A 42460-nucleotide genomic window follows, 5' to 3' on the forward strand; every position below is an offset into this window, starting at 1 on the left:
CGTGGTGTTCGGGCTTTTTACGACACGCGCGATCATCTCCTATCTGATCCCGCGCTTGTCGGTGCGGTTGGCCAGCGACGCGGTGATGAAGCTGCGCCGTGACCTGATCGACTATTTGATGACGCTCGATCTGGCGTTTTTTGAACGCACGCAATCGGGCGAAATCATTTTGCGGCTGGTCAATCAGGCGCAGGGTCTGAGCACCTTTGTCGGGCAATCCACGGTGAACGCTGTGCGCGATGCAGCGACGGTGATCATCGTGTCGGGCTATCTGATCTACAAATCGCCCTTGCTGTTTCTCTCTGCCGTGATCGTGCTGCCAACGATCCTGCTGCTGCTTCAGCGTGTCTCCGCCAAGATCAAGGGTATTCAGGCCACGGCGGAAAACGCGCTTGGCGGCTACATGACCGGAATCGAGGAAATGTCGTCGGGCATGCGCACGGTCAAGATCGCGGGGCAGGAGCCCATCGAACGCGACCGGCTGGTGACCTCCACCAAGAACATCCGCAGTCTGTCGATCCGGTTGCAATCGGCGCAGGCGCTGGTGCTGCCGGCGATCGATATGATGGCGGCATTGGTCTACGTGCTGGTGATTGGCGGTGGCGGCTACATGGTGCTGTCGGGCGATTTCGGCCTCGATGGGGCGGGGATCATCGCCTATCTGCTGGGGCTCGTGCTGGTGTTCGATCCGGCGCGGTCGCTGGCGGCGTTCTTCACCAAGTTGCAGGCGAACCTGATCATCCTGGACGGCGTGCGCAGCCTGTATCGAGAGACACCGACGATCTTCGACCGCGACGGCGCGCATGCGGATTTTGACACGGGCGCGGACATCGCGCTGGAGAATGTGGCCTTTGGTTATGACCCCAAGGAGCCGCTGTTTGAGGGTCTGAACATGACCTTCCCGGGCGGCAAGGTCAGCGCCATCGTGGGTGCCACCGGATCGGGCAAGACCACCGTGCTCAGCCTGCTCACCCGGCTGTACGACGTCACAGGCGGGCAGGTGCGGATCGGCGATGTGCCGATCACGGACCTGAAAATCAAGGCGTGGCGGTCGTCCTTTTCGGTCGTGGCGCAGGATATCGTGATCTTCAACAGCTCGATTGCCGACAACATCCGCTACGTGCGCCCGGATGCGACAGACGACGAGGTGCGCGCGGCGGCCGAAGCAGCCGAGATCGCGGATCTCATGGACCGCCGGGGCGACACGCCGGTGGGTCCCAAGGGCAGTCAGCTTTCCGGCGGGCAGAAACAGCGCATCGCCATCGCGCGGGCGTTTTTGCGCGCGTCGCCAATCCTGCTTCTGGACGAGGCCACTTCGGCACTGGACCAGAAGACCGAGGACAAGGTGAAGGCAGCGCTCAACCGGCTGTCACAGGGCAAAACCACGCTGATCGTGGCGCATCGGTTGTCGGCGATCACCCACGCCGACTGGATCTACGTGATGGACGCGGGCCGCGTCGTGGAGCAAGGCACCCATGCCGAGCTGATGGCCAAGGGTGGGCTCTATGCCGGCATGTACGGTGCCCAGAAGGAAAGCTACGGGTAAGCCGCTCAGTCTTGTCCGATCTGCGTCACTGCGCTGCGCGTTCTAGAACCTCTTCAGCCCACTGATTCAGGCTTTTTCCTTCGAGCTCTGCCGCCAGCGCAGCCTTACGGTGAACTTCAGGGCTGACCCGGAACATCACCTGACCGGAATAGGCTTTCTGCGGCTCTTTTCCGACCTTGGCGCAGGTTTCGAGATAGTCATCGACGGCTTCGTGGAAGGCGTCACGCAGATCGCTGACAGTATCGGCATGAAACCCGATACGATCCCGAATGCCTGCGATGTGACCGATGAAAATCTGATCTGCGTCGTCATAGGCAACGCGGGCCGAATACCCCTGATATGTCATTGTGTTGGTCATGGTGTGACCCCGATCCGTTCCAGAAAATCGCGCGCATCCCGAACCTGATAGCGTTTCGCCTCCTTGGCGGGATGCGGACGATGGAAGGTTGCGATCTCGCCATCCTTTTCAAACCGCACCCGCGAACCCCGCCCTTCGATCACCTGCGCCCCGGCGGCACGCAAAAGGTTTTCAATCGCAGCCCAGGCAAGTGTGCCGGACACGGGATCGGTGAAAACCGCCTCCAGTGTCTTGCGATGCTTGCTGTTCATTTGAACACATTAGTTAGCGCTTGCGTTTTTTGCAAGCACTTACGGCTCTCGCGGTTTGAGCTCCGGGCCACCGTCGCGGTCGAGAAACAGCATCACGTTCATCTTCACCATGTCGCTGTCGGCGAAAAGCTCCATCCGGGCCTGCGGTGCGCTCAGCTGGTCGAGATAGAGCGAGACGGGGATGGGCAGACCGGCCCAGTCGGGCAGGGTGCCTTCCCAGCCGGAACTGCCGGTGCTGGTCATGCGGACCGGGCTGGTCAGTGGCGCGGGCAGATAGAGCATCACATGATCCGCCGCCGGCACCACGCGCAGCGGGCGGGTGTCGTCGTCCATGCCAAAGGGCTGTTCGCGGCCCATGAAGGTCACGGTGCCCTGCGCGTCCGAGACGGTGTAGACGAATTCTGCGGGAGGTGGGTCGAACGTGCCGCTGACAAGGCGGCGAATGTCGATATATCCGCTCAATCCTGAATAGAACACCAGACAGCGATCCCCTTCGCAGAAGTCGGTGACCTCTATCCCGCATTGATTGGCACCGATCCCGCCGATCACGGCCTCCGAGGTGGCGGTGGTGAAGACGTTGAGACTGCCAAGATCTGTCAGGTCGCCGGAACAGGCGGCGTGACCCATGGTGGGCAACAGGGCGAGGGCGGTGAGAGTGACGAGGCGTTTCATGACTGCCATTCTGCCAGAAGCCGTTCGGCGCGGTCCAGATCGGCGGGGCGGGTGATCTTGAAGTTTTCCTCGGAGCCATCGACCACCGCGACCGTGAGTCCGGCGCGCCGGGCGATGGCAACATCATCGGCGGCGTCTTCCGGCCCGGACCTGTGCGCCGCGAGGATCGCATCGAAGCGAAAGGCCTGCGGGGTTTGTGCCCGCCACAGTCCCTCACGCGAGACAGGCGTGGTCGCCTTTGTGCCATCGGTCCGCCAAAGCGCATCGACCACCGGCAGGGCGGCGAAGGCCCCTTCGGCCGTCGCCAGCGCATCAATCACCCGGGTGATCAGGTCCGGAGGGCAGAAGGGCCGGGCGGCATCGTGGATCAACACGTGGGTTGGACGGACCTCGGCCAGCGCTTCCAGCCCCAACCGGACAGAGACCGCGCGGGTGGCACCGCCGGGCACCGGCGGGAGCAGTCGCGGGTCGGTAACGTCTTCGGTGGCCTGTGTGTAAGGCGCGTAGTCTTCGGGATGGATAACGGCCCGAACACAGTCGATCCGGTCGGAGGCGAGAAAGGCCTGAATCGTATGGGTCAGAACCGCGTGCTCGCCAAGCGTCAGGTACTGTTTGGGGGTTTCCGCTCCCATGCGGCTGCCCCGGCCGGCGGCGACGATAAGGGCGGCGTTGGTCACATGGGCCTCCGGGGGTTGGGCTGGCTTCGGTCTAGCGTATTGAAAGCGCGTGCGGCAAGTCAGACCGTGGGCAGCGCGGCCTCAATACACCCGGTCGGCGTGCAATCCATTATCGAAGATCTACGGGCGTGTTGACATAAATCAAAGTGCCATTCGCACAATACATATAATGAATTTTGAATGCTTCTGTGACCCCGAAACATTCAAAATTCATGTCAATAACGAGGATTGCGAAATGCCAGAGCCAATCGACCCAGGCACAGCCCAAGATTTTGATCAACCGCTAAATACGGACCCCGATTATACGGTCAGTCATATTTTCAGCACCGACGATATCTCTGCGACTTTCGACGGCGGCACGCAGGGCGATCCTGGCGCCACCTATATCGATTTCAGCGGCGCCAACGGCACCAAGACCACCAAGGAAGGTGTCACGTTGTATCCGATCGACAGCGAATTCGGGTTCATCGTGACCGATTTCTCGGGGGCCGAGCAAAAGGCCATTGATGGATCCTATACCGAAGGCTGGGCTGGTGACCTGACCATCGGCGGGGAACAGGCCGGGCTCGTGGTGTCGGATGCGCCGACGGACGTGTTCAAGACACCCGCGGTCTTGGGGACATGGCTGACCGGGCTTGGCAGCAATACCGTCAAGGCCTCGACCGAGCATTACGTGACAATGCAGAACGTGTTGTCGGACCAGATGTTCCCCGAAGACCCAAGCGCGGTCTATCAACTTGACGACGATCTGATCCTGCTGAGTCAGAACCCGCTCTGGAACGAACAATATGTCCGGGTTCTGCTGGCTGACCAAACGACCTATGGCGTCACGGATGCCAACGAAGACGGCGTGGTCGATATCCGCGATCTGCTGAACCCCAATGAAAGCACGATCGAATACGACATCGCCTACGGCAATGACTACTCGGTCACGATGAAGGATGACGGCAAGCTGCTTTATCGCTGGGGGACCGCAGTCAAGCGCCCAAACGATGTGCGCATTGAGGTCGAACTGCCGCTACCTGAAGAATTCAACTTCACCGACGCGGGGTCGGGCCTCAAGCAATTGTTCCGCATCACGGAAGCGGAATTGGCAACGCATCACACCATCACCAACAACCCCAACGACCAGATCCGCCCGGAGGATTACGAAAACGAATCCGCCATCGGGACCTTGCCGACCTATCAGATTGTCGAGAATTACAACGGCGAAACCGGTCGAACCGTCTGGGAATCCACCGATGACTATTATGCGGGCGATGGGACCTTGTACCCTGCCGGCACCATTTTGCGGGATTCCGCGCTTGCGGGCACATTGTCGGCAACAATCCTGCAGGAGATCGGGGCCACGTCCAAAGATCTCGAACAGGGCTTTACCAACGCCTGGTACACGACCATGGATCGCGAGCCGTTCGAACCGGTCCTGACACCGGGCGGCGACTACGAAACAGGTCCTCGCTGGCGTCTGAAACCTGACAAATACGGCCAGGACTTGCCGAGCGTGGTCATCCCGGAAGACCCGAGTGATCCTTTGCCAATTCAGAATGGCGAAGAGAAATACGAAGTCGGGGCCGAAACGCAAACCGTCATCAATCTGCTTGACTGGGCGACACCGATTTCACCTCTGGCGATCAGTGCCGGCTGGCAGAACAATTCGGGCACCGTGTCCGGTAATGGCCTGAACATGACGGACAATTTCGACGTGGCTTTCTATGTCAAAGGAGACATCAAGCCAGCGACGCTATACAGCACCGAGTTGGTAATGAGTTATGAAGCGGTCGAGATCAACGCCGCGGGTACGACCATCTCCGGTACGGCGGATTCTGATTTCCTTGTCGGCGTCAACGGCAACACCTTCAACGGTGGTGCTGGTGAAGACCTGTTCGTTCTTTCATATGGCGTGTCGGCAGAAGGGCCAGAGACCGTGACCGCAAGTGTGGTTGAGGATTTCGAAGTTGGTGTAGACAAGCTCGGGCTGATTGGTTTTGACGCTCTGGCTGAGTTTGACGTTGATGAACTGGCAGACCGTCAGAAGATCCAGCAGGGCGCTTCCGGGAATGACCTAACCATCTCGGTGGACGGTGTGCTTGTTGCCACTCTGGAAGGTGTTGCCGCTGATCTGGGCGTCTCGGGCGGTCCGACCGCAGGTGTCGATCCAGGTGAGGGGCTTGATATCGGCGCAAGCTTCCTGATCACAAATCCTGGTGAAAGCACTGTTAACCCGAATCCAGATCCAGCGCCTGTTACAACCGTTCTCAACAGCGGAAACTCTAACATCAATGTGGACGGCACAACGAATGTGTTTTTAGATTTTGGCGGGCAAGACACTTACACAATTCTGAACTCTCTAAGTGCAGACGTCACAATCACTGACAACGATCCTAGTATCATCAATCTGCCTACAGGTATAATCGTTTCAGAAGCTCTCTTCCTTGCTGATGGAGTTGAGTTCACCATCAATGATAATACTGTCACGTTGTTAGGCGACCCTGCCAGCTTTGAGTTTGTATTCGGTGGAACACCGATTGACCCAATGGCGGGGACCTCGCAGAGCTATACCGAGACAGCGGATGCCTTTGGAACCATTATTCCAGCTCCAGGAGAAGCTGCCAACGCTGCGACCATCACGGGCGCAATACAAGACGATGGGACTATTGACGGAACTGCTGCTCTCGCTTCGCTTATCGGCATTTCAGTTTCACCCATTGAAAACGACATACCGACCTTCTGAAGATGCCGAATATTTGTCCTTAGGATAAAGGATTTGACCTGCCCCCCCGGTGGACCCTCGTTCATAACGAGGGTCTGCAGGTCTGTGCTGTGCTACCCAACGCGCCCTCGGGGAACTCCGCCCGAAACCGATTATACGCATCCGCGAAGAACGCCACGTAGTCCGCATCGGGTCCAGCCCATAATCCTTCGGAGCCAGCACCGGCACGCCCATCTCCTCGAGCAGGGCGCGCAGGAGCGTTGCGCGCTCGGGTTGTTCGGGATGCGGCATCGGCGCGCCACCGCGAAAATAGGTCTCGGGCGCATGGTCAAGCTGGCGCGGGTCGAAATAGGCGTTCATGGCAGACCTTTCTGTGTCGCGCCATCAAACCTGCTTGAAAGGCCCACTGCAATCCCGCTAGCTGGCACAAATCCCTTCGGAGACCCCTCATGGACCTGCGCCCCAATTCCGACGAAGCCCGCGACATCGCCTATCACTTCCACAGCTACACCAACCCGCGTGTGCACGAGGAGCAGGGCCCCCTGATCATGGACCGGGGCGAGGGCATCTATGTCTTCGACACACAGGGCAACCGCTATATCGAGGGCATGTCGGGGCTCTGGTCCGTCGCCGTGGGCTTTCACGAACAGCGCCTGATCGATGCCGCCACGCAGCAGATGGCCAAGCTGCCCTATTACCACAATTTCGCACATCGCTCGCACGGACCGGCGATTGACCTGGCTGAAAAGCTCATCGGCATGGCGCCGGTGCCCATGAGCAAGGTCTTCTTCACCAATTCCGGATCCGAGGCGAACGACACCATCCTCAAGATGCTTTGGTATCGCTCGAACGCGCTCGGCAAACCCGAGAAGAAAAAGGTGATCTCGCGCATCCGGGGCTATCACGGGGTAACGGTTGCGTCGGCCTCGATGACCGGGCTGCCCTACAACCACAAATCCTTCGACCTGCCCATAGATGGCATCCTGCACACGACCTGCCCGCATTACTGGCGCGAGGGGCGCGACGGCGAAAGCGAGGAAGACTTCGCCACCCGCTGCGCTGAAGACCTCGACGCGATGATCCAGTCGGAAGGCCCCGACACCATCGCGGCGTTCATCGCGGAGCCTCTGATGGGGGCCGGCGGTGTGGTGGTCCCTCCCGTCACCTATTGGGAAAAGATCCAGGCGGTTCTGGGCAAGTACGACATTCTTCTGATCGCCGATGAGGTGATCTGCGGCTTTGGCCGGACGGGCAAGATGTTCGGCTCTGAAACCTTCGACATCCGGCCCGATATCATGACCCTGTCGAAGCAGATCACCTCCTCCTACTTCCCGTTCTCGGCCTTCATGATGACGGAAGAGGTTTATGCACCCATCGCCGATGAGGCGGGCCGGATCGGCGTGCTGGGCCATGGTTACACCGGCGGTGCACATCCCGTGGGCGCTGCGGTGGCGCTGGAGAACCTGAAGATCATCGAGGAGCGAGACCTCGTCGCCAATGCGGCCGAGCGCGGAGCCGAATTGCAGGCCGGGCTTCGCGGCTTCGCAGGTCACCCGCATGTCGGCGAAGCGCGCGGCGTGGGCCTGATCGGTGCACTGGAGATTGTTGCGCCGGAGGGCCGGGAAGAAGGCTTCAATCCCGGACAGTTGGGCGCCGCGATGAACAAGCACTTCCTCAAGAACGGGCTCATCTCCCGCGCGATGATGGACGCCATGGCCTTCTGCCCGCCGCTCATCATCACCGCCGCGCAGGTCAGGGATATCCTGACAGCGGTGGAACAGAGCCTGGAGGGATTTGCGGCAGAGATGCAGGTATAAAACCGAGACAACAGTGTCGCGGCACCAATCCAAGCCAGGCTGCAGAATCCCGACCTTTGCGGAAATTCTCCGTCGGTGGACAAAAGGCTTGAATGGCCATCGCTGACATGGGGCCGATACCCGGCATGGTTTGCATGCGTCGCGCCTTTTCATTCCGCAGCGCCCCTTTCCTGATCTTCACATCAAGCGCGGCAACCTCCGTGTCGACACTCTCGATCTGGCGCAGATACGCCTGCACGGTGTTCGCGACGTCAGAGGGCGCTGCGTCCAATTCGGCCCGGCACCGTGATGCGAAGGCGTGCACGTTGCGACGCTGCTGGGGCAAGATGATCCCGTACTCCGCCAGATGGGCTCGCACCGCGTTGATCAGCTGCGTGCGCTGGCGCACGAAGAGTTCACGTGTGCGGAAAATCACCGCCTGCGCTTGCTGATCTTCATCCTTCACAGCAACCGTTCGGATCGAGGGTCGGGAGGCTGCTTCGGCGATCGCCTCAGCGTCGATGGCATCGTTCTTGTGCCGCTTTATAAACGGTTTGACGTAAAGCGGTGGGATCAAGCGCACGTCATGACCGGCAGCGCGGGCCATGCGTACCCAGTGGTGAGCCGAGCTGCATGCTTCCATGGCAACAATGCAAGGCGGCAGGTCTGACAGCATTTTCTGGAACTGAGATCGGGTCAGTTTCTTCCTGAATATAACATAACCATCATTACACGTACCGCAGGCCGCGAACGTCCGCTTGGCCAAATCTACGCCTAAAATATGAAGCTCTGACATGGGTCTCCCTCCTTCTTTCTCAACCGGTTCCAGTATGAACCGGCAGGAGGGGCATCCAATCCATCACATTATGGGCCTTGGATCGTGCATCCCCGACCTATAGGGTGCCGATCTGGTCGAACACGCCGACGAGCTGCATCAGGAACTCCCCCGATGCCGGGTCGAGCGCCTCGGTATAGTCTTCGTCCATCGCGGCGCGGGCGGCGGTGATGCTGGGGTCCGTGCCGTCGTAAAGCGCCATCGTGTCCTGCGCGTCGTCCACATCGCTCATGCCCAGCACGACCGAGAAGTAGATGCCGAGATCGGTCTTTTTTTCAAGGTAGTCGGCATCCGCCTCTTGCTGCGCGATGAAATCGGCGCTGGCGCCCGATGGCGGCGGGGCGTCCACCCCTTCGAGAATATCGAGGATGAAGCGGCCCTGGGTGATGATGTCGCGATCCAGAAGATCAACCCAGAAATCGAGCCCTGCCTGATCGAATGTGCGGCCCAGCACGTTCTCGTAGACCGCACTGGCGAAGGCCACGTTGTCGGCGAGGTCGGGATAGGTGGCCTGCGTCTCTGGCTGGGTGAAGAATTCATCGGCGATCTCTTCCACCGTACGCGCGCCTTGCGCCAACACGGTGCCCCAGAAGAACAACCCCACCGCATCCGGAGCACGGTCGAAATAGGCGATGTAGATTTCGACAAAGGTGCGGAAGTCGTCCGGCTGCAACGTTGCGAAATCGGCGAATTGCTCGAGGTCGAAAAGCGTGAGGGATCCATCGCCCGTGTCGAAGTAGCTGCCCTGTGCGAAGTCGAGGAATTCGAACTCGGTCAGCGTGTCGGTTCCGTCCGCGTCGTCACGCCGATCATCGAGGATGATCCCGTCCGGCGTGATCTGCAGCGTGTAATCCCCCTGCCCGCCGGAATACCCCGCCGTGTCCGTGCCATCGCCCCCCGATAACGTGTCGTTGCCCGGGCCGCCCGTGATGGTGTCGTTGCCCGGGCCGCCGTCGATGGTGTCCGCTCCGGTGCCGCCATCAAGGATGTCCGGTCCATCCGTGGGCGTAGGCGTGTTGCCCTCGCCGCCTTCACCGTTCAGGTTCAGTCCCGACAGTCCCACGGCGCTCACGCCGGTGGCGATCACGGTGGCTGTTCCGTCGGCGGCCACTTCGAGAAGCTGCGGCGGCGAAACCGAGAAATCGATGACGTAGGCCGTATCGCCAAGAACCGTCCACGTGCTTGCAACGCTGGTCGAGACCGGATCGCCCTCGGGGTTCAGAACCGGGCGCGTGCCTTCGGGTGTCCCGTCCGTGACGAGGAATGTCGGCAGGAAGCCAGAGGTGAAGCCGCTGATATAAGCCACCGTGTTGCCCGCGCGAATGTCTGACACGTCGGCAAGGTCGGTGCCGCTGGCAAGCGCAATGGTTCCGGACGCTGTCCCGTCGGTGAAGTACAGACTTGCGTCAGCCCCAAGCGGGCTATCGAACTGCGCATCGAACAACACACCCCCGTTGAACGCCGTCAGCGACGCGGGGCGTGCCCCGGGGGCGTCCGCGGCCATGTTGTTCAATGTCGGATCGACAACTTCGGTCAAAACGTTGTTCGAGAACGTGTAGATGCCCGTTCTACCCGAAAACGATGGATCATCCTGCGACAGCGCCCCACTGATGAACACGGTCGTGTCCGACGCCTCGATGTCGATCACCGTATCAAGCGCGGTCGCGGGCACTGCCTCGGTCGGCTCTTCGATCCGGTCCAACGTGTAAAGTTGTGATCCCTCGAACGTCTCGGCGATGAAATAGACCACATCGCCAGCTTTTACGAAATCCTTTGCCGGTGAAAGGAAATTGGTCGGAGACAGCCCAAAACTGACCGTGCCCACTGGCGTACCATCAGACAGGAAAATATCGGGGCTGTCCTGAAACCCGGCAGCCCCCCCAAAGGCAAATCCGCCCGGGAAGGCGGCGCCGTTTTCGTCGCTCAGAAAGGCACTGTTGAGAAATACGTTGGTCGTCGGTTCGGTCAGCCGCGTGGTCGCGCCGTTTTCGTAGAAAAAGACCGAGGAGTTGGTATCAAACCCGAGCGCGTAGACAAAGCCGTCTTCAAACGCGAACCCGAAGCTGCCGAGCGTGTTGAACTCCGGCTCATCCGGCAGAATGTCGACAAGGTTGGTCAGCCCGTTGCTGTCATAGGCATAGCGCACCCCTTCGGCGATGTAGGAAAAGCCACCGCGATAGGGTTCGATGAAGGTCGTGCTGTGACCATCGGTGGTGAACAGCAATTCGTCCGGTCCGTCCCGAAGCGCATAGACCTCGTTCGGCGCAGAGGACGGACCGACCGAGTAGACGATGGTTTCATACGGTCCTGACAAGGACAAAGCCCGGAACGCAGAGGCTGTGGTTTCCGTGTCTTCCGAACCGGTGCCCGTGGCAGAATTAGGGGACATGAAGCGCACTCTCTACACATGATTTGGGACGATACACGCATCGTGCCGGGCTGTTTGAAATGTTGTAAAGGTCTTGATTTCCTGACTTTATCTTGCCGATGACCCGAGGTAATCTACACGACCGGACACGAAAAACCCCCACCGTCACCTGGACGCCGGGGGTTCTTTTGTTATGCGTGACCGGAGCGCCCGGTCGGTGGTGGATCAGAGCGCGAACGGGTCGTCCAGCACGCCGACAAGCGGCATCAGGAAGTCGCCGTTTTCGGCATCCAGCGAGGCAGCGTAGAGCGCATCAATGGCATCGACCACCGTCTGCACACTGCCTCCTGTCCCATCAAACAGCGCCAGCACATCGGCGGCATCGTCGGTGTTCGACATGCCTTTGTGCACGGCAAAATAGGCACCCAGATCGGTTTTCTGATCGAGATACGCGCGGTCGGCGCTGCCATCCTGCACGCCACCCAGCAGCGTCATGATGAACTCGCTCCGACCAACCTCGCCTTCGTTCAACGCATCAGTCCAGAAACGCAGGCCATCAATATCGGGCGCCCGGCCAAATACATTCTCGTATACGTCAGCGACGAACCTAATATTGCTTACGTCTTCAGGATATACTATTAGTGTTTCGGGCTGGTTCGCGAATTCGTTCGCGATCGCCTCGAGCGACATGCCATTGGCGTAGGCGGTGCCCCAGAACGCCAGACCGATCGCATCGGGCGCGCGGTTGAAATAAGCGATATACATCTCGACGAAGGACTCAAACGCGTCGGCGTCAAGCCCGGCGTGACCGCCGAACTGCGTCAGATCGACTGCGTCGCCGAAGACCGGCAGCCCGGTGTCGAAGCCGATCCGCTCGATATTGTCGAGTTCAATCGTGCCCAGACCGTCGGTGGTGCGGTCGGTGACCGTGACGCCGTCAGGGCTAAAGGTGAGGGTATAGTCGGTCAGTTCTCCAGCGAAGAGCGCGATGTCGTCGCCCTCAAGCCCGTCGATCCGCCCGAACTCTGCCGTCGCAGTCAGGATATCGTTGTCCTCGGTGCCGGTCAGCACACCGCTGGAGCGCGGCTCGGATCCGCCACCGCTGTCCACGATCGGCTCTGGCTCTTCACCCGCGGGGAACGGAACGGGCGGCTCTTCGTCCGTGACGATTGTCTCGAGCGTTCCCATACCATCGACATAGCTCATTTGAACGCTGAGGGCGGCGCCGCGATCTTCCACAGAGACAACATAGCTGACATCCGTGGCACCCGGGATCGGTTCACCGTCGCGCAACCACTGGAAGGTGGCCGTGTCGGGATCAAAGCCGTCGCGGTCGAACACCGAGTCGGTGCGCGCAATCATGGTCGTGCCCTCGCGCGGGAAACCCAGGATGTAGAAAAGTCCGATCGGAACCGAGTTCACGAATTCGGCAGGCGGCTCCGGCGTCGGCGGCGGTGTCACCGGCTCTGTTGGTGTCGTCGGAACGGTTGGTTCGGTTGGAACAGTGGGGGTGGTCGGCGGCGGCGGAGGCGGCGGTGTGGGGGTGCCACCCGGCACAGTGGGTTCTGGATCGCTGACAAGCGTTTGCTGCACGCCACTGAAGTCAAAATAGCTCCACTGTACGCTGATCTGCGTACCTTGATCCGCAACACCCACTTCGTAGAACTGACCGGTCGCGCCGAAGATCGGCTCTCCGTTGCGCAGCCATTGGAAGGTTTGGGTCGCGTAATTGATGCCATCCGGGTCGGTGACGCCGTTCGGGCGGGCAACCAGTTTCTCTCCAACGAGGGCTTCGCCAAGGATCAGCAGGTCACCAACGGAATTGCCGGGATCGGAGTCAGGAATGATGACTGGGCCAGTCGGTGCACCGCCGCCGGAGCCGGTGCTCGGCACAGCTGGTTCGGGATTGCTGACAACCGTTTCGCGCGTTCCGCCACCGTCGGTGTAACTGTATTCGACACTGATCCGTGAGCCGGCATCGCTGGAACTCACGAAATAGGTCTGGTTCGTGGCGCCGAAGATCGGCTGGCCGTCACGGAGCCACTGAAAGGACTGCGTCGAAAAGTTGATCCCATCCGCATCCGAGACGCCGTTGGGGCGCGCGACAAGCTTTTCACCGATCAGCGCATCGCCGAGAATGACCAAAGGGCCTTGAGGGGATGAATTGCTCACGTTTCTGTCTCCTACCGAGATATGTTTTTCCGCAGGGCACTGTTCCCATGACCCGCCCCACGGATCGCGTCACGCGGGACGCCGGAATGATCGCGACCCACGTGGTGAGTGGACCCGTGCGTTCGGATCACTGGACTATCTGTCAAAACCGCCGGTTTCACGCGTGATGCGCGAACCATTTCGTCTGCTCTCTTCGCTACCCGCTCATAACCCAACCGAGAGCGGTTCTCGCCGCCCTTTTCACTACATACCGTGGTACCATTAAACGCCTTTTTTTCAAGTGCGTCGGCAGTCCTTGTCGGCGATTTCATGCGAACCTGCAGCATAAGGTCTGTGTCGGTCAAAGTGGGATCCGTCTGTATTGGTCGCGCTGCAGACACATTCAGTCGCCGAAATCCCTTAAGGATTTCTAAACCGTCGGTACAGCCATCGGATGTGCGTTCGCGTCCCAAGACAAAGTCCCCATTGGCCCAGGGTTATGAAAACGTATGGTTTTCCATAAAGCGGTAGTGCAGGGCAGATTTTTCACCTGTCATAAGTACCGGCCAACTTCGGCGTAAAGATGGTCGCAATAAGAAACCTGATCTCTCAAAGGTGAAAAATTTGTGGCCTAGGCACCGTCCCCTGCGTGTGCCGCAACGGAACCGTGATGGATCTCGCGGACCACTTGCCATAACACGCGGAACGACCACGACCGTGCAGGCGAACGCGATGACCCAGACCTTTTTCGATGTCAGCGACATCGTCACCTATATCCGCGAGCATGCTTCGGTCAGCGGCATCCAGAGAGCCGCTGTCAAGATCATTGCCGAAGCCGTGCGGATGCGCGGACGGGATGTGTTTCTGAGTTTTTACCATCCGGTCAAAAAAAGCTACGTCGCCTGCCCTGCCGAGGATCTGCTGACCACACTTGAAACCTTCGATGCCCCAGGTCTGGCACGGGCGTTCGGGGTGCGGATGCGGCGGCCCGACATCCCGGAAATCTTTCTGCAGCGCTACACGGGGCAACCGGTCAAGCAAGCGGTTCATATCGCGCGGATGCGGCTTGCCGGGGCGCGGGGGCAGTCGCGGTATTTCGACCGTCGGGGTCTCGATTTTCGCCGCTGGCAGCACCTCTACGGACGCCGATCCGCAGCGGCGGCCGTCACCGTGCAGCCGTTCGAAAAAGTCGCGCAACCGGGCGACGCGCTCTGTGGGCTAGGAGCGATCTGGGGGCGCGGCAAGGTCCTCTCGGCCTTCCGCCAAGCGGCAGAGCGGAACGTGCGGGTGTACATGCTGGTGCACGACCTCATTCCAATGAAACTGCCCGGGATGGCCGATCCACGGGCTGCGCGCAGCTACCATGACTGGCTTGTGGGATCGGCGGAGTATGTGAGCGGCTATCTTGCCAATTCCGAAGCGACGGCGGCAGATCTGCGGGCGTTTCTGGACCAGCAGGGGCTTGCAGGCACGGTACATGTCACACCGCTGGCACAGGCTGGGGTGCATGTCGCGGATCGCCCTGCCCCGGCTCTTGATCCGCTGGTGCATGAGGCGGCGACGCTGCCTTTTGTTCTCTGCGTCGGCACCATCGAGCCTCGCAAGAACCTCTGGAGGTTGGCGCAGGTCTGGGCGCGGCTTTCGCAGCGAACGGATATCGAGCTGCCGCGCCTCGTGCTGGCGGGCAAGCGCGGCTGGCTGACAGGCGGATTCCTGTCGATTCTGGAGCGCACGGGTGGTCTGGGTGGCTGGGTGATCTGGCTGGATGCGCCGGGTGATCACGAACTGGACCATCTCTACCGGACCTGCCTCTTCACCGCGACAGTCAGCCTATATGAGGGCTGGGGCCTGCCGATCGGCGAAGGGCTGAGCTATGGCAAAACCGGGGTGGTGTCGCAGGCCGCGTCGATGCCAGAGGTGGGTGGAGAACTGGTGGCGTACTGCGATCCGGCGTCGATGCAGAGCATCGAAGCGGCGGTGCTGCGGCTGCTCGATCCCGAACATCGCAGCGTGCTGCAGGCGCGGATTGCCGAGGCTGATTTGCGCTCTTGGGAAGACGTGGGGCGCGACGTGCTGGCGGTTCTGGCGGATTAGGGTTCTGTTAGCAAAGTGTTTCGCGCGCGAAACATTGGGACCGCATCGGACCTATTAACCCGGTGTTGATTTCTGCTCATCAAGCCTTCGGCTGTCCTCGCAAGGAAGAACGTCAGCCGTGCTAAGCGCTCCCCCGCTGCTGCGCCCATTTCTTGCAGAAGCCGAGGAACGCCATTTCCGGGTTGCGGGGTTTGGTACTGGCCCAGGCGCGCCATTCGGCTTCGATGACGTGCACATCCCAGCCGGGGGCGGCGGCGCGGGCCATGTCGTAGACATCCGGATCGAGCGGAGGGATGTCGACCGCCTCGGTGGGGTCGGCCCCGACCGTGCCGCGGGAGCGGACCCAGAGCTGGTCTTTCTCGTCATCGATGCGGATCTGGTAATCCGGCATGTGGTTGTACTCTTCGTCTTCCTTGGCGATGGCGAGCACGAGACGGCGGAATTCGCGCAAGGTAGAGCCCGAGCCGCATTTCTTCTGCAGCACCGCCATCGACACGCGCCATTCCTTCTGGCGTCCGCAATGCTTGCGCGCCAGTTCGTAGATGCGGCGCTCCAATGGTTTGCGCAGGCGGAAATATTCGCGTGAGAGCGTCAGGACCTCCTGCGCGCGGATCGCGTTGAAGACCCAGTCCGAGAGTTTGACCTCAACCTCCTGCATACGCCCGTCGCGGGTTTCGCGGACGATCCTGGCGCGTTCGATGAGGCCGAAGGTCTCGAAGATCTCCTGCCCGCCGGTGGTGATATTGGTGGAGATGCGGGTGCCGGCCAGACGCTCCATCGCCGCCTTCAGAAGGTTGTAACCGCGTCCCGTCGTCATGCGATTGGTGGCCTTGAGCAGATCGGCGGCCTGAAAGCGGATCACCTGCTGGGGTTCTTTGCCGTCGTTCATGCCTTTGATGAGGCTTGAGATGCAGTAGATCAGCACATCGCGGTCATGCACGGTGGCCAGCCCGTCGACGGAGGGTTTGATCTCGACGGTGGCGCCGTTGTGTTCGTAGCGGCGGGGGCGTGTGTCGGGTTTGGTGCTGAGCGAGAAGATCGGATGCTCCATCGAGCCCATGTCACCCTTGGGGGCGGCATCGAGGATGTCACAGACGAAGAAGTCGCCCTGCGGATGGCGGTCGGGCAGCAGCGGATAGGCTGCGGGTGGGGTACTCATGAGGGGCAGCTCCTTACGACACTTCACACACACCCCCTTCTAGAACGACACTTCACACACGCCAAGCAAAAACGACACTTCACACACGCGGCCTTCGACACTTCACACACGCTTGGACCGGAAAACATGAGTCGGCTCAAAGGGTTATTGGGCGGTTTTCAGCGGGAATGATTCGGCAAAAAGGGAATCACCACTCTACACACGGTGAATCACCACTTTACACACGCAGAATCACCACTTTACACACGGGGGGTGTTGGCAAGACTTTGAGATTGTTTCGAAAAAGTGGCCTTTAAAGGGGCTTAACACGACTCTAACACATATTAACACCCAAAGGCGGACATCTGTACGCCTGAATGCTTGAACCTGCAGGATGGAAACGTCTGGGTTTACTGAGAAAGATCAGAGCCGCTTTTTGAGAGCGGCGTCATAGAGTGGGGCAGGATGCGGCACCTTGGCGAGGGTCTCTCGCGCACGGCGCGCTTGCAGGGATTTGGCCGCGTCTTCCGGGAAGTGCTGCGCGATCTCGGCGATGCCCTTGGCATAAAGCGCCGGGTTGTGACGGTCTTCCAGCCGGGTGCGGCCGGTCTGGGCGAGAGTTTCACCCAGGGTGCGGTCGGCATTCACGCGGCGGATCAGATCCTGCAAGGCTGGGATTTCTCCGTCGATCGGGATCTTGAACACCGTGTCGTCAGGTAGAGAGCCATACCAGCCCAGATCAGTGACCACGGCAGCGGCGGCGGCGTTCCAGATGCGGAGCTGGCTGCCGGAGGCTTCTCCCATCGTGGGATAGCGCAGGTTGAAGACGAGGTGTGCTTGCGCGAGGGCTGCGTCGAGGTCTGGTTCAGGAACAAAGCCGTGGACTTGGACATGGGCCTCAAGGCCGAACTGTTCGAGCTTTTCGCTCAGAACCGAGCGGTCCCAGACATTGCCCATGATATCGAGTTTGAAGTCGATCTCACCTTTGAGGGGACCAAGCGCTTCGAGCACCTCCCAAAGGCGACGATTGGGGCCGATATGGCCGAACTGGACAAGCCGCAAGGGGCCGTCCGGGGCGCGCTTTGCTGACGGTGCACTGGCGGAGGGTCGGAAGGGCAGGTCCAGCTGGTAGGCCGGGACAATGCCGGTCGCTTTCACGGCGTCGAACGCAGCAGGCGTGTGCGACAGCACGGCGGCGGCGTGGTCGAGGCAGAGGTGGAAGCCGGGATAGGTCTCCGACAGGACATTGGCGCCGGAGCGGCGGGAGAGCACGTCCTGCGCAGCGGCCAGACCTTCAGGGCCGTACCAGCGCAGCATTTCCGCCTCGTAGATGTCGCGCGGGAAGCCTGCGAAGCGCATGGCATCGTGCAGCATTTCCTGAATGGCCAGATCGTGCAGCACGATGATCGACGGGATGCGGCGGGCCAGTGTCAGGAAGCCTGCGTGATAGGCCCAGGAGTTGCCGATATGGATGAAGATCACGTCCGGGCCGTCGCCATGACCTGCTTTGGCGAAATCGCGGGGCAGGGTTTCGTGAGGGTTGATTTTTCGGACGGGGCAGAACGCTTCGGTCGCACGATCCCAGTGGCGGGCGTCGGTCCAGACGGTCAGATCCGTGGCCTCGGCCAGTTCCGGCAAGATGCGGTAGGTGTAATGAGCGATGTCGGTGGTCGCCTCGGGGATGGGCGAGATCCAGTGGACCTTTGGTTTCACGTGACGTCTCCCGGCAGCGGGGTGGATTTCACGACGCGCAAGAAGGCGTCCTGCGAACAGGGCAGCGTGAGCGTGGGCGCACGGCCTGATCCGGTCATGGTGCCGACCCCGGACTGGTAGAGGTGCAGGCGCAAGGTGCCTTGGTCCTGGATGCCTTCGGGGTCCAGTCGCAGCGCGATCTCGCCGGCGCTGTGGGGCGCGATTGGGGCCGTGATGGGCTGCATCAGGTGCTGATGGCGCAGGTCCCCTGCCCCGTCGATCCATTCGGCAAGGATGCAGGTGGCGTGATCACCGCCCACGGACCACCATTGGTTCGAGCCGTTCTGAACGGTGATCCGTGTCAGGCCTGTGGCGCTTTCAACAGAGGCCACCGACAGCGTTCCGGTCATGCGGGTCGGGTCGCCGTGGTAGAAGCGCTTGGGCAGGCCTTTGGGGGCGCTGGCCTTTTGGGCGAGGTAGAAAATCGTCTCGCCGCGCAGGGTCAGATCATCGCCGCGTTCGACCAGCATTTCGGCGATTTTGGGGTCAATCGTCCGGTCGTAGACATCAACCGTACGGATCAAAACCGTCTCGAACCCTGCCGCCTGACCCAGATCCGGCAGGTCTTTTGGCCCATGTTCGCGGTTGTGACGGCCGTAAACGCCGCCTGAAGGCACGAAGATTCCGAAGGAGTAGGGGGCAATACCGTTGAGCATCTTCGACACGCCCCGGTGGCTGACAATATTGGGTGTTGTCAACAGGATATGCCCGCCGGGCTTGAGCACGCGGTTGGCTTCGGAGAAGAAGAAATACGGGTCGAGGGCCAAGTGTTCGAGGATCTCCATCCCCGTGACCAGTTCGAAGCTGTCGTCGGGGTAAGGCCACGGGTCGCGTTCGGAATTTACGGCCTCGAGGCGAATGTCAAAGCCGGGGAAAGCGCCCTCTTGTACGGATCGTACGGTTTGAACGTACGGATCAGGGCCTTCCCAGAGGCCCGCCATCCGGATGCCGGGGAACTGGTTGGCCAGCAGCGCCTGGAAGACGAGCGGCGGGAAGACACCGACGTCGAGAGCGGAGGTGACCGGAATGCCGTCGAGCGCGCGAAGCGTCGTCATGTACCGCGTCCAGTGGGTGCCGAGGTAGTTGGCGAGGCCGGTGTCGATGGGCGGCGCGTGGTCGCCCAAAAGGCCCGGCAGTTCATCAAAGGCGTAGGCGGCCAGAACCTCTTCGATATTGGCAAACGGCAGGTCCTCGGGGGCCGAGGGCGGCGCTATGGCGGCTGTGAGGGTCTGGACGGCCTGTTCCTGCGGGGACAGCTCTGGCGGGGCCTCAGCAGGCGCTGTGGCGGTGTCCTCGGGCGCTGAGGTGCCCTCCTCCACAGGGAGTGGGTGCACTTGCTGATCGGACCGGCCGACGAGGGTGTCGACCACGTGCTCCCACGTGATCTGCATGTCAGTGTAGCGGGCAAGACCCGCCTGCCCCATGCGCTCTGCTCCGGTGGGGTCTGACATGACCTCTTCGAACGCCTGACCAAGATCAGCGGGTTTGGGGGCCGTGACGCGGCCCTCGATGCCGTCGGTGATGAATTCCAGGGGACCGCCGGAGTCGGTGCAGGTGATGACAGGTCGGCCGGACAGCATCGCCTCCAGCGTGATGTAGCCGTAGTCCTCGTCCTGTGGGACAAAGACCACCGCGCGGGCCTCGGCGTAGTGGCGCAGCAGGGTTTCGTCATCGACGCGGCCCAGCCATGTGATGCGGTTGGCGATCCCAAGCTCCAGCGCCAGCGCGTGCAGGTCCTGCTGGTAGCCGGGGTTCTCGGCGACACCGGCGATGACCAGCGGGATCTTGGAGCGCGTCGCGGCCAGACCGCGCAGGATCAGTTCGAGGCGCTTGGACGGGTTGATGCGACCGGGCGCAAAAAGATAATCGCCGTAGTCTCCCTGCCAGAGCCGCTCGGCATTGGGCGGCGGGTGGTAGAGCGGTGTGGCGTCGAGATCGAGATAGGTTTTGAGCCGCCCCGCCACGTTGCCGGAATTGGCGTAGATCGGGTGAGGGCTGGCGGTGAAGGCGGCGCGGTCCTCTGCATGGATGAGCGCGCGCAGCGCGTCGCCATCGGGGTCGTGCATCAGATCGGCATCGCCGGTGGACCAGAGGTCATAGGCGGCGCGGTGCTGATGCAGGATCCAGTAGAGCTTGTTCGGGTGATGCGCGAGCCAGGCCGGAAACTTGAGCCCGATGGCCATGTCCACCGGCACCCCTTCGAACTCCGACAAGTCGTGCATGCGCGCCGCGAGGATGTGATCTGCCAGCACCTCGCCGGGATACCATTTGAAGGGCAGCGTGATCTCGGTCGCCTCGTGGCCGTACTGGTTCAACGCCGCGACAAGATTGGCCGCGTGGCGTTCGGCCCCGCCATGGACAAAGGGCACCTGCGTGCGAAGAACGCCGATCCTCATGCGTCTTTGTCTCCGGGTTTGGTCCCGAGGACGGCGAGATCCTGCGGTCCGAACAGCAGGAAGGCCAGCTCATCGTTGAAATCGGGCGCGTCGAGGAATTCCTTGAACCGCTCGTGCGGGTTGAGCGCGCGCACCTCCACGGGATCGAACCCGGCGGTGTCGAAGAGCACGGTCAGCACCTGTTCCGGCATCGGTTTGAGATGCGTTGGATCGGTGTGGAACGTGGTGGCGCCGACCAGTACGTTGCGGGTGTGAGGCGTCTCGAACATCAGCACCCCACCCGGGGCCAGCACGCGCTGCGCTTCGCGGGCGATCCAGGCCACGGCATCGAAAGGCAGGTGTTCGACCAGGTGATGGGCGGAAATCAGCGCGAGGCTGTTGTCGGGCTGGTCGGCCAGCGCTTTCAGCGCATCGCCGAGGCGCACGTCGAGCCCCTGCTCCTTTGCGGCTTCGATCTGCACCGCGTTGGTGTCAACACCGAACCCCTCGATCCCCGCGCGTTTCAACAAGCCCAGCCATTCGCCGCGCCCGCAGCCGATGTCCATGACCGGTTTGCCCCCGGTGCGCATCACCGCGGCCTCGACGTCGGGCAGGTAGATGCGCAGCCGGTCGGCGATCTCCTCGACCGAGCCGCGGTAGCGGTTCTCCAGCCGGTGGTAGAAACTGTCCTTGAAGGCGTCGAACCCGTCCGATGGCGGCAAATCGAGCGCGGTGCGGGGGGCGGTGTCGGGTATGGCCCCTACCCCACCCTGCCCCGCAATCGCATCGACCCGACGTGACAGATCGGCGAAGACCCGCGCCATCAGCGCGGTCTCGGAGTGCAGGGTGTTCAGCAAATGCGCCCGTTCACTGCGGTGTTCGTGCACCACGCTGTCCACCAGCACGTGGTGCTGTTCGATCCGCTGCGCGGTGCGGGTGATGTCGTCCATAAGCCGCGCACCTTTCGGCCCCTGCCCATCGAGCGTCTGCCGGAATTCCTCGTTGGAGCGCCAGATCTCGCGGATGTCGCGGCCAAAGCGGCCCAGTTCGCCTTCGATATCATCCATGCGCAGTTCGGCATGGGTGATGCGTTTCTTGGCGTCCTTGGCCATGTATTCGGTCCGGCCCAGTTTGAAGATCGCCGAAAAGTAGCGTTCGAACCGCTTGAGCGGTGTGAGTTTGCGGCGTTTGGTCATGACCGATGATCCTGAATGAGAGCTCTTCTTGGCAGAGGCTTTGGCGGTACCGGTCCCCTTGAGCCGGGCTGCGACATTGGCCAAGGCCCCGGCTTTGGCTGCACCCTGCTCACCGGAGGGAACATCCTGCGGGACGGCTGGCACAGACAGGCGCGCCTCAACTGACGGGGTGTAGGATGTCACCACGACATCCGGTCTGGATGGTTCGTCGGATGTCATAAAGGCCCCCCTGCCCAGCGTGATGCGTCGCGCGCAGGCGGTTGCTCATAGGTGCTGCCTGCGCCAAAGGCCATCGCCCATCCCGCCGCCCCATTCAAGAGGGGGCTCTCTGTCTTACAGGTCGTTTTCCGCCTTGTAGAGCGCCCAGGCTTCCTCGATCAGCACCCCTTGCTGGACACCGCGGGCGCGCGCCTCGTCACCAATTTCGCGCGCAACGTCAGGCATCACCTTGGCGTGAACCTGCCCGGTGCGCGGACTGGGTTTGCGACCCCGGCGTTTTTTCGGGCTGCGGTCCGTGAACCCGTGTTTTTCTGCAGCGGCGTCAGTCTTGGCGACGGTTTTGGGACTTGTATCCTTGGGTTTGGCACGCAGCTTTCCCGGCGTGATGGAGATGCCAAAGGGGTTTTTGTCGGACATACGCCTATCCCTCCCCCGCGAGGCGTTTGTAGACCTGCATGGCAAAGGCGCGGGCATTGTCGCGGGCGCTGTCCATATTGCCCATGGGGGGCATCGAATGCAGATCGCCACCGAAGGCGAAGAGCCCGGAAAAGGCCGCGCGTTCCATCAGCGGCGGGTCGATCACGTCGACTCCCTGCTGGCGCAGCGATATCTCGATCCCCTTGTGCTGTTTCGACACGATCGCCTTGGTCATGGTGAAGACGACGGCATGGGGGATGCGACGGTCGAGCGCCTCTTCCTCTTCGGCGATGAGCTGAATCGCGCGCGCGCCGATGGTGGCATCGAGCGTGGTGGCCCGCATCGGTGTCAGCACCAGATCGGCCTGTGAAATGGCGCGGGAGACAAGCCGCGAAGCGACCCCTTCGAGGTCGACAATCACCACCTGCCCGTCCGCATCATGCGCCTTGATCGTGCGCACGATATCGGCCTCAGTGATGTCCGACAGTACGGTGATGTTCCTTGGCACATCCGCCTGGTCAGCCCACAGGGTCAATGACCTGTTCGGGTCGCAATCCAGCAGGGTCACGGGCACGTTTTCATGTGCCAATTCAGTGCCCAAGAGGACGGCTGTGGTGGATTTTCCGGCACCGCCCTTGGGCGATGCGACGACGATGGTTGGCATGGAAATGTCCTGCTCATTTGTAATTATCCGATAATTCCTATAACCGGATAATTTTGAATATCCAATAATTTTGTTTATCCGGTAATCTAAAATATCCGGTAATATTTTCCAGAGGCGTTTGAGCCGCCTTCCAGGGACACCTTGCACCACGGTGTCAGCCCCGTCGCATGGCTCGCGGGTAGGCAAATTGTTGCGGATTGGTCACGTCTGTTCGGGGTGAAATTTGAATTATGATTTTAAATCAACAACTTGCCGTATCTCCCTAAAAGGGTATATAAACCACTGTACAGGGGTATGTGTTTTGCTATACGTTTCTCCTTGTTGAATAGGAATCGACCGTTTAGAAGCCTATTCCAGTTGAACCCTGCCGGTTTTGCAGGGCGTGGTGCGTTCTCTTCTGGAGGTTGTACCCGTCGCGTAAGGCGCAGGAAGGGACAACAACGATCGTTGATGGGGCCGAATAAATCGGGCACCAAAATTTAAGAGGAAGATAAGCTATGGCTCTCGACCTAAGCACGCTGTCAGCCGACCAACAGGTTGCAGCAATCTATATCGGCTATTACGACCGTGCAGCCGAACCGGATGGCGCGAACTTTTGGGAAACGGCAGTTGCCAATCCCAATCTCAGCCTGGAAGATATCGCAAGCGACTTCGCGACGCAGCCGGAAACTCTGGCGGCGTATCCGTTTCTAGATAATCCCTCCGTTGCAGAGGCGAACGCTTTCATCACAGAAGTGTTCCTGAACCTCTTCAATCGCGCGCCCGATCAGGCTGGCTTGGATTTCTGGTCCGCCGCTCTCATCGCCGCTATCAATGGGGACCAGGGCGCCATCTCGGTTGGCGAAATTATCCTGTCGATCATCGGTGGCGCTCAGAACTCGGCGGAAGGTAATGACCTCACCACCATCCTGAACAAGATCGAGGTTGCGACGTCTTGGACCGACGCGGCCGAGGCGGCTGGCGAGACGGATGCCTTCGGCAGTCTCAGCACATCGGTTCAGAATAGTGCGAAGTCGATCATTGAGGGTGTTACCGACGTAGCTTCGACTGTCGTTACAGCCAAGGCCACCATTGATGCCTTCTTTGGTCCGACAGGCGGTGTTGAGGGCGATGAATTTTTCCTCACATCGGCGACCGACGTCGAAACAGGTACAGCGGACGACGATTCCTTCTTGGGATACATCCAGCAAAACCCGTTTGCTGGCGGTGTGTCCAATTCGCTTTCGTCCGCTGACCGTCTGGATGGCGCCGGCGGAAACGACCGCCTGTACGCGGAGCTGAGCAAAGAGTTCCTGGGTGCAACTGCTGACGATGGTTCCTCTTCGCGGACTGATATCCAGCCGCGTCTGACAAGCATCGAAGAGATCGATATTGAAGCCCGTGATGACACCGAAGATGGTGCAAACGATCTTGATACCATTATCGTTGATGCCAAGCATATCGTGGGTCACGATGAAATCGGTTCCTACTACTCCGATGGCGATCTGAAGATCGAGAACCTGACCACGAAAGAAACAAGTGATGATGGCTCGGCGCGCAACACGTCCGAAATCACCATCACGATGGATCACACCGACAACTTCAACACAGACGATGACGCATCCGACCTCGAAGTTCTGTTCGACAACGACTATCTGCTGTCGGGTCAGGAAGCCGAAGGCAAGATCTTCTACTTCCTTTTGGACGAAGACGCGGAACTCGCAAATAACCCGAACCGCCTGAACAACATCGACGTGGACGGTATCCGTTTCACCATCGATCGCGGCAATGGTCCGGTTGACGTTATCATCGAAGATATCGCAGCCAACGTTGCGGGCACCCACCAGGGCTTTGTGAACGCGCTGCAGCCTGCACTTCAGGCGTTGATCGCTGACGGCACTCTTCCAGCTGGCACAACTCTGACACTAGACCCGACGGTTACGGACTTCACCTTCCTCGACGATGGTTCTCGTTCGGATGACATTCCGGCAATCGTTCTGACATCAGGTGACGGTTCTCCGGTTATCGCGACCGGCTTCACCCGTATCGAAGAGCCAATTGGCGAGTACGACGTTTACGGCCGTTTCAACTCGGTCAATGAAGTCGAAGACCAGCCTATCTCTGTCGATATTGACCTTCATAAAGCCGGCCGTGGCGGTGAAGGTGGTGACCTTGTTGTTGGCGGCAAATCCGAAAATACTCCGGACGGCATTGCCGACGGTATTGAGGTGTTCAACATCAATGTGAAGGGCGCGGGCAATGATGACCCGAACGGTGGTATGACCAAGCCGTCCAACGTCGGCACCATCACTTCCACCGGGAACGAGCTGCGCGAAGTTTACATCGCGACAGACGCAATGTTTGCGCAAGGCGATACTTTTGCCAGCCTGACAGTCCGGAACGGCTTCGATCAGGACACCAATGCAAACGTCGAAAGCGGCGATCTCCAGTTGATCAACGCAGATGCGTTCTTGGGTGACTTGACCCTGGGTGATATTGATGCGGCAAACAATGCGGGCCGTATCACCAACGCTAACACAATCACTGCGCAAGGTGGCGGAGACGTTACTCTTGGTCTTCTGCTTGATGGTAATGAGGTGGATCAGGCTTATTCCGTCACAACCGGTGGCGGCAATGACTCGATCAACATGCTTATTGACGGCGATGCTCTGGATTTTGCCGGATCGAGCGTGAATATCTCCACCGGCGGTGGTGACGACAGCGTGTTGATCGATTTCGACCTCGACACAACTCCTGGCCAAAACGAGCAGCTGAACCAGGCAATTCTGGACAACGTTCTTGTTGAGACTGGCGCAGGTAATGACACGATCACCATCGACGACGATGCGTTCGGTCAAGACGTGGGCAATGCCAACATCCGCGCTGGTGAAGGCAACGACACGATCTACACAGATGGTGCTGCAAACCCAGCTGGCCAAAATGCGGTCTGGGCGTTCAACTTCGACAACATCCGTGCAGATGCTCAGGGTGGTATCGGTCTGAGCGCACCTGACGACTTGCCGGGTGTTCAGACATCTCTTGCCTACGTCGGTGGCGCAACCGTTACTGTCACGCTCTCTGGTGCAGGTCTTGCTGATCTTGCGGCAGGTGGTGGTGTCATGGCTGTTGCCGCTGCTGGTGCTGTCGCGGGTGATGATGGTTACGAAGCTTCTTCGACCATCGAATCTCTGATCAACGGTAATGAGTATTACGGTGATCAGCGTGATGTGAACGCAGCCGTGATTGACGCGATCAACAATGATGACGTTCTCGGTAAGCTTCTTGTTGCTTCCATGGGTGCGAATAACACCGTAGTCGTCTCTTCGCTGACGTCGGGCAACTTCGCACCGATCGATCTTCGTATCGACATTGATCAGCGTGACGCAGATACAGAAAGCTACGCTAACGCTGTTCTGAGTGAAGCACAGCAAGTGTTCAGCAACTCTGATCTGACGTTGACAAACCTCTGGGGCACAACCTCGTTTGCGACACCTGCAAACTACCAGGCCGGAACGCCTGCTGGTGAAGCTGGTGATCTGACCTCCAGCGGAACAGCAAACGCTTGGTACGATGGTCTGAGTGTTGCAACAGGTGCCAACTCGGCGGATGACAACCTGCATACAGCAGGCACAGCGAGCATCTATGAGCAGGACAACACGATCGACGGCGGTGCCGGCGATGATGTGATCGTTCTGTCCACAGACGCAATTGCTGACGCAGTTATCCCGTTCACGCTGAGCAGCAACAATGCGTTCATCAACGGTGCAAGCAACCAGACAGTTGTTCTGACTGGCAGCAACATCGGTGACGATACAGTGATGAACTTCACCACTGCGGGTGCAGCGTCGACAGTGAATGCTGGGATCGATTTCCTTGACTTCTCCGCGTACCTGACCAGTATGCAGAACCTCTCTGCGGCGCCTGGTCCGGACTCTGATACGCTGATCCCGGTCACCCTCGACAACGACACTGCAGATGTTCAAGCCAACGAAGTCTCCGTTGTCACATTCGACAACACCGACGACGCAGGCGAGACATTCGCGGCTCTGTCGGCGAGCGTTATTGAACAGCTGTTCAATAACGGTGGCGGCTTCACAGGCTTTGACGGAGACTCGAGCTTCGGTAACCTGAATGCGACTGCTGCGAACGCTGATGATGAGTATGCGGAAACTGCAAATACTGATCAGCTTATCAACGGTGCTGCGAAATCGATCCTTATGGTCGAGAACGCGGACAACGATGGTGAGTACAAGGTGTTCGAACTGTCCTGGAACGGTGATGCGTCCAACGATACTGACAGCACCAACAACGGTCAGGTTTCGGCCAACCTGTTGGGCAGCATGGACTTTGGCGACTCGCTGACCGGTCTGTCTGCAGCTAACCTTGTCGGTTCGGCGGATTACGCTGGCCTCTTGGCCGCTGGTCTTGGCGGCGCCGTGACACCTCCGCCGGGCGGCGGTGGCGGCGGCGGTGGCGGCGGCGGCGGCGGTGGCGGTGCCACTGTTGTTGACCTGTCCGGCCAAGCTGCTGTGACGGCTGCTGCAGGAACTGCTGAAGTGTTCGTCCTCGAATACGACAGCACCTCCGGCAGCGCACTGTCGAGCGATGCAGTTGTCTCCATCACCGGTTTCGATCCGGCAGAAGACATCCTGCGCTTCGACGATGCGAACGTAACACCGCAGACTGTGGCGACCCTGATCAACGGCGCAGGCGGTGCAATTGTTGCTTCCAACGGGTTCGCTGGTGAAACCACCATCAACTTCCAAGATGACAATCCTGCCGACACGATTGATCCGGCGGTCGTAACGTTGGTGGGCATCACCGACGCGACGCTCGGCGGCGGTGCATACGTCGAAGTTGTGTAAGCGCTGTACAAACCTTACTGGCGGCCTTACGCTCGGTCGCCAGTAAGAAAGTCCAACGGATTAATTAAAGAGGGATCAGAGATGGGAATTCTCGGTACTGGAAACGACAACATCAACATCGACGGAGGCGATCCAAGTTTCGTCGACTTTGGTGGTGCCGACACATACACACTGCTCAACACGCTTAGTGCAGATGTCACAATCACCGATAATGATGGGGGGACCATCAATCTACCAACCGGACTGACCGTTGATGATGCTCAGTTTTTGGCTGACGGTGTACTGTTCACAATCAACGGTAACACCGTAACAATCATCGGCAACCCGTCACTCATGACCTTTGTGTTTGGCGGAACACCTATCGACCCGACAGCGGGGACACCGCAGACATTTGCCGAGACGGCGACATCTTTTGGTACGACGCTCCCAGCACCAGGCGAGGGTCCGAACGCCGCCACAAACACAGGTGATGTGAATGATGATGGCACTGTCGGTACCGGGCAAACTCCTGAAGAAATTTATGCTGAGGCCATTGCTGCGGCGAATGCGGCTCTTGCCGCGGCGACTGCCGCTCAGGCGGATGCAGACGCTGCTGAAGCAGCAGTGACTGATCTCGCGACTGCCGAAGCTTATAAAGCTGCTGCAGATGCTGCTAAAGCGGCGGCGGACGCCGCAAAAACAGCTGCTGATGAAGCTGCTGCAGCTGCTGCAAACACAGCAGATGGCGCCGATGACACAGAAGCGGCTGCCGCTGTTGCTGCGGCCGAAGCTGCTCAGGCAACTGCAGATGCTGAAGTGGTCAGCGCAGAAGCACAAGTCGAAGCGTTTGCGCCTCCGACCTTTGACCTGACTGGCCCCGCTACTGTTGATGAAGGCGCAAGTGCGACCTTCACAGTGACGGCGAGCAAGCCTGTACTTGTGGACACGGATGTTACGTTCCAATTGGTCGCAGGCGATCCTGCCGCACCAGATCAAGGTACGAACAATACCAACCTGAATGACTTTGCACAGGGTGCCTTCACGGAAGTCACCGTGACCATTCTGGCTGGCGATACAACAGCCGAGTTCGATGTCGAATCCCTCAACGATACGATCACCGAACTGTCGGAAAACTTCTCTGTCTCCGCATCGGTTGACGGCACAGCTCTTGCTCCGGTCACAACCGCAGTTATCGACGGTGGCGGTGAAACCTTCATCCTGACAACCGGCGTCGACGTTGTTCCTGGCACAGCCAACAACGACACGATCTTCGGTGACAACGATACATGGACGGTCGGCGACAACGTCGACGGCGGCGACGGCATCGACACGCTGCAGCTGGCCAATGACGAACAAGACTTTACTCTTGCTGGTCGGACGCTGACGAATGTTGAAAATGTCACCATTCTCAACGTCGATCCGAATACTGGTACTCAGGATTTCAACTTTGCCAACAAGATGATCGAGATGGCGACTGTTGATTTCGCAGACACTGTGCATTCAAGTGATGTTGACATCGACAATTTGCGTCAAGATGCCGATCTTACCGTCACGAATGCGATCGCTGACAACTCTGATGTGACGCGCAACGATGATGGCCTGTACAGTTCTTTGTCCGGGTCTGTCGCGCAGAACAACCTTTTCGAGAACATCGATACGGCAACGAACAACGACGATATCGAGTTCTACAACTACGCGTATTTCAGCAACGCAACCGAGCTGAACATCTCGACAACGGCGCAGAACTTCACGACGGACGATGGTTCTTCCGAAGACTTCTACATGGAAGAATACATCGATCTCGACGCGGACAACGCATCGATCTTCGCTCAGTACAACATCGCGAACATCGTCACCGAAAACAACTACTCTGAGATCTACACGTATGTAGAGGATAACGGTACCGCTGCGACTGCGGACACCGTGAACCTCGAATATAACATCGAAAATGTCGATGGTATCTACATCGAAGCCTATGCGGACGATTCTTCCGGCGATGGTGGCACCACGATGGATTCGGTCATCTTCAACCTGAATGGCGTGATGGATAGTGACGACAGCAACGAAGTCGACATGTACGGGTTCGAGAACATCACGATCAACGTGACGGGTGATTCCGAATTCGACGATTTCGATGTGTATAGCGACGTCGATGATGACACGACTCAGATCATCACCATCGTGGCGGATGCTGATTTTATCATCGATCCAGATACAGCTAGCGGTGAATTTGATGTTCACGACGATGGTGAAGTCGAAATGACCATCACCGGTGCCGGGAATGTCGTCTTCGATATCAATGGCGACAACGAAGGCTTCGATCTGGATGCCTCTGGGGCGACAGGTATGCTCGACATTTCTGTCGGCACTGGTGGGAGCCCGGATGAGCTTCTGTCGGTGGTCAGTGGCTCTGGCGATGACATCATTGGGTCATTTGACGACTTCGATCTGGATACCGGTGGCACGTTCATCCTGCAGTCTTTCGACGGCGGCGCCGGGTTCGACACGTTCGAAATCGATGCCTCAGACGCAGTATTGTCGGAAACCAACGTGGCTGCTGCAAGCCTTGAAGTCACCGATGCGATTTCGAACTTCGAGGCGCTGTCGTTGGTGAGCTTTGGCGCGGACGTCGTTGATGCGACGACTTGGGGTCTGGCAGACGATGTCACAATCGACGGCTACACCACGGGCGGCAGCCTGACGGTGAATGACGGTGCGACGGTGACCATCACTGAAGTCGGGACGGGTAACACCGATATCGACATCATCGTGGATGGTGCCGGTGATCCTGGATCCGATGACGATAGTCTGACACTCGTCTTGCTGAGCGAAGATGGCGACAGCTTTGACGACATCGATATCAGTGATGTTGAAACCATCAATATTGTGTCCGACGAAGAAGACACAGATGATACTGTTGATTTCAACGACCTTCAGATCGATGCAGCAGAGGCTGTGACACTGAACATCTCTGGTGAATCGTCCCTCGATATGACGACCAATCCCAGCACGTTGACAGCGCTGGAAACCGTTGATGCTTCCGGCTTTGACGCGGGGCTGTCGATCGACGTGTCCTCGTCGGGCGAATCTGTGACGATCACAGTTGGCGATGGTGAAGACGACGTGATCGGTTCTGCGCAGGATGACACGATCTCCGTTGGTAACGGCGGAAACTCCGTCACTGGTGGCGATGGCGCTGATGACATCACGCTGGGCGCTGGTGTGACCGAAGACGATGTCGACGTGATTATCTACACAGCTGTGTCTGAGTCGCAGGGCGTTATGGTGGATACCATCACTGGTTTCCAAGTCGCGGTTCAGTCGACAGACGATGTGGACACCGATGGTGATGTCGACGCGGATGATGTGATCGACGATATCATCGATCTGTTTGGCATCACGGCTGGTGTCGGTACCTATCTTGGTGAAGCCGGTGGATACGGTCAGGTTCTGACATCGCTGAGCGGTGGCGGAACGGCCGAGGCGGTTCTCGATACGTCAACCAGCACGCTGTACGTTGACATTGACGGCAGCGGCACGCTGGACAACGCCGACATGGCGATTGAGCTGACGGGTGTGACCGAACTGTCGGGCGACAACTTCATCTTCTAAAGACGGTACATTGCGAGACATGATCTGGGGCGCTCCGGCGCCCCTTTTCTTTGCATGTGCCAAAATGAAGGTGCGGTCACTTTCTTTTCTGACGAAATGCGTAAGCAAAATTGTTTGTTCGTTATTTTTACGTCCATCTGCTTAGCTTGAAATTCTGTTGGTGCTTTTGGGTGCCTGGTCTAGACTTTTTGCATACAAAACAGCGCCGTCTTAGGTGCCTCATTTGAAAAAGGAATTGGTATGGCAACCCTTGGCACCGGGAACGACAACATCAATATCGATGGGGCGACGTCTTCCTTCATCGATTTCGGGGGGACGGATACCTACACGATCCTGAATTCGCTTAGCGGAGATGTGACACTCACCGACAACCAGTTTAGCACGATCAATCTGCCGACCGGGCTGACCATCACGGATGCGTTGTTTTTGTCTGATGGTGTCCAGTTCACGATCAACGGGAATACCGTGACCCTGATCGGAAATCCGGCTCTTTATACGTTTGTGTTCGGAGGGACACCGCTGGACCCTACCGCAGGCACACCGCAAACGTTTTTCGAGACTGCCACAGCGTTTGGAACCAGTGTGCCTGGGCCTGGGGCAGGGCCCAACAGCGCGTCAAACGTCGGGGAGGTGAGGGAAGACGGGTCCGTTGGCGTAGGTCCAATGCCGCCTGTAGAACCGCAGGAAACCTATGTGCTTACGGCAGATACCGCATCGGTATCTGAGGGAGCCACCGCCACGTTTACGCTGATCACGACAAATGTCGACCCTGGCACGGACATCGCGTACACACTTACCGGCATCAGTGCTGCTGATATTTCAGGACCGTTAACTGGTATTGCGACGGTCGGTGCCGGCGGAACGGCCAATATCACTGTGCAGACAGTTGCCGACGCGTTGACGGAAGGTGTTGAGACGCTGACGGTATCCCTCGACAACGGGGAAGCCACCGCCAACATCTCCGTTCTGGATACATCGGTGACCCCGGGAAACAGCTATGTCTCGGGCCTGGGCGGAAATGGTGTGGTATCGGCCTTCAATATTGAAGTGGTCTTCGAAGGCACGTTTTCGACCGCACAACGCACCGCTTTCGAGACAGCTGCGGACTATCTGTCTTCAATCATCGTTGGAGACATCCCGGACGATGGGTTGGTGGATGATATCCGCATTACGGCTCAAGTCGAAGCGATTGACGGTCCGTTCGGCACCGTCGGTTTCGCAGGTCCAGACGATCTGCGGCCTGGATCGTTTTTGCCTACGACGGGCACTATGATCTTCGACACAGCCGATGTGGATCGGGAGTTGGCCGATGGCACTTTCGCAGAAACCGTTGCGCACGAGATGCTGCACGCACTTGGCTACGGAACGATTTGGGAGTTGCTTGGCTTGATCACCCCAGGCCCGGATCTGCGCTTCACAGGCGAGAATGCGGTGGCCGCCTATAATGCTGAGTTTGCCAGTATTGCGGCTACCGATGCGAACTCAGCGTTTGGAGTTCCCGTGGAAACAGACTTTGGTCCGGGAACCGCTGGCGGGCATTGGGACGAAGACACGTTCACGGATGAACTGATGACAGGCTTCGGTGGAAGTGCCGATTTCACATCCGCCATGACCGTCGCCTCGCTTGAGGACCTTGGCTATGACACGATTTTTGATATTGGCATGCCGTCTGCCACGATGCCGCAACTAGGCAATTTCTCCGCAATTGGTGACAAACTCGTTGCTTTGCTGCCCACGAGAGAGCAGGTGGCGATAATTTATCTCGGCTATTATGATCGTGCTGCTGATCCAACTGGCGAGGACTTCTGGGAAAACGCGGTAGATAATCCCGCGATCAGCCTTTCGGACGTTGCAATAGATTTCTCGACCCAACCCGAAACGCTCAGTGTGTATGAGTTCTTGGATAATCCGACCACTGAAGGGGTTAGCGCATTTTTGTCTGAGGTGTATCTCAATCTTTTTAATCGTCCTCCTGCATCAGTTGATTTGGATTTTTGGAATCCCGTTCTGATCAGAGCTATAAATGGCGAACCGGGTTCCATCGACATTGGTGAGATAATTTTGGCGATCATCGATAATGCCGATGGTACCGACCGCGCAACAATACTGAACAAAGTCACAGTGGCTTCTGCATGGACTGACGCGGCTCGCGATGTAGATATCGACTATCAGAATGATTCTGATGCACAGAATAGTGCGGTTGCGGTCATCGAACCAGTTACAGATGATCCGACGACCATTATCGCTGCCAGATCGACTATTGATGCATTCTTCAGTAACTATACTTCAGACATAGTCTCAAGACTCTTCTACTTCCTCCTCGACGAAGACGCGGAACTGGTCGACAACCCCAACCGTCTGAACAACATCGACGTGGACGGTATCCGCTTCACGATCGGCGAGGGTGCAAGCGCGGTTGACGTCGAATTGTCCGACATCGCGGCAAACGTGGCGGGCACGCACCAGGGCTTCGTGAACGCGCTTCAGCCGCGTCTTCAGGAACTGATTGCCGACGGCACCCTGCCGGCAGGCACCACTCTGACACTCGATCCGACAGTCACCGACTTTACCTTCCCGGATGATGGCACGCGTTCGGAAGACATTCCGGCGATCGTTCTGACATCGGGTGACGGCACACGCATCGAAGCGACCGGCTTCACGCGTATCGAAGAGCCGATCGGTGAGTACGACGTCTACGGCCGCGTCCTCTCCGATGACAAGCTCTTCTATTTCTTATTGGACGAGGATGCGGAGTTGGTCGGTAACCCAAACCGCCTCAACAACATCGACATTGATGGTATAAGAGCCACTTTCATCAATGCAGATGGTTCAACCATCGATGTGAAAATAGAGTCCCCTGAAGCGATCCTAGCTGGTTCGCATCAAGGTTTCGTGAATGCTCTACAAGCACCGCTTCAGGCGTTGATTGCGGACGGAACATTGCCATCAGGCACGACCCTGACGCTTGATCCATCGATCACCGACTTCACTTTCATAGACGATGGTTCCGCATCTGCCGACATACCGGCGATCGTGCTGACTCCAGGTGAAGGGTCAACGGCAGAAGCAACTGGTTTCTCCCGGTTGGGAGAGGAGGTCGGCGAATACGACGTGTATGGTCGTTTTAATAGCGTTACCGAAACATTCGCTTTCGTGGAGCTTGAAACCTCAGGGACTGACAACACCTTGCAGATCAGAAACGACCCGACAATGTCCCATTTTCCCGCATACTTCTCGGTAAACGATGCAGTCGCAGTTCAAACGCCTCTTGTCGGGGGTGGTGGATTAGACATGAATGACACGGGTTTTACCCTTTGAAAATTGGTCATGTGACTGATCTGATGAACGAAAGACTTCTTCGTCGAGACATCGCAGCGCAAGGTCTTAGTGAGTGGTTGCCTCCAGACAGTCAAATGGCCAGTTTCGCTTTGCGGTCGTAATCGGAAGTGTCTAAGAGCGTGGTGTTTTGAACGTGGCTGACCACAAGGAGACAACAAATGGCCAAGATCAACATTGATGGAAAGGAATATGACAGCGACGCTCTGTCGGAAGACGCGCGGACCAACATGTTGAACGTCAAGTATTGCGATGACAAAGTGGCAGACCTGAAGCGCGAGTTGGCAATAGCCCAAACCGCGCGCAATGCCTATGCGCAAGCTCTGAAGAACGCGTTGCCGAAAGACGCCTGATCCTTTTGCGTGTGGTCTGAGGCCTGCACGCGCGGATACGGTTTTTTCATCACTTGTCAGTAGGGCAGGGGGCGCAGGTGAATTGCATGGGACCCCTGTCTGGTGTATTGAGTTCGCAATATTCGAGTGTCCCGCGCAGGTTGTGTGGGCCTCGGTCGCTTTAAGCCGAAAGGACGTTCGCTGTCATGAAAGCTACGTCACCCCTCAAAAAAGCATACGGGCGGTTCAAGGCGATTATCTTCGCCACCGTGGTGTTCAGCTTTTTCTCGAACCTCCTGATGTTTGTCGGCCCGCTCTACATGCTGCAGGTCTATGACCGCGTCTTAGCGAGCCGGAACGAACTAACGCTTCTGATGATCTCGGGCATCGCGGTCGCGCTGCTGGTCACCTATGGATTCCTTGAATTCATCCGATCCAAAATGCTGGTGCGGGCGGGGTTGCAGTTCGATGACATGCTTGCCAACCCGGCGTTCAACCGGGTGGTGCGTAAGCAACTCTTGGCGCCGAATTCAGGCGCGCATACCACGTTGCAGGATGTGGACCGCGTAAGGGAGTTCCTGACCGGGCAGGGCATCCTGTCTTTCTTCGACGCGCCATGGGTGCCGCTCTTCCTGGCGCTCTGTTTCCTCTTCCATCCGTGGCTTGGCTGGGTGGCGACCGCTGGTGCGCTCATCATCTTCGTTCTCGCGCTAACCAACGAATTCGCCACTAGGGGTCTTTTGCAAGAGGCGGGCACGGCCAATATGGGGGCCGCGCATTTCGTCAACACCACGGTGCAGAACGCCGAGGTGATCCGCGCGCTTGGCATGGAAAAGCCGCTGACAGACCGTTGGCTCAAGCAGCATGACAACGTGCTTGATGCGCAGGCGCGGGCGTCTGGCCGCGCGGGTGCCATCATGGCGTCGACCAAGTTCGTGCGTATGTCCTTGCAGATCGCCATTCTTGGTACTGGCGCATATCTGGCGATCCAACAACAGATCTCGCCGGGCATTATGATTGCGGCTTCGATTGTCATGGGCCGGGCCTTGGCCCCTGTCGAACAAGCTGTAGGCCAGTGGAAGCAATTTGTGGCTGCGCGGCAGGCGCATAAACGATTGGGTGAGATTTTCGACAACCTTGGGGATGAAGAGCAGCGGATGGAGTTGCCTGCCCCCAAGGGCAACCTTGTGGTGCAGAACCTGATCGCCACGGCTCCGGGCGGAAAAGCGCCGATCCTCAAGGGCATTTCGTTCAACGTCAATCAGGGCGAGGTGCTGGCGGTTATTGGACCAAGTGGGTCCGGCAAATCGACGCTTGTCCGACATCTTGTCGGGGCTATGCAGCCGCAATCTGGCGCGGTGCGTCTCGAAGGGACAGAGCTGCACCACTGGGATAGCAATCAACTCGGCCGCTACTTGGGATACATGCCACAGGACGTGAAGCTATTCCGCGGTACGGTGTCCGAAAACATTGCGCGTTTCAACGAGAATGTGGCGGATAAAGAGATCGTCGCGGCGGCCACTTTGTCGGGCGCACATGAGATGATTGCAACGCTCAGCGACGGGTATGACACGGATGTGGGGGATGGCGGCAACGGTCTTTCCGGCGGTCAGCGTCAGCGCGTGGGCCTTGCACGAGCAGTGTTCCGCGAACCCAGCCTGATCGTGCTCGATGAGCCCAACTCGAATCTCGATGCGCATGGTGAACAGGCGCTAGCGAACTGCATTCAGGAGTTGAAGAAGCGCGGCAAGACCATCGTGCTTGTGACGCACAAAGCCAACCTTCTGGCCCTGTCGGATAAGGCCCTGATGCTGGTAAACGGACAGATCGAGAAATTTGGCCCAACGCGCGAGATCTTTGCCCAGCAGGCGCAGCAACAGGCGCAAGCCAAGCAGGCAGCCGAGAAAAAAAAGGCAGAGGCAGCGGCGGCGGAGTCCCCGGCTGTCGTAAGCATGACGGACAAGCCACGCGCCTGATCCGATCCGAAACAAATGACGACCCGCTCTTGAGGAGCTGAAACGCCCATGGCCAAGAAACCAAGTCCGAAGCCTGTCGCGCTGGCAGGTTACGTCCTGATCTTTCTCACCTTCGGGGTTCTGGGAAGCTGGGCCGCTGTGGCCAAGCTCGACAGTGCCATCGTTGCCCCGGCGACGATCTCGCTCGAGGGCAATCGTCGCGTGGTGCAGCATTTCGAGGGTGGGATTGTCGAGGAAATTCTCGTTTCCGAGGCCGACGTGGTCGAGCAGGGAGAAGTGGTCCTGCGCCTCAACGCTGTGGAAGCCCGGTCGAACCTTGAAGTCTTTTCGACCCGGCTGGACGTGGCACGGCTCGTAGAAGCCCGTCTGCTGGCGGAACGTGCTCTGGATGACAGCGTGAGTTTTCCGGTTGACGTGGTGGAGAGGGGCACGCCGGCTGTCACCGCCGTAGTTGCGGACCAGCGCGATCTGTTTGCTGATCGCCGCTCGATCCTCAGATCGCAGGAGGATATTCTGTCGGCACGGGTGGATCAGATCGAAGTGCAGATCGAAGGTCTGGAGCTTCAGAAATCCGCCTTTGAACGCCGCATCACCAACTATACCGAGATGCTGGACCGGATGCGGGATGGTGAAAGCCGCGGTCTGATTCAGGGCAATGTCCTAAGCCAGCGCGAGGACGAACTGATCGAGATCGAGGCCAACCTGGGTCAGGTGATCTCGGACATTGCGCAGGCGCGCGCCAGCATTGGTGAAACTGAATTGCAGGTGCTGCAGCTGACACAGGAATACCGCGAGCGCGCCAATACCGAACTGGAGCAGATCCGCGCAGAGATCAGCGAGTTGCAGGAGCGTCGCAAGGTGGCTCAGGATGTGCTCGACCGGACAGAAATCCGCGCGCCTGGATCCGGGACCATCCAGAACCTCAAGGTGCATACGGTCGGATCGGTGATCCGTCCGGGCGAGATCTTGATGGAGCTGGTGCCCGAGGACGAGGAGTTGATCGTTAACGCGCGGGTGTCCCCGATCGACAAGGATAATGTGTCACCAGGTTTGGCGACAGAAGTGCGCTTCACGGCGTTCAAGACGAAACTCACGCCAATCATGCTCGGATCGGTCGAGACGGTTTCGGGGGATGTCATCACGCCGGAAAATACAAATGAGGCACCGTATTTTCTGGCGCGGATCACTGTGGATGAGAATGATATTCCCGAGGAAATCGCGGGCCGTCTGACGGCTGGTATGCCGGCAGATGTGATCATCACAACCGGGGAGCGCACGGTGGCCAACTTTATCGTCTCGCCCCTGATGGATGCGGTGCGCAAGAGCATGATCGAGGAATAGGGTCGGAACCGACCCGTCCGGAAACAAAAAAACCGGCACCTAATCGGGTCGCCAGTTACTTGTCGTCATGTGGACCCGATCAGGCGATCATATCGAACTGGGCGAAATCAGAGGCCAGTCCAACCAATGAGATGATCATGCCATCGTTGGTTTCCCAGTGCATGTATTCGATCTCACCGCCGGTGACGGCGGTGCGGTCGATCATGATGATCTCATTGGCCAGTTCGATGATCCCGAACTCGCCGTCTTTGGCTTCGAGATAGTCGATCAGGCGCTGTGCCGTTTCGTCGAATTCGCGGAAGTCCGTGGTACGCCGGTCGATCATGTCGAAAAGTGCGAAAGCGTCCGTGTCTGACATGTCGAAGCTGGCTTTGACCGTGGTCTGACCCAGCTGGAATTCTTCCATTTTGGGCTGCCAAGCCTGAACGATTTGCGAAAGCGTCAACGGCACCCCGTCCTGTGCCGCTTCGGCCGAGAGCGTGTCTTCCCCTGTTGCGGGAACAAGCATGTCGGTGGCATCGGATGGTGTTTTGGCAACTTCGATCGGGACGTCTGCATCGACGTCCTTTTTGCGGACCGCCGTCAAGTTTGCCGCCTTGGCAGAAGACGGCAGAGCGGCATCCGTGGCCGTTCCATTGCCCATTAAATCGGCCAGGTCCTGCTGTAGCTGCGACGGGTCAGCGTCCGTTTCGGGCGCTTCCGCCATATCGGTGTTGAGGGACAGGTCGAGCCCAAGGAAATCGGCCAGCATCGCCAGGAGCGCACTGCCTTCTTCATCGGCGGGAATGTCGAGTTCGGCCACCCGCTCGGCGTCGGCCCCGTATTTCGAGAAGCCCAGCTCCTTGAGGCTCTCCAGAACCTTGCGCTGATTGTCGAGGAGAACGGTTTCGGACATGAAACCCATCGCGATCGCGATGGTGCTCAACCCCATGGTGAAGGCATTGTTCTGAACAGTGAGGCCTTGCTGCTGCAGCATCGCCTCGCGCATCTGGCCCTGGACTTCCGGTGCGGCATGCTCCGCCTCGTCACCCTCGTCGTTCAAGAGACGTGCCACGTCCACGACGCCGTCTTCGAACATCACGTCAAGATCGGTGTCCTCCGACGATTCGACCGCGAAAATGCCGTCGAAATCAAGCAATGCGTCACTGTCGACGTCCGGATCTTCAGGTGCCAGCAGCACCAGTTCTTCGGAGGCCAGAAACAAGGTCCAGATGAGCGCGGCCAGCATCGCGGACGGATGCAGACGCACCTTGCCACCGCGCTCGAGCTTGATCACGCGGCGCTGTGTTGGTTCTTCGCCGTCCTGCGTTGGCAGGGCCTGATTGGTGAAATCGGCAATCAGGCCGTTGAAATCCGCGCCGCGCAGTGGACGCAGGACGTTTGGACTGTCCAACAGGTAACACCCGTCAATCCGGCACAGGTGGATGAAGACCTCGCCATTGGCGTGGCAGAACACGAACCAGGGGTCTCCTTCGTCGGTGATGCCACGATCGGTCTCCACGGGCACGTTGGCCCCGCTGAGAAGCTGGCGTACCCGGAAGAGATCCGCCAGTTCCTGATTGCTCCAGTCCTTTTTGGGATCCGGGAAGAGCGTGGACAACTCACCACCCTGCAAATGACCGAGGCTGATCCCGCCATCCTCTGTTGTACGGAACGACAGGGTCTGGTTTTCGTCCGTCAGAAAGCCCTGATCGGATGTGGACCCGTCATTGTTCCGGAAGGTGAGGATTTTCGCCATGGAAGGATCGTCCCGATCAGTCTCAAATCGTCTCGCAGTGTACCGCTGATCGTGATGTCGATCCAGTAAAGATGAGCCTTGGGCCGTGCACCGTATCAGCCAGGATACGTTACCATCACGCCCCCGACTTCACGTCAGCCCGCGTCTTCAAAGAGGATCTGGTAGGTCAGCGGCTCGTAGTAACGCAAAAGCTCCCGAACGAAGCTTTTCGGTTCTTGTCCAAGCGCCACAGCCCATTCCGCGTAGCGGTGCGCCGGGATCTTGCCGCGACCGTTCTCCAACTGCGAAATGAAGGTGTAGTAGTCCAGCGACAGCCGGTCAGCGAGATCACGCTGCGACAGGCCTTCTGACTCGCGCAGGGACTTCAGCCAGATACCAAGGGTAGCGCGCTGTTCCTTGGCTTCCTCGGGCGTCGATTTATGCAGCTCTGCAAGCATGGGTTTACCCTCAAATGGCAGCAATGGGGTCACAACCCTGCCGAGTGGAGACAGGGGTGTTCAGTGGTTCACTATATAGCAGGATTTCGCCGATGGCAAATGTCGCAGTCTTGCGCGGAGAGAATCGTCTGCGAATGCGCAATTTCCTGTCATATTCGGCGCGTTGGATGTGGAAGAGCCACAAATTTGGCGCGAAATGGGGCATTTGCCGATGCTACGAAGCAGCGTTCTCACTTTGGAAATGATTCGTTTCTGATCCATTGAAACATGAAGGATTTTCCCAACACCAGTTCCACCCTGCTTTTGATTTCTTGCAAAGCACCAATGATGCGCCGTGCGATTGTTGCACAAGTTTGGTGTGGCCTCTCCGCCCACAGGTTTGTTCAGCCTGTGCGGCAAGACACCCTCGGTTGAGATGGTCTGAGAACATACGATAGGGGCGCCTCGAAATGTCCAAATCTGAGTGTCTGTTGAGCCGCGAAAGAACAGGGCGTCTCAGAGTGCCTGTTGCCGACCGACTAATTTATCCGCGCGGGCGGTGGTGGCGGTCAGGAAATCGGTGAGGGGCGCGCGTAGCTCTTCGCGATTGGCGGGGCGGGAGCCGGTGTAGCGGGCGAAGACCTTGGCGCCCTGGCCGGTGGGGTAGGGCAGGAGCAGCCGGTCCCAGCTTTTGGCTCGATAGCCGCGTGTGGCGGAAAAGGCGTAGGCAAAGATCGGCGCTTCCAGACGGCAGGCCCAATCGAGTGCGGCGTCCTGTAACTGGTGAGCCGGGCCCACCGGCCCATCACCGGTCATCACGATGCTGATGCCATCTTGGAACCGCCTGAGCACCTGACGCGAGGCCACGAGGTTGGAGCGTTTGGCCGACATCTCGAAGGGGGTCATGCCCTCTTTGTGTTGCATCACGCCCGAGATGCGCCCCAAGGGCGAGCGATGATGTAGGCTGGACGCCGGGGCTGTGTCGTCGGGCCAATGACGCGCACCCATGACCATCCGGCTGTGCCACATCATCAAAAGCACCGGACCTTCGGCCAGCGCCGCCAGAAGATCGTCACGCCCCTCGACCTGCCAACGGATGCGGCGATCACACAGCGCCAGATACCGTGTGACCAGTCGGCCGGGAATGCCGGAGAATGCCGCTGATTTTTCGATCCGTCTGCGCAGGGACATCGGCCTGTTTCGCCACCCTTTATGGTGTCCGCCTGTTCTTGGGTGTTTCTGTGGCAATGGCAAGCGGCGACGGCGGGGGCTGACCTTGGTTACTTTTCGCGATAGAGGCAGGTCCACGATCCAGATGGAACCTCGCATGGCCCAGTCCAAACCGCCAAAAGAGCCTCGGGAAAAGCGGCCAATGTTCTCGGAGCTGGACCGCGACAATATCCGCTGGTTCTGGGACAACTACCTGAAATCCAAGGCGCCCTGGCTTTTGGTAGTGCTGGGGATGATCACCGTGCAGGGGGTGGTCTACCAGCAGTTCCTGGCACTGACGGAAGACGGGTTGCGGGTGATTTTCGAAAGTGGCGCGATGTCCGATCTGGTGTGGGTCTGCGCCGTGGTGTTCGGGCTTTTTACGACACGCGCGATCATCTCCTATCTGATCCCGCGCTTGTCGGTGCGGTTGGCCAGCGACGCGGTGATGAAGCTGC

26 protein-coding genes and 1 pseudogene are annotated in these 42460 nt (G+C 58.8%); 11 read left to right on the forward strand and 16 right to left on the reverse strand.

Annotation, left to right across the window (positions count from 1 at the left end):
- On the forward strand, positions 1-1546 hold a 1546-nt coding region (locus BUA42_RS20155), incomplete at its 5' end, for an ABC transporter ATP-binding protein (RefSeq protein WP_072780153.1).
- Positions 1547-1571: 25 nt separating this feature from the next.
- On the opposite strand, the gene BUA42_RS20160 is transcribed toward BUA42_RS20155, so the two are convergent.
- From BUA42_RS20160 to ispD, 4 genes are read right to left on the reverse strand one after another with little or no spacing between them, the layout of a single operon-like run.
- Positions 1572-1904 carry a type II toxin-antitoxin system HicB family antitoxin gene (locus BUA42_RS20160; RefSeq protein ID WP_072780154.1) on the reverse strand — a complete coding sequence of 111 codons (333 nt, stop codon included), beginning with the start codon at positions 1902-1904 and terminating at the stop codon, positions 1572-1574.
- Positions 1901-2155 carry a type II toxin-antitoxin system HicA family toxin gene (locus BUA42_RS20165; RefSeq protein ID WP_072780155.1) on the reverse strand — a complete coding sequence of 85 codons (255 nt, stop codon included), beginning with the start codon at positions 2153-2155 and terminating at the stop codon, positions 1901-1903. The genes BUA42_RS20160 and BUA42_RS20165 overlap by 4 nt, the downstream gene beginning before the upstream one ends.
- 39 nt (positions 2156-2194) lie before the next feature.
- Positions 2195-2827, reverse strand: coding sequence for a hypothetical protein (locus BUA42_RS20170; RefSeq protein WP_072780156.1), 633 nt, complete (start codon positions 2825-2827; stop codon positions 2195-2197).
- Positions 2824-3504, reverse strand: coding sequence for a 2-C-methyl-D-erythritol 4-phosphate cytidylyltransferase (ispD, locus tag BUA42_RS20175; RefSeq protein ID WP_072780157.1), 681 nt, complete (start codon positions 3502-3504; stop codon positions 2824-2826). The genes BUA42_RS20170 and ispD overlap by 4 nt, the downstream gene beginning before the upstream one ends.
- Before the next feature lie 49 nt (positions 3505-3553).
- On the opposite strand from ispD, the gene BUA42_RS20180 reads away from it, so the two are divergent.
- Together BUA42_RS20180 and BUA42_RS20185 are read left to right on the forward strand one after the other, a co-directional pair.
- Positions 3554-6235, forward strand: a complete 2682-nt coding sequence (locus BUA42_RS20180) for a calcium-binding protein (protein ID WP_143152764.1) — start codon at positions 3554-3556, stop codon at positions 6233-6235.
- A 428-nt stretch (positions 6236-6663) separates the two neighbouring features.
- On the forward strand, positions 6664-8031 hold the full coding sequence (locus tag BUA42_RS20185) for an aspartate aminotransferase family protein (protein WP_072780159.1): 1368 nt from the start codon (positions 6664-6666) through the stop codon (positions 8029-8031).
- Here the strand turns inward: BUA42_RS20185 and BUA42_RS20190 are convergent.
- The 3 genes from BUA42_RS20190 to BUA42_RS20200 all read right to left on the reverse strand — a co-directional run bounded on the left by BUA42_RS20190 (position 7967) and on the right by BUA42_RS20200 (position 13385).
- Positions 7967-8806 (reverse strand): IS110 family RNA-guided transposase, encoded by an 840-nt coding sequence (locus BUA42_RS20190; protein WP_072780160.1) that lies wholly within the window; start codon positions 8804-8806, stop codon positions 7967-7969. The genes BUA42_RS20185 and BUA42_RS20190 overlap by 65 nt on opposite strands.
- 97 nt (positions 8807-8903) lie before the next feature.
- Entirely contained in the window at positions 8904-11234 is a 2331-nt protein-coding gene (locus BUA42_RS20195) for a DUF4214 domain-containing protein (protein ID WP_072780161.1), read from the reverse strand.
- 204 nt (positions 11235-11438) lie between these two features.
- Complete coding sequence (locus BUA42_RS20200; RefSeq protein ID WP_143152765.1) at positions 11439-13385, reverse strand: DUF4214 domain-containing protein; 1947 nt, start codon at positions 13383-13385, stop codon at positions 11439-11441.
- A gap of 711 nt (positions 13386-14096) precedes the next feature.
- On the opposite strand from BUA42_RS20200, the gene BUA42_RS20205 reads away from it, so the two are divergent.
- Positions 14097-15458 (forward strand): glycosyltransferase family 4 protein, encoded by a 1362-nt coding sequence (locus BUA42_RS20205; protein ID WP_072780177.1) that lies wholly within the window; start codon positions 14097-14099, stop codon positions 15456-15458.
- 121 nt (positions 15459-15579) lie between these two features.
- On the opposite strand, the gene BUA42_RS20210 is transcribed toward BUA42_RS20205, so the two are convergent.
- The 6 genes from BUA42_RS20210 to BUA42_RS20235 form a co-directional block, all read right to left on the reverse strand.
- Positions 15580-16617: a replication initiator protein A gene (locus BUA42_RS20210; protein WP_072780163.1), complete on the reverse strand. Its 1038-nt coding sequence runs from the start codon at positions 16615-16617 to the stop codon at positions 15580-15582.
- Positions 16618-17019: 402 nt separating this feature from the next.
- Positions 17020-18309: a glycosyltransferase gene (locus BUA42_RS20215; RefSeq protein ID WP_072780164.1), complete on the reverse strand. Its 1290-nt coding sequence runs from the start codon at positions 18307-18309 to the stop codon at positions 17020-17022.
- Positions 18306-20744, reverse strand: coding sequence for a glycosyltransferase (locus BUA42_RS20220; RefSeq protein WP_072780165.1), 2439 nt, complete (start codon positions 20742-20744; stop codon positions 18306-18308). The genes BUA42_RS20215 and BUA42_RS20220 overlap by 4 nt, the downstream gene beginning before the upstream one ends.
- Positions 20741-22138, reverse strand: a complete 1398-nt coding sequence (locus BUA42_RS20225; protein ID WP_245819081.1) for a class I SAM-dependent methyltransferase — start codon at positions 22136-22138, stop codon at positions 20741-20743. Before BUA42_RS20225 ends, BUA42_RS20220 begins: the two co-directional genes overlap by 4 nt.
- Before the next feature lie 114 nt (positions 22139-22252).
- Positions 22253-22555 (reverse strand): chromosome partitioning protein ParB, encoded by a 303-nt coding sequence (locus BUA42_RS20230; RefSeq protein WP_072780166.1) that lies wholly within the window; start codon positions 22553-22555, stop codon positions 22253-22255.
- A gap of 4 nt (positions 22556-22559) precedes the next feature.
- Entirely contained in the window at positions 22560-23219 is a 660-nt protein-coding gene (locus BUA42_RS20235) for a ParA family protein (protein WP_072780167.1), read from the reverse strand.
- A gap of 776 nt (positions 23220-23995) precedes the next feature.
- Here BUA42_RS20235 and BUA42_RS20240 point away from each other — a divergent pair.
- The 6 genes from BUA42_RS20240 to BUA42_RS20265 all read left to right on the forward strand — a co-directional run bounded on the left by BUA42_RS20240 (position 23996) and on the right by BUA42_RS20265 (position 38639).
- Positions 23996-28063 carry a beta strand repeat-containing protein gene (locus BUA42_RS20240; protein ID WP_218588656.1) on the forward strand — a complete coding sequence of 1356 codons (4068 nt, stop codon included), beginning with the start codon at positions 23996-23998 and terminating at the stop codon, positions 28061-28063.
- Between the two features lie 81 nt (positions 28064-28144).
- Positions 28145-31654 carry a beta strand repeat-containing protein gene (locus BUA42_RS20245; RefSeq protein ID WP_072780169.1) on the forward strand — a complete coding sequence of 1170 codons (3510 nt, stop codon included), beginning with the start codon at positions 28145-28147 and terminating at the stop codon, positions 31652-31654.
- Positions 31655-31894: 240 nt separating this feature from the next.
- Complete coding sequence (locus BUA42_RS20250; protein WP_072780170.1) at positions 31895-34972, forward strand: leishmanolysin-related zinc metalloendopeptidase; 3078 nt, start codon at positions 31895-31897, stop codon at positions 34970-34972.
- Between the two features lie 179 nt (positions 34973-35151).
- Entirely contained in the window at positions 35152-35343 is a 192-nt protein-coding gene (locus BUA42_RS20255) for a DUF6447 family protein (RefSeq protein ID WP_072780171.1), read from the forward strand.
- A 185-nt stretch (positions 35344-35528) separates the two neighbouring features.
- On the forward strand, positions 35529-37298 hold the full coding sequence (locus BUA42_RS20260) for a type I secretion system permease/ATPase (protein WP_072780172.1): 1770 nt from the start codon (positions 35529-35531) through the stop codon (positions 37296-37298).
- Between the two features lie 48 nt (positions 37299-37346).
- Positions 37347-38639: an HlyD family type I secretion periplasmic adaptor subunit gene (locus BUA42_RS20265; RefSeq protein ID WP_072780173.1), complete on the forward strand. Its 1293-nt coding sequence runs from the start codon at positions 37347-37349 to the stop codon at positions 38637-38639.
- A gap of 79 nt (positions 38640-38718) precedes the next feature.
- Here the strand turns inward: BUA42_RS20265 and BUA42_RS20270 are convergent, their stop codons facing one another.
- The 3 genes from BUA42_RS20270 to BUA42_RS20280 all read right to left on the reverse strand — a co-directional run bounded on the left by BUA42_RS20270 (position 38719) and on the right by BUA42_RS20280 (position 41984).
- Positions 38719-40377, reverse strand: coding sequence for a hypothetical protein (locus BUA42_RS20270; RefSeq protein WP_072780174.1), 1659 nt, complete (start codon positions 40375-40377; stop codon positions 38719-38721).
- 134 nt (positions 40378-40511) lie between these two features.
- The gene (locus tag BUA42_RS20275; protein ID WP_072780175.1) at positions 40512-40814 is read right to left on the reverse strand and encodes a helix-turn-helix domain-containing protein; all 303 of its coding nucleotides are present in this window, start codon (positions 40812-40814) and stop codon (positions 40512-40514) included.
- Between the two features lie 495 nt (positions 40815-41309).
- Positions 41310-41984 (reverse strand): lysophospholipid acyltransferase family protein, encoded by a 675-nt coding sequence (locus BUA42_RS20280; RefSeq protein ID WP_072780176.1) that lies wholly within the window; start codon positions 41982-41984, stop codon positions 41310-41312.
- A gap of 136 nt (positions 41985-42120) precedes the next feature.
- Between BUA42_RS20280 and BUA42_RS20285 the strand changes: the two are divergent.
- Positions 42121-42460 (forward strand): annotated as a pseudogene (locus BUA42_RS20285) (ABC transporter ATP-binding protein); the annotation flags it as partial.

Origin of the sequence: Marivita hallyeonensis, from assembly GCF_900129875.1 — a bacterium.
Classification (GTDB): Bacteria; Pseudomonadota; Alphaproteobacteria; order Rhodobacterales; family Rhodobacteraceae; genus Marivita; species Marivita hallyeonensis.

Coding starts and splice junctions, on each gene's coding strand:
- BUA42_RS20160 (WP_072780154.1), bottom strand. CDS start 1,904: ATGACCAACACAATGACATATCAGGGGTATTCGGCCCGCGTTGCCTAT.
- BUA42_RS20165 (WP_072780155.1), bottom strand. CDS start 2,155: ATGAACAGCAAGCATCGCAAGACACTGGAGGCGGTTTTCACCGATCCC.
- BUA42_RS20170 (WP_072780156.1), bottom strand. CDS start 2,827: ATGAAACGCCTCGTCACTCTCACCGCCCTCGCCCTGTTGCCCACCATG.
- BUA42_RS20185 (WP_072780159.1), top strand. CDS start 6,664: ATGGACCTGCGCCCCAATTCCGACGAAGCCCGCGACATCGCCTATCAC.
- BUA42_RS20190 (WP_072780160.1), bottom strand. CDS start 8,806: ATGTCAGAGCTTCATATTTTAGGCGTAGATTTGGCCAAGCGGACGTTC.
- BUA42_RS20195 (WP_072780161.1), bottom strand. CDS start 11,234: ATGTCCCCTAATTCTGCCACGGGCACCGGTTCGGAAGACACGGAAACC.
- BUA42_RS20205 (WP_072780177.1), top strand. CDS start 14,097: ATGACCCAGACCTTTTTCGATGTCAGCGACATCGTCACCTATATCCGC.
- BUA42_RS20210 (WP_072780163.1), bottom strand. CDS start 16,617: ATGAGTACCCCACCCGCAGCCTATCCGCTGCTGCCCGACCGCCATCCG.
- BUA42_RS20220 (WP_072780165.1), bottom strand. CDS start 20,744: ATGAGGATCGGCGTTCTTCGCACGCAGGTGCCCTTTGTCCATGGCGGG.
- BUA42_RS20225 (WP_245819081.1), bottom strand. CDS start 22,138: ATGACATCCGACGAACCATCCAGACCGGATGTCGTGGTGACATCCTAC.
- BUA42_RS20230 (WP_072780166.1), bottom strand. CDS start 22,555: ATGTCCGACAAAAACCCCTTTGGCATCTCCATCACGCCGGGAAAGCTG.
- BUA42_RS20235 (WP_072780167.1), bottom strand. CDS start 23,219: ATGCCAACCATCGTCGTCGCATCGCCCAAGGGCGGTGCCGGAAAATCC.
- BUA42_RS20245 (WP_072780169.1), top strand. CDS start 28,145: ATGGGAATTCTCGGTACTGGAAACGACAACATCAACATCGACGGAGGC.
- BUA42_RS20250 (WP_072780170.1), top strand. CDS start 31,895: ATGGCAACCCTTGGCACCGGGAACGACAACATCAATATCGATGGGGCG.
- BUA42_RS20255 (WP_072780171.1), top strand. CDS start 35,152: ATGGCCAAGATCAACATTGATGGAAAGGAATATGACAGCGACGCTCTG.
- BUA42_RS20260 (WP_072780172.1), top strand. CDS start 35,529: ATGAAAGCTACGTCACCCCTCAAAAAAGCATACGGGCGGTTCAAGGCG.
- BUA42_RS20265 (WP_072780173.1), top strand. CDS start 37,347: ATGGCCAAGAAACCAAGTCCGAAGCCTGTCGCGCTGGCAGGTTACGTC.
- BUA42_RS20270 (WP_072780174.1), bottom strand. CDS start 40,377: ATGGCGAAAATCCTCACCTTCCGGAACAATGACGGGTCCACATCCGAT.
- BUA42_RS20275 (WP_072780175.1), bottom strand. CDS start 40,814: ATGCTTGCAGAGCTGCATAAATCGACGCCCGAGGAAGCCAAGGAACAG.
- BUA42_RS20280 (WP_072780176.1), bottom strand. CDS start 41,984: ATGTCCCTGCGCAGACGGATCGAAAAATCAGCGGCATTCTCCGGCATT.